Here is a 56,922-nt window from a genome sequence, read left to right as displayed (position 1 = left end):
TGTCCGTTCTGAAGAAAGATTTCAAGCTGGCTGTTGTTACAGGTTCTGAGAGAGTGACAGTGGAATCTTTCATGGACCAGTTCTTCCCGGGTATCTTTGATGTGATAGTGTCCGGTGAAGATGTGCATTATGGAAAGCCGTACCCTGAGCCATATCTTAAGGCCGTTGAGATGTTGGGTATCGGCAAAGAGGAATGTATCGTGGTGGAGAATGCTCCTATGGGTGTGGAGTCTGCAAAAAAGGCGGGTCTTTACTGTGTGGGTGTACCAACGTATATTACTCCTGATAAGTTATCCGAGGCGGACATGATATTGAATGATCATGCTTCGTTGCAGGCATATCTTTACAACATCCTTGAGAAAGGACACTTATGCGATAATTCGTAAGATTTTAAATATATCTCTACAATATACTTTCATGGATGATAATACGGAACCGAACATGAAAGCTGCATTAACAGAGAACCTTCGTAATCTGAAAGAGACTTTCCGTGACACTCCGAGTATGGAATATCTTCTTCAGATCGTTGCCACTTATCACGGACTTGAGCAGACAGAGCGGGGCATTGGCTTTGCAGAAGCTTTCCTGATGCAGATCGAAGATGAAAAGGAAAGGCTCTTGCAGACCTCCATGGTATTTGAAATGGTGGAAATGAATGAAGATGCTCTTACTTATCTTTCTGAGGCCAGTGAGAAGTTCCCGGAAGATGCACAGGTCAGAAATCATCATGGGATGCTTCTTAACAAACTGACAAGGTTCGAGGATGCACTCTCTATTTATGATGAACTGCTTGAAAGCACACCAGGGTCCCTTGAATCCCTTGCCGGCAAACTGATTGCCCTGGTGGGAATGGGTATGCAGGGTGATATCCTTAAACTCTACAAGACATCCATTGCGATCACTCCATCATCAGTTCAGGACTGGCACTTCAAGGGTGTTATCGATGGAATACTCAAAGACTATTTCGAACATGAGAAAGGAAGTTCTGTCACAGAAGGACAGGTTGAAAAATTGTCAAAGAGCTTTGACTCCATCGAGCATATAATAGATGGTCTTGGGCCCGAGGTTCGCCAGTATTATATGATGGGAAATTTTGCAGGAAAGGAAATATATCATGAAGTAATTGAAAATAAGGAGTGATCTCCTTCTTATTTTTTATGATGAACTCGTGAATTTATGGCCGTTTTGTATAATACTGCAGTATTATTTATCCGTATTTGGACTAAAACCTCTGGCAAGAGGGTAACTTTTATAATTGCTCTTTCCTCATTTGCAGTATGGACAAGTACAGTGTAAAATGCCTGCAATGTGGCGAAGTTCAGGATCCTTATTCATTAGCTTGTAGTCAGAGTGATGATTCTCTGATCCGTACTTATTATTCATCAGAACAATTGGAACCCACTGATATGCCAGGTATCTGGAGGTATTATAACTGGCTTCCTGTAGAAGATATTATCGAGGAAGGTTCTGGAAGAACTGTTACTTACAAAAGTGAGAAACTTGCTTCAGCTCTTGGTCTTACTAACCTGTGGGTCGCTTTTAACGGTTACTGGCCGGAGAAAGATGCATATCTTATGACCTGCACCTTCAAGGACCTTGAGTCATTTCCAACTATGCAGAGACTCCGCGAGCAGGATGAAAAAAGAGTAATGGTGGTCGCATCTGCAGGGAACACTGCCAGGGCATTTGCCCATGCATGCAGCATAACAGGTCAGCCTCTGCTTCTTGTGGTGCCGGAGGAAAGCGCTCACAGATTATGGACCACACATGACGATAACAGTTCAGTATGCCTTGTAACGGTGAAAGGTGACTATTTTGATGCGATTACCCTTGCAGGAAAGATAGCAGCAAGGGATGGTTTTGTTAACGAGGGCGGCGCAAAGAACGTTGCCAGACGTGATGGTATGGGTACAGTGATGCTCGATGCGGTATTGACATCAGGCAACCTCCCTGATCACTATTTCCAGGCTGTTGGGAGCGGTACTGGTGGAATATCCGCATGGGAAGCTTCCATGAGACTTGCCGCTGACGGTCGCTTCGGGAACACCGTACCAAAACTACATCTTGGACAGAGCCTTCCATGTGCTCCACTTTATTCTCTCTGGAAAGGTTCAGATGCAGTCGATGCTGCATGTCCTGATGGGATCTATGATGATGTTCTCTTTAACAGGAAACCACCTTTTGCTGTAAAAGGTGGTGTAAAGGATGCTCTTGAAGCAACAGATGGTGACATCTATGCAGTAAGCAAGCAGGAAGCAGCCGATGCACAGGAACTCTTTGAAAGCTCAGAAGGTATAGACCTCATCCCTGCAGCAGCAGTTGCTGTTGCAACTCTTATGCAGGCTGTGGAAGCAGGTAAGGTAAAAGCTGATGACCGTATCGTCCTGAACATTACAGGTGGCGGTCAAAAACGTCTGGCTGAGGACTATGAGTTAAAACTACTGCCTGTGTTCCTTTCGGTCTCTGCAGATGATGAGGATGCAGAGGACAGGATAGTAACAGCTGTAATGGAAAAATTAGGCGCATAACCATGTCTCCCTCTTTATCAGGTGATCTGACACCTTCAGAATCCATATTCAAAGGAATAAAGGATGCAGAAATAGACTTCATCGTGAGTGTACCATGTGCAAATCTGGGCAAGCTCATTAACATGGTGGAGGAAGACCCTGATATCCTTCATTTGCCTGTGACCCGTGAGGAAGAAGGCGTGGGAGTGTGTGCCGGTGCCTACATGGGCGGTAAAAGACCTGCAATGCTCATGCAGAACTCAGGTCTGGGTAATTCCATCAATGCACTTGCATCGCTCAATATGCTCTACAAGATCCCGCTTCTGATGGTGATAAGTCACAGGGGTGTGCTGGGTGAACCTATAGTGGCACAGGTGCCAATGGGTGAGCTTACAACAAAGCTGTTCGACACCATGGATATTCCTTATTTCATACCTGAAAAGGACACTGATCCGGCAGATATGGTCTCAAAGGCATGGGAGCTGGCATCTGAGAAGAAGATGCCTGTAGCTGTACTTCTGCCTATACAGTTCTGGAGGAAGCAGTAATGAAGCGTATAGATGCTATCAACGAGATAGTTTCAAAGACAAAGGCAACGGACGCATTACTTGTGGCCAATATCGGAATTCCATGTAAGGAACTGCATCATGTCTGCGATATGCCAAATAATTTCTACATGCTGGGTTCCATGGGACTTGCTTCATCAATAGGACTTGGTCTTGCACTTTCAAGACCTGATAAGAAGGTCATAACAATAGATGGCGATGGCTCCGTTCTCATGAATATGGGAACCCTTGCGACAATAGCCTCCGTCCAGCCAGAGAACTACCTGCTGGTCATAGTTGATAATCGTGCCTATGGTTCCACAGGTAACCAGCCTACAGCAACTTCAAAGAACACTGACCTTGCAGAGGTTGCAAAAGGTGCAGGTAACAACGAGGTCTATGAGGTTGACACTTCCGAGACTCTCAGGGAAACCCTTAGCTCAGTGGATAATGGAATAATAGTTGTAAAAGCAGAGCCGGGGAACACCGATGCTCCGGTTATCGGCATGTCCCCGGAGACTATAATAAAGAGGTTTATGGATATATCCGCTCTGTAACTTTTCTAAACTCAGTATAATTCAAGTCAATAAAACATCTGTATGCTGGTAAGAATAGTGATTATTTTTGTAGGCACCAGCTACAGATAGTTATTTCTATGTATTTTCAATTATAATATCTGTGTACAGTTTAATCTGTGGCCATAATTATTTTATGTATTGGTAAATAATTTTGTACAATCGCATTGTACTAATGTGGAGTGGGATTCAAACTAAATATAACTTTTGAAAATTGGAATTTTGCTGTAGTAACTTGGGTGAGACCTTAGATCTCTCCCTTTTTTTATTACAAAAGAGGAAACATGTCATTGACAAAACAAGGTAAAACAATAATTGTGCTGTGCATACTACTTTTATCTTTACTTACAGTTGTATATATACACTCAGATACAATTAATGTATACATTGAAGTCTATTGTAGACACGCTTCTAGTGACCCAACTCCTCCAGAAGTTATGCTCTCTTGGTACATGCCACCTGATCTGGTAAATAAAGCAGTTCTTAACCAATCAACATATTTTCCTTCAATATCCAGACATTCGTGTTCAGTAAACTATACTAGAAGAACCATGATGACAGTATATTACTTTGATGATCATGATGATCTGAAAACTGGTGAGCAGGAGTTATACAATTATCTGGAAGAACACGGAAAGCTACAAGATGGAACAGTAGACATTACTGAGACGCTTAAAGATGTAGGTAATGACAACACCATATATGGTCCAACCGAGCTTAATGTCAGTATCTATGAAAGTAATGAAACATCGGGATATTTTGCAGTTATCATTGAGCCATTTATGCAGGATCAAAGCCAGTATTATGTGATATATTATGGCACAAATGGAAAACCGATCACTGAAGAAAACGAAACGATCAAAAAACTGATCTCAAAGGAATACTCAATGATAAATGAAAAGGGGTATGTCAGAGGCTTGAAGAGCTATAGATGACCTGATATTTGTATTATGGATCATTGCCGGTATGCAGAGAAAAAGTTGAGGGGAATTGATTCTTTTTCATCTTTTTGGAATGTGCCGGCTTCGCCGTGACGGTTCGATCAAACAAAGAATAATGCCACAATCACCCGCAGACGGTATGTTCCTTCACCATACTTCTAAGGATGACTGAAGCAGTGCTTATTGAAAAATGCTTTTCATTATTGCACTAATTATGGATATATCCTCTCAACCATCTCGTTGAGCTTGAACTCTCCATCTTCTATCTTCTTTTTCAGTTTTACGGCAAGTTCTTCTGATCGCTTGCGGTCAGTCTGCCTTAGAACGATAGGGATGTCGTATTTCTTATCATCCATCTCGAAATGGAGCTTACCAAGTTCTGCAGTGAACACATTGCCCGGACAGATCGTGGAACAAAGACCACAATTGAAGCACAGGTACCTGTCAAGCACCATTTTGTCATTTTTGTAATATATTGCATTCATTGGGCAATCCCTGGTAGGTTCGCAGGTATCACAATTGATACATGAATTCGGATGGAAGCCAACTGAACGGTCTGTACCTTTCCATGCATCTGCGTAGGTGCTACTGCTGATCATGGTTCTTTTATCAATGTCATTGACCACCATTGGGATATCTTTGTCCGTCTCCATTACGGCATCAAGTATTGACTGGCTGGTGACAGGTATCGCAATTGCCCAGGATGCTATACACTCCGGGCCTGCAGATGTCTTGAACCCTCCCATCAGAGCAGGGTCCATATCATGCATATCAGCAACTCCTGCAAGGTTTGGTTTTCCGGGACTGCTGCGTGTTCCATCACCAATGACAAAACCTTCTGCACCATTCATGAGCATGCGTGTGCCTACACCGATCGTTTCCATGTTCGGGTCGTTCTGTATGGGGTTTATCTCTCCTGAGCCGGAAAGTGTCGCTTCCTTCATATCCGGGTCGAAGCTGGCTGCATGGAATATGGTGTCCACTGGCTCTGAGGAACAATTGACAAAAGCTGCATAGTTCTTGAACGTATGGCGGGTTGCATAGAGCTTCGCATAGGGCATATCTTCAAGCCTGACATCACATTTGAAGGACACATTCTCATCTGTTTCCACAGCTACTTCAATGTTCTTTCCTTCTACCAGTTCCCTGAAAAGATGACCTGCTCCGTAGTTGTGTTCATATGTAGAGTGTGCCGTTCCGAAAACGATCAGGTCAAGAATTCCCAGTCTCTCATTAGGGCATGGTCCCACATGTGCAGGGATGCCGTTGAGAAGTACCTTTGAAGCTCGTTTGAAGTGAGCAGGTGAGTTCACAGGAAAAGAAAGTATGGCGTATGTTCCACTCATGATCGCCCTTGTTGCAGTTGTGACAACATCGACATCCATTGTACTGATGTCCTCTCCCTTTGCAACAAGCTCGGACACTTCCTGTGCTGTCATGACCACAGCTTCCTTTTTATCCAGTTTTTCCCTTATCTTGCTAACAGAACTTTCCACTTATATCCCTCGTTTCAGATTTTCATTGATAGATGAACGCAAACAGGTGCGTGATGATAAAAAGAAAAAAAAGTAAAGAAAAGAACAGGCTTTAATGTTCCTGCTCTCAGTCAACGCCAAGTATGCTTGCCAGTTCCAGTCCTTCGCTTCCAAGTTCAGCGAGCTGGTCAAAGGCTTCCTCCTTGGTGATGTATTTCTCAGTACGGGTTCCGTCTGATGCTTCGATCTTTATGGTGATCTCATTCTTGACATATCCTTTCTCAAGGGATTCCCTTACGATATCGCCGTATTGCTCGGCCACAAGCTTCAGACAGTCGAAGACCTCATTGTTGCGCACTGCATCCTTTCCGTCAAGCAGGATGTGTGTCAGAGTCTGGGACTTTATGAACATCTCCATGTACTTCTTGACGTCTTCCACAAGTGTTGCTATACTGTCCACGTTCAGGGACTTGAGCAAGGTCTCATCGGAAGTGATGTCAAGGTCACCGTGATATATCTGGTACGTATCATTATCGGAAACTACCTTGAACTTCTGTTCTCCCTTCTTGTTCTCGAAACTGACATCTATGTGTCTGTCCCCGTCAAAGTTCATGGAAGTTATCGTGTATTCGGAAACGTCTATGATCTTGAGCTTGTTCTCTTTGGAGAATAGGCTTTTTGTCCATGTTGGAAGTGAAAGGTTCCCGGATACTTCTCTGATCGTCAGTATGTCGTGGGCATATGTGAGGTCACATGTGTATTCCATGCCAGAGAATTCTGCTTTGAGCTCTCCTTTCAGTGACATGTCCTTCATTGCAATAGAATATGCCTTGTTGGAACCATAGATGCCGGACTCAAAAAGAGGGTTAAGATTGTTCAGCAGGTCCATTTCTATCTTATAGATACCACTCTCTGACTGGCGCTTGATCTGCTCCAGTTTGAGATTCAGGTCTTTGATACCACGGTTCGAAACCTCATTACAGACATCTATGACCGAATTGCGACACTCGAGTATCTCCTTGTCCTCAGCGCCTTTTGAGCGCTCATCCACATATTGCTGTACGTCCTTATTAAAAGCTTCGATCTCCTGAAGCCTTTTCTCAAGGGAAGATATCTCTTCTGACTCTTCCTCGCTGAGTTCAATTGCAGAATTTTCGAGTGGAAGGACCTTCTTCGCCATCTCTATGAAGTTATTAAGGTCCTGTATAAAGTCTCTTTGTAAAGGTAATTCTGTTGAGTCCTGAAATGTATATTTCATCCTGATCCCCATCGTTATTTTTTAATTGTATATTCTTTCGGACCTAATATATAAATTCCTATATGGGGAAAATATGTGGCTTATATCACACTTCTGACAACATCGAGTATCATGTTCATGTATTTTGCAGCACCGGTCTTCAGGTCCATTGGGTGAAGTTCGCCTGATGCGAATACCTGCTCAAGCTCCCCATAGCTTTTACATACGAGGTTACCGCCGAACTTCTCAGGTCTTTCAAAGACGATCTCCTCATACCTTGGACAGATGTGGTACTTGAAAAGCTCCATCACAGGGTTATCATTGATCTCTCCTGCAGGGCAGAAAGCTTTCTTCATCTTCTTCTTGATATCAGCTTCAGTGTCATCTACTGAAATGAAGTTATTGTTGGATGATGACATCTTCTCGCCGTCAAGTCCCAGAAGGATCGGGGTGTGGATACAAAGAGGTGCCTTAAAACCAAGTCCTGGAAGACCTTCTCTGCCAAGCATGTGGATCTTCCTCTGGTCGATACCACCAACTGCCACATCAACACCGAGCATTGCGATATCCACTGCCTGCATGATAGGGTAGACCATCTGGGATACTGATGGGTCTTCCATCTTACGTCCGACCTCGTCCATACTTCTTGTTGCCCTGTTCAGGGTTGTGGTACGTGTGAGCTTGAGGACGTTGAGGATGTATTCCTGTCCGAGCTGGTAGTCTGAACCATATACGAAATTCGTGTTCTCTTCATCAAGTCCCAGTGCAATGAAGCATCTCTTGTTGTAATCTGCAACTTCACGAACCTCTTCAAGTGTTCCTTTCTTGTTGAGGTATGCGTGGACATCTGCAAGAAGTACGGTGATCTTAAAACCAGCATTCTGGAGGTCAAGAAGCTTGTTGACCGTAAGGACGTGTCCCATATGGATCTTACCACTTGGCTCATATCCGACATAGGCTGTAGGATGTTCCTTTGTTTCCAGAAGTTGTTTAAGTTCGTCCTCAGTCACTATTTCCTGTACATTTCTTTTTATAAGCTCAAGTTTATCCATAGGTTCACCTTGTAGATCGTGGTTTGTATAAACACATCTCTCTTTAAATGCTTTTTCTTATTTCGCGCTTTATCCGAGAAATGCGATACTTTCCGGTCAAGACCTCTATGTCGGGAGAGGCTGGAGTTCAGAGTGATATTGTAATACTAAAAAAGTAAATGTCAATGACATTTACTCATATTCAGGACTTTCTACCTTTCCCATAAACAAAATGCATCCCGTTCTCTTGTCTTCTATGAAGAACATGAAGGGATGGTCTGCTTTGAATTCTCTTATGGGTTCTGGTTCTTCAACACTTTCACATTCGTCTATTACTACTGCCGTTGCTGCTGCAGCCTCTGTTCCTTCTTCTTGAACATCAACAAAAGCCTGATGAACTACTTCGGATATTTTTAACCTCTCATCCGATATTCCGGTAAAGGTTGCATTTTTATCATCAAAAGCATCTACCATCCCCATTTCTATAAGTGACTTTGATAGTTTGGTCTTAGTTTCAAATTTGAATTTTGGAAGCCATGTTCTTACTTCATACTTTGAATCCATATTTGATTTTAATTCATTGTAATCATTTAGTGAAAAAGAAGTTTCAAAATCTTCAATTGTATTCTCATTTGGAAGAACAAGATACATACAAAGGGCATCTCCCTTATATGGAAGTTCTAGGATCATTGCATTTGAGTTTTCACCATAGTTAAGATATCTTTGTGCATACATGGTTTCTGCACTTATTTCTTCATCTTTTGATGGATAGAAAGCCTGATCCTGCGTATTTTCTTTATCAAACTCATCCATCCATTTTCCGTTAAAGTAAATTGCATTTGTGAGAATTAACCGGGTGTATTTAGGCTTGATCACACCATCAGAAATTAGATCTTTTATTTTATCATTTGTCTTGCTTTCAACCCAATCATTTATCAGAACTCTCGAATTTTCAGGCTGGTTCTTAAAATCTACTTTTGCTACTTTCCCAGAATAGTAATTTACAGAATTGGAAATGTATTGTTGCTTTAGATCAAAGTCTTTCTGCACCCACAATGCATTTGCAGTTTCCAGTTCATATTCATCGCTTCCTGAATTTATCTCACTGATCACGTCCTTTGAGCTCATTCCTAGGACAGTCTTATTAAGTGGGAAATTGAACACATTTGCCATTTGTTCTTTTGTAGAGTTCTCTGCACCATCATAGCACATTGCCACTGCGGTGAAAATGCTGTATGGAGAAATGAAAACGTTTTGCTTATTTTCAACTATGACCATTGAATACATATCAAAGGCAAAAGCATTGTTTGCAGTTGCAATATCATAGGTTTCAACTGAATCTGCATTTATTGTAGAGTTAATATCGATCGTATTTTCATCAGTTACTGATCCGTTAATTTCTACAGGATCTATATTTGTCAGACCAGTTGAATTAGATGAAACATTTGGATCCATAGAAAAATTAGTGTTTGATGAATTATTTGTATTTGTGTCCTCAACACACCCCGCGCAGAGTAATACAAATAAACTTATCACAGAAATCAAAATTAATTTACTAAATTTCATGTAATATAGTAAATGTAATACTTATTTAACTCTTTTTAATTTTATTTCTAAGTAAAATCAGTAACAATTTACTTATTTTGCTCGTCTGCCTTTTTGGCAAGGAGTTTTTCAAGAAAAGCCTCTCCCTCTTCTGAACTGAAAAGGGGGATCTCGCGGTCAGAGAATACTTTTGTCCTGATGCTTGTCGTTCTGACATTGAGGTGTGGATCAAAACCTTCTATTTCGGTCTCTTTCCGGTGGATCATTATCCCACGTCTTTGCCATGCAGGCACTTTTGAAATATTGATGCCTCTCTCAAAAAGCAGTTCATGCATATCTGAAGCATTCTTATTCTTGAGGTTTCTGGCAGCTTCTTTTTCATTCATGCCTTCGGAAAGGAGGGTGTAATATGCATATGAGTTGATGCAATTACGCCATGCCTCATCTTGTCTCCAGATGAGGTATTCGCGAACGTCCTCCTCATGCAATGGTATTATCCTTGAATCAAAGGAAACCGGCTCCTCCGGGGCAATGGCTGTTGTAAAAGCACTGCTTATGTAAGATGGTATCACGGAATCGATCTTCTCTATCCTGCCATCGAAAGCATTATCTCTGAACAGGAAGCTGATCTCATCCGAAAAAGTATAAGCAAGAACAGGGCTCAATCCGCTTTTTCTGAAAAACAGCTCAATTGAATTGACAATTGCGGATGTGAACCTTTCATCATAGGGTTTTTCAAATCCCATGCGTGACAGCGCATTCTTAAAGTTCCTGCCATCAATGCGCACGATCACAGGCGGTATGCAACGCAGATCTGAATAGATCTCTCGCCTTTTCATAGATCAGTCTTCTTCTACTACTTTATTTGCCTTCTTGAACTTGTTCACTACATTCCTGATGAGAACGATATCACCTGAAGTGATGACCCATCTGTAAGGAATGATGATCCCTTTTGAAGTTACATCAAAAAGGTCTCTGTTAATGTCAGAAACAGCAAGTCCTCTGACAATTCTCTCGTCCACATCTAATACAAGGTCAGCAACTTTCCCTACGTATGTGCCTGTATCAGTATAAATGTTCAAACCGAAAAGTGAAGTTATGTCTGCACGCATGATATCCCTTCCCTCTTTTATTTTACTTATATATGAATATTTGTATGTAAGTCCGTTTTTTCAGAAGTAAATGCCCCATTTCAGCTTTTTTCAGGAGCGTATCTTTGAGATCCCTTCTCTGACCGCATCAGCGGACCTTTGCAGGGCTTCCATCTCCTGTTTGGTCAGTTCCAGCTCTATTATCTCTTCAACTCCATTCTTTCCGAGCTTCACAGGCACTCCAAGACATATGTCATGCTGTCCGTATTCTCCATTAAGGAATGCAGAAGCAGGGACTATTCTTTTGGTGTCATTGAGTATGGATTCCACCATGGTTGCTATGGCGGCAGAAGGTGCATAGAAGGCGCTTCCACTCTTCATATATGCCACTATCTCGGCACCTGCATTGATGGTCCTGTTAACTATCCTTTCGATAGTTGCTTCATCCATGAGCTTGCTCAATGGTACTCCTGATACTGTGGAGTATTCGGGAAGAGGGACCATGGAATCACCGTGTCCTCCAAGGACCATTGCACATACATCTTTTACAGAACAGTTCAGTTCCTTTGCAATGAATGATGCGAAGCGGCTGGAATCAAGCAATCCGCTCATTCCGAAAACTTTGTTCCTGTCGAACTGTGTACATCTCAGGGCGGCATATGTGATTATGTCCAGCGGGTTCGTTACTGTCATGATGATCGCGTCAGGAGCATACTGTTCTATACTTGCGCATATCTGCTGGGTGATCTTGATATTCGTTGCAAGCAGGTCATCTCTGCTCATGCCGGGCTTGCGTGCTATGCCTGCGGTGATCACAACAACATCAGATCCGGCGATATCTGCGTAGTCATTGGTTCCTTTTACGTCAACATCATATCCCATAAGTGGAGCTGCCTGGAGTATGTCCAGTGCTTTTCCCTGTGGCAGACCCTCGACGATATCTACCATCACAATATCTGCAATATTAAGCTCTGCCAGTCTCTGGACTGTGGTAGCGCCTACATTGCCTGATCCTATCACTGCAACTTTGTTCATATCAATCTCCTGAATCTCGTCCATATAAAAAGTACTTTGTTGTTGGTGCAGGGAGTAGATCCAACATATATATATCGGACTTTCTTTTATTTAGCACTTGCAGGTAGTAAATATAGTTATCAACCTCCTCACTCTATTATACTAGTAAAAAGAGGAATATAATGCTTACAAGTACATACATTCACATGCCGCGGATCGGTACTACCGTGGAAAAACGGATATGGTCCAATGGGATAAGGACCTGGGATGAGTTCATGGCCAGAAGGGATGAGCTCCTTATCTCCCCCGCAAAGAAAGATATGATCATGACAGGTATCAGGGAATCGGTAGAAAGACTGGAGTCCCGGGATTTTGAGTTCTTTGCAAGTTCCCTTCCTAAAGCAGAGCACTGGCGTGCCTTCAGGGAGTTCTCTGATAAGGTCGCTTACGTGGATATAGAGACCACGGGTCTCTCTCCGTCAAGTTCCTCTATCACTGTTGTAGGTATCTATGACGGGAAAGAGGCAAAGACCTTTGTGAAAGGCATTGATATGGATGATATAGTGGATATACTTCCAGAATATGAGTTCCTTGTGACCTTTAACGGAGCAAGGTTCGATCTTCCTTTCATCAAACGTGAGTATCCTGAAATTGAGTTCAACCAGCTTCATGCCGATCTGATGTATCCTCTTCGCCGTATCGGTCTTACAGGTGGTTTGAAGAAGATAGAATGTGAACTGGGTATCTCACGAGCCGAGGAAACTGTAGGAATAAGCGGATTCGATGCTGTCCGTCTCTGGTATCAGTATGAGCGTGGGGATGAGGATGCACTTGACCTGTTGTTGAAGTATAACTGTGAGGATATTGTAAACCTTAAGACAATAATCGACCTGACACTTTCCCGATTTATAGATGACAAATTCTCAGAATGTATCTGATATGAAGTTCGACCTGAAAACACTCCCTGCACTTCCTGGCGTCTACCTGATGAAAGACAATTCAGGTGATGTGATATACGTAGGTAAGGCCAAATCCCTTGATAAGAGGGTACGCCAGTATTTTCAGTCCAAGAGGAACCTGCCTCCAAGAACGGTGACCCTCGTAAATCATATCGATGATATTGAGTACATAGTTACTGATTCTGAGATCGATGCTCTTGTGCTCGAGGCCAATCTCATCAAGAAATATCGTCCTCGTTATAATGTACGTCTGAAGGACGACAAACGCTATCCTTATGTCAAGGTCACTGTCAATTCCGCATTTCCACGTATCTTCCTTACCCGTAGAAGGCTCATGGACGGTGCAATCTATTTTGGTCCTTATACTAACGTAAAGGCTATCCGCACAACACTTGACCTGATATCGCGGGCCTACATGCTCCGTCAGTGCAAGAAGCGGATCGAGCCCGGCAAGACGAGGCCATGTCTCAATTATCATATAAAGCGCTGTATGGCTCCCTGTAGGGTTGGGATTGACAAGGAAGAGTATCGCAGAAGGGTCATGGAAGCAATAAGGTTCCTGAAAGGTGATACATCAGGCATCCTGAAGCTACTTGAAAAAAAGATGAGGTCACTGGCAGAAGCTCAGGAGTACGAGGCTGCTGCCGAGGTAAGGGACCAGATCGATTCTGTGAAATATCTCTCGGAACATCAGATAGCGAGTTCAGGGACCGATGACCGTGATGTGATCGCAGCGGTTGCTGATGAGAAAGCTGTATACATCCAGATCTTCTATGTGCGCCATGGGAGTATGGTGGGCAAGGCCGATCTCACGCTGATCGGAGCTGAAGCTTCGGAAAGTATCGAAGAGTCAATGGCCCAGTTCGTGAAACAATATTATCAGGATTCTCCCATTCCTCCTGAGGTTCTGGTCCAATATGAGCTTCCCGAAAAGGATCTTATCGTCAGATGGCTTTGTCAGCGTTCCGGCAGGGATGTGAAGGTGCATGTTCCTTTAAGGGGTGAGAAGAAGAAGCTCATCGAGATGGCTGCAAGAAATGCCGAAATGTCCCGCAGGATGGCAAAATTGAAGCCAGCGAGGTCTGAGGCTGCAATGGAGGCACTTGGTGATCTGCAAAAGGTATTATCGCTGGATGCTTTGCCTCTGCACATAGAAGGTTTTGATATCTCTAATATATCAGGTACCAATGCAGTTGGATCAATGGTTTATTTTGAGAATGGCAGACCTGCAAACAGCAAGTATCGCCAGCATAATATCAGAACTGTAAAAGGAATAGATGATTTTGCCATGATGGCAGAGACAGTACACAGACGCTATTCAAGGCTACTTAAGAACAATGAACCAATGCCTGATCTTATCCTCATAGACGGAGGTCCGGGTCAGGTGGGTGCTGCAAAGTCCTCCCTTGATTCTCTGGGACTTGACATACCTATGATAGGTCTTGCCAAGAGGTTCGAGCATATAATCACAACAAAAAAAGGTCCTGAGGAAGTGATAATTCTTCCGCATACTTCACCTGCACTGAAACTCCTGATGCAGATACGCGATGAAGCTCATCGTTTTGCGGTAAGTTCCCACCGGCGCAGGAGATCTGCAAGTCTGACACATTCTGAACTTGATCCTATTCCTGGTGTCGGACCTAACAGAAAACGCCTTCTGCTTGAGAGTTTTGGTTCGGTAGATAAGATACGTTCTGCATCTGTGGATGAGATATCGGGTCTGGATGGTATAAGCAGACAACTTGCGCAAAGGATACTCGATCATCTGGGTAAATAGAGTGATCTTATTGATCACTTTCCGGCAAAAATAAATACTGTGTTGCGGATATTACCTACTATACGTGATTTTGGTGAAATGGTGAAGTGTGATCATATGGGTAATGAATTGGATTTTTATGGGAATGTCCACACTCCTGATATCAGGATGCTACATGATATGGACGAAGTGGTCCATGATCAGGCATGGCTGCGCTCACAGGAAAATATTGAGCTTTATTACATGTATCGTGACCTTTCAAAGAACGGGTCCGACCATCAAAAGATAGTTGAGCATGGTCTTCGGTACGATATCACTATAATCCCTCCGGCAATGCTTGGTGACGAGTATGTCAAGACTGCCGGTCATTATCATCCAGTGGTTCCTGGTCATGATGTCTCATACGCTGAGGTATATCAGGTACTTGAGGGCGAGGCTGTATATCTTTTGCAGAAAGCTGAAGGTGACAGGGTGGTCGACGTCATTGTCTGCGAAGCAAAGGCAGGGGATATTGCACTTGTTCCTCCGGGATATGGGCACATTACGATAAACAGGTCAGATTCAACACTTAAGATGGCCAACTGGGTATGTCGTGACTTCTCTTCACTTTATGAGCCTATTAAGAAGCTCTTTGGTGGTGCATATTATCTTCTGACCGCCGGCTTTGTAAAGAACTCTGATTATCCGGAAGTTCCTGAGATCAGGTTCGTAAAGCCAATGGACTATCCTGAAGCAGGTCTTTTCTGTGGAAAGGATATGTACGATATTGTAAATGATATTGATAAGCTTGATTTTCTGGTGAATCCGCAGGACCATCCAGAGGTGTTCGGAAAGATTACTGCTCCATGAGCTCTTGAGCATTTATGCGAAACTATAAATGTCTGGCAGTTACTAGTTCCTACCAGTTACAAAACGGTTCAGAGGTATATCTTTGCAAAGGAATCAGCGTATTCAGTTCACATCATCTAAAATAGAGGACCTGATGTTCAGGACGACCTTCAACCCCCGGACAATGGAGGGAGATGTGATTGTCAATCTTTCTCTCATAGACAAGCAGGACTATGATGATGTTCTCAAGATCTTCAGTATGGCCATTAACAGTGGACTCTCTGTCAGTCCTCTGCTCAAGATCCTCCATGAAGGGGATTCTATTGGCGAAAGGAAGATCGGCAAGGATGAGGTTGGCTTTGCGACCGTCTGTAGTATCACTATCGATGGTCTTCTCCTGAAGGCCGGTGTTATGGTAAAACCAAGATTTGGCGGTCTCGTTGAGATCCGTGATGGTGAACCTGTCCGTTTTACGAATGTCCTCACTTATCAGAGTACTACCATAGACCCTCTTGAGGTATTGATGTCACAGGAGCTAACATCCGTGATGAGTATGCTCAAAACAGGCTCTGGAAAGATACTTGCCAATCTGCGCGAGGCGCCTATGGTTGCAAGGGATATAATAGACAGTACTCTTTCTGATATGGTCGATGCCGGAATAAATGGGATTCTTGAGGTTGGCGAACCAAATACCAGAATACTGGATGTGCCGGTTGAACGTGATCATCTTGGCATTGTTGTCATTGGCGGTACAAATCCAATGGCTATCGTCCAGGAACATGGTATTCCGATACGCACCAATGCAATGTCAACACTTATTGATATCAACGAACTTTCCCACATCAACGATATCGTGTGATGTGGCTCATTTTCTCATTAATTGTGTAGCGATAGTTGAATTGAGTTTCTGGATAAATTCTTCTTTTTTACCAAACGGTACGGTGGCTCCGGCTGCAATGTCATGACCTCCGCCAGCTCCTCCAAGCTCCTGGCAGACGATGCTAAGTGCTTCAGCAAGGTTGAGTCCTCTGTTGACAAGTTCCTGTGTACCTCTTGCGGATACTTTGTGGCCGTCATCCTTGTCAGCGAATGCTACGATGGGTAATTTACGGTTCCCTGCAGATGAGTGGCTCATGCCTGCCACAATACCTACAATGGTCTCAGGTATAACACTGCCTGCATCGAAATACTGGAGATGCGAGAGTTCAGTGATACCGTTATCCTTGACGAAGTTCAGCCCATCTACAAGGTTCTTGCGATGAGTGTTCAAAAGGTCCTGGGCTTCATTATAGGCTTCTCCGCGGTCACCCATGCATACCTGCATCCCTACCTCAGCTCTCATATACCGGCCTGTAGCGTTGAGGAGTGTGGAATATTCTGTTGCATCTCTCATCTCTGTCCCTTCCTGTTCTGATCGAAGTATGTAGCCTTCTGCTACCAGTCTTCCGATGTTGTATGATGACATTCCGCTTTGCATGGAATGTTGCAGAAGGGATGATGTGACCTTCATCTTTTCCTCTTCAGTAAGATCGATCCATCTTCTCCATTTCTCATCATTAGAGAATTGAAGTCCTATCCTTGCAAGGAAATCGATGCATGCATCTTCATTACCTGTAAGTCCCGGGATGAATGGGTCAGATGAGAACTGTAACATCTTGTACACAGGTCTTGTCTGCTTTCCGAAGAGGGATATGTCCTTTTTAGCAACAATGTACTCCGGGTTGGCATCGAGTATCATTCTGTTAAGGCTGACAAGCTGCCCATGCTTACGATACTGCATGTCTCCAACACAGCCCACGATCGCAAGGTCTGAAAGGTCACGGTTGTCTCCAAGTTGTGTAGCAAGTATGAATGTGGTGCCTGATCCGCTTATCTCATATGAGCCGTTGGCGCCAAAAAGATGAGGGTTCAGATGGAGCTTTGTCTCTCCTTGTGGGCGGTGATGGTCCGAGACTATCGCATGTAATCCGTAATTATTGATATGTTCCAGTTGTCCGCTACCAAGGTCAGTGAAGATGGTAAGTTCAGGGTTCATGTCTGCCAGTTGTTCCACTATGGCCTCATCCAGCTGTTTCACGAACATCATATTATAGCCGATACCTGCTCTTTCCAGTGCCTTTGCAATGATGGCCCCGGACGTGATACCATCGGCATCTATATGGGATACAAGCTGTATCTCGTCGTACTTTCTGATCTCTTCAGCACATTCCTTTGCACGTTCTGCCATCATGGCCATGGTTTCAGACATTTCTCCTCCTCTTATTCTATCAACCTGAGTTTCTTCCAGCCCTTTGGATCGATTAGGTACTTGTTCTTCTCTCTTTCTATCTGTGGATACTCCCTTATCTCATCCACTGTGATCTTTGGGGTACCTTCTTCGTTGTACTTTCTGTACAGCTCTGTCCAGGGTATCATGTAAGCTTCCCTTGACCTTCCAACTCCCATTCTCAGTTCTACTGCAAGGAATCCTGTCCTGCCAGACCTTAGCAGGAAATCTGATATTCTCTCTATCTGGTGTGCCCCGTGCTTATCTGTTGTAAAATGCTGCGTGAAATACAGTGCTTTTGCACCTTTGTCAACAGAGATGCTCTTACATTCGATGCCCATATAATAATCAGGGTCCAGTGAATCAACAAGTACGTCAAGGAACTGCGGGGTGAATCTGTGCTGTTTCAAACGGTAAGCGATCCCTTTGAAATTCTTCTCTTCGAATAATGCATTAAATGACTGGACAAGTACCCTTTCAAATTCTGTCATAGCATGATCTCGTTTTTGAAAATATATTATTCTGAGGTTATATTAAATATTGCATTTTGTGTTTTCTCTTCATATTCGATAGATTGATGTACCTGTTAGCTCAATTAGCAATGATGAATAAGAAAAACTTAGAGATCGTATCTTCAGTAGGTTCTGTAGTATTACTTATCCTGTTATTTGGTGTCGCACATCAACTTAAAGATTCCTTTTCACAGGAGTATGGTTTCATCGGTGCACTTGCTGTATTCATAATAGTGATCTCAGTAGTTGGGCTGAAGCTTAACGAAATGCAGTGAGGTTATAGCGGCCCATGGTGGTCTTCAGGGGAGAGTTCAAGGTAGATACATCCGGGAATTCGGATATCATAGATATCACTCCGCAGGTAAGGGAGCTTGTTGCCCTGTCTGGAATGAGCGATGGCATTCTACTTGTATATGTTCCGGGTTCCACTGCGGCGATAACTACCATCGAGTTCGAACCTGGCCTGATCCGTGATATGAAAGCAGCGCTGGAAAGACTTGCTCCTGAGAATATTACTTACTACCATAACGAAAGATGGCATGATGGCAATGGCCATTCTCATATAAGGGCTTCTTTTTTGGGACAGAGCGGATCATTCCCGTTGACCGATGGGTCTATCCTGCTAGGCACCTGGCAACAGATAATCCTTATTGATCTTGATAATCGCCCACGTTCAAGAGTTGTCCTTGTCCAGATGTACGGGGAATAACAGGCTGGCATCACCAGATAAAGTGATGGCTAAAAGGAAAATAATAGAAAAGATCCCGGCCTGGGCCAGGAGTCGTTTTTGATTGTTTTATGATTGTTTAACGAGGAACTTGACAAAGTCAGGGCTGAGCCTTGTCTCTCTGATCATCTTGTCCTCTACTTCCTCTTCGGACATTCCTTCCTGCTTGTACTGTGCGATACGGTCGTAGACGCTCTGTGAAACCTCAGAGTATTCATTGATGTCCTTTCTGTGTCCCCATACATCTCCTTCGAGAAGCTCGATGCCCTGCATCTCAAGGTACATCTTTGCAGAGTTTGAGATAGTTCTCTTGTAGGAACTTGGAATGTGGAGTGCTTTTACATTAGGGCACTTCATGATAAGTGAAAAGATATCTGTGTTGGATGGTCTGAATGCAAGGTGTATGATCTCTTCATTCGGGCCAAGTGTGTTTATCTCTTCTTTTGAACTTACTACTCTTATTTTCATGTTTTACCTTCCTTTATATTGTTCGTTTTTCACTCAATTTTTGTAATCATTAAGTGAGATTTTTTTCTCTCTAAAAATTAGTGTATATACAAACTTTTATTTAAGGGTAACTGGTATAACATTATATTCATAATATAAATTAGTTTAATGGTATAATTCTTTAATTTATTAATACAGTTTGGTTTGCATTGAAAACAGTATGCTATGGGCGATTATAATTTTATTTATTCTGTACGCTTCTCTTATTTTTATAGTTGTCTATACATTTTTTTATGGCAAAAATAAAAATAAAAATTCTATATTTCTCCATTTATTAAATTTATGCTGGGATGCCCGCAAAAATATTTCGTTCTAATGTAGACATTCAATGTTATCTGTATTGCTTAGATGTCATACACATAAGACCTGGTCAGGTAAGATACTTATTATGTATATACAATGTTTCCTACTATTTTTTAGATGGATTTAAAAAATAAACCGATGGATGCCAATTTTAGTAGACTTGAGTCTCTCTAAATGTAAAGCTTTATATAAACATGTCTCCAATCTAAGGGACGTGTTTCCAAAACTATTGCCAAAACTAAGAGTAAAAAATGATGTAAAAGTAGTTTACATTATATTTGGTATAGTTTTGACGTATTTTTCAATATATATGCCGGATTTCATGAATGTGGCAGGTATCGAATCTACTCGTATAAGCTCTATAGTCTCGTTCGGTGCGTTGAATGGTATGCTCTTCGGTCCATTCTGGGGCTCTATCGTATCCGCAACAGGTTTTTTCCTGTATGAGATAACAAGTGGAAAATATATGTCAATGAACGCGTTCTCACTGGCATCTCCATTGTTCATTGCACTTAGCTCGATAGTTGCCGGTCTGGTTGTCAACAGGGAGCACAAGGCAGCTAAGACTATATTTATTTCACTTATTGTACTATGGTATATGCTGGATGTTGGCAGGGAAGCTTATTCCTATCCATGGTACCATTTGCTGGTATTAGGTATATTCATCTACTTTGAGAGATCGATCCTTGTGAAGACCGTCACTTCCAAGATATACATTTTCGCATCATTATTTATCGCTTCTTTAATGGGCGTCCTGTCCGATCATATGGCGGGCAGCATCACATATTATCTCCTATATGATCTTCCGGCCGATATGTACAGTTCTGTGGTCTTCGTCTATCCGATCGAAAGGACCATACTGGCATTCTTCCCTGCATTCCTTGTATACGTACTTGTTGTCATCTTCAAGGACATACTGATCTCATCTGATACGATAGAACAGGATATAGAGGAAAAAAGGTCAAAGGAACTGGACACATACCTCCATGAGGATGTCCTGAAAATAATGAATGAAAATAAGTAATTGAAGCAGACAATTCTCATTGCATAGCTTCAATTTTATCTCTGATCGCCATTATGCTCTTTGAGAACAGGTGTTCAGGTTCTGTGTGGACAAGTATCTCATCCTTTCCTCTTGTAGCTATCTCGCACATACATGGAATTGTCGCAAGAACGGGTGCCCCGTACCTGCTCTTCTCTATAACATCAAGACAGTTTCCATGATGCATGTTATCAACGATCGCGCATTTCTTGTCAAGCAGGCTGTAAACACCATTTATAAGTTGTTCTGTACAGTTGGTGCAGGCATGTGTATCATTGTGGACTATGACAACTATATCTGATGCAGCAACAGCATTTATGGATTCGTACTCAACTCCGGGGCTGGTGTCGAATATGATCACATCCAGATCCTTCTCTGCCAGTTCCTTCTTGCCGTTCATCAGTGCTTTGAGTGCTCCTGCCTGCCAGTTCCTGTCCTTGCTCACAAGGTCCCTGATCTCTGCGATATCGGGGTTCGAGAAACTAAGATAAAGCTGACCATTGGTTCCAAGTTCTCCTCCTACATCGGTCAGTGTATCCTTCAGGCTGCATTTGCCTGATAAGAAATCATTGATCCAGAAACGGCTTTTTGGCCTGAACATCGTACAAAGTGATGGCCCTCTAAGGTCCAGGTCTATAAGGCATGTGTCCTTTCCTTCTGCTGCAAATGCAACAGCCAGATTCACAGCAATGCTGGTTTTTCCTGTTCCACCTTTTGAGGAGTGGATAGCTAGTGTATGTGTCATAGTTCTATCATCGGTTATTTTTTATTGCGTATTCTCAAATGATCACTATATACAGAAGAAGCATTTATAGTGTGCTATTTTATTTTTTCTTTAAGCTCTCATTAATGCGGAAGTATACCTTCCTTCCTTCTCTGTATTTCCTTACGTGATTCATCCTTACGAGTTGGTTCAGGTAGTTGCTTTCCACAGCTCGTTCCTTGTTCGTAACACTGGCTATCTCATCGGCAGTAGCCGGTCCTATTTCGAACAGTGTTGTTGCTGTGGTCCTCAGGTGATCTGGGAGTGATAATAATGTGATCACGTCTAGGGAATCTGCCACCATCCTGTCCTTTTCACTTACCTGCTCATCTCTGGCCTCTACCTGGACGACAAGCCTGTCAAGTTTGGAATTGATCTCTTTTAAGTTGTTGACTATTTGTTCAAGCAGCTCTGAGTCCACTATCCTGTCTCCTGTCTCGATCATTGTAATCGGTGATCTTTCTAATTATATATTGTATTTATTATTACCTTCCGCCACCATGACTTATAAAACTTTCTAGACCAGTCTCATGACAAGATCTTTGTCATGTAGGCCTTTTCAAGCTCATAACCTGACTTCCGGTAATATTGGCGTACACCAATTCCGCTTATTATAGCAACTTTCCCGTATCCAGAACCCAGAGATAACTCTTCAGCATGGGATATAAGTTCTCTGCCATATCCCTTATGTTGCCAGTCATCTTTTCCTGCACTCTTTCCAACAGCTACGGTGGATCCGAATATATGGAGCTCTCTTACAAGGGCAGTATTCTGAAGCTCTTCTCTATGCGGTTCATTAGGGAACCGGAGCCTGAGGAATCCTATCAGTATGTCTTTTTCTACATCTTCAAAAGCGATGAAATGCTCCTTTCCTCCACAGCATTCATACGTTTCAGTTGTAAGTTCTATATTCTCAATATCTGGTTCATTCCCTTTTAATATATTGTGCCCTACTTCGCGGCACCTTATACAACGACACCTGCCACCATGTTGTTCCAGATGGTCATGTGCAAGTTGTCTGATATTGCTTTTACGAACTCCTGCGAGTATCTGTGGTGATGGTATATCTCTTTGTATACGCTGTAACCTGACCCATTTTGGAATGAATGACTTGATCTCTGAAAGAAGCAAAGTTGCTTCATCATCTGTCATAGCTTCGTATTTGCCCTGTTCCCACATCTTGTGAAGTTCGGTCCCTTCTGTTACAAGGGTAGGATATATCTTCAGGTAATCAGGTCTGAACCTGGGATCCTCAAAAAGTCTCTTGAAGTTCCTGATATCTGTCTCTACATCGGCTCCGGGAAGACCTGGCATCATGTGGAACCCAACTTTCAGTGCACTATCCCTGAGGATCCGGTTCGCTTCAACACTGTCGGCAACGCTGTGTCCACGTCTCATTCTCTCAAGAACGAAGTCGTAGGTGCTCTGAACCCCTATCTCTACCTTGGTGGCTCCAAGCTCAAGCATCTTGTCTATATGTGCCTTCTTTGTCCAGTCAGGACGTGTCTCAAAGGTGATGCCGGTATTTCTGACCTCTGAGGTCTCATTTGCTTTCTGCACGTCCTCGATAGTATAGTATGGGATGGTCTTTCCTATGGGGTTTGCTTTTTGTCTCCATGAATCGCCATAGAAATCGTTCATGGCTTCAAGACAGCGTTTAGTGTACCATTCCTGGTAGTCAATGGACCTTGCAGAGAATGTTCCTCCCATGATTATGAGCTCTGCCTTCTTCACTTCGTGTCCTATCTGCTTCAACTGGGTAAGGCGGTTCGTAACTATTCTGTAAGGGTCATATTCGAACTGTATGGCCCGCATGGTGGAAGGTTCCCTTCCCATGTAGCTCTGTGGGGAGTGGAACTCTGAATCCGGTCCACCTGGACATGGGACACATATGCCATGGGGGCATGGTGCAGGTGATGTCATTGCAGCTATCACTGCAACTCCGGATATGGTGCGTACTGGTTTACGCTGAAGTATGGCTCTGACCTTTTCCTGTTCCTGATCATTGCCTGATATTATGATGTCAGCATTCTTTGGAAGGGTAGAAAGCCGAAAGTTCTTGGCAACTTTCTTCTTTGCCACATTCAATTGCTTCTCATCTGTTATTTTGCCTTCCAGTACCATGTCCATTATTTCCCGGCATGCTATCTGGAAGTCAGTTGTGTTATTATCGTTCATGAAAGATCAGTATAATGTAAATATGGATCAAAAATAAAATATGCAACAGGATATGCCTTACTGGCAGAATCCTGCAACAAGGGCTTCAAGTTGTATTCTGTCATTTGCACTTTCTGTCAGGTAAAGGTCTGTATCAGCTATCTTTGTGACCCACCTGGCGATCAGATCATCAGGCTCATTTGATGCGATTACGGTCTTATGCAACTGCAGAAGTATCTCCTGTCCTGACAATCCTTCTTCAAGGATCAGGGCATCAATGTATTTTCTGGCCTCAAGTACATTCTTCGACGTGATAGAGTCGAAGAGCATTGCCACATTCTCTGAGCTTTCTCCCAGTGTGGCATCATATATCTGCTGTGGGCCGATATTATCGCTTCCTGGCTGTATCGATGCGATCTGAAGGGTATTGAGTGCTCTTGCAATGTTACCTCTTGCATGGTAGACAAGTGCATCTATGCCATCAGATGTTACAGTGAGCCCTTCATTCTCTATCACCTTGGCAATGAACTCTGCGAGCTTTGCATCTGAGACATGGGTAAAGAAAAGCTGTAAACCTCTGGACCTCAGGGGTGTTATCAGTTTTGAAGGTTGGGTGGTGGAAAGTATGAAACGACATGTTGTCGTGTATTTTTCCATTATCCTCCTGAGTGCATGCTGTGAATCTGAATTCAGAGATTCGGCATTATCTATGAATATGATCTTGAAATCAGCATCCATTGGTGCCATGCTCGCATATTCATTGATAACTTCCTTGAAGACGTTGATCACACTGCTTGATATCTTCTTAGGGTCATCGGTCCCAAGTATGCGCAGGAATCTCTTGTCACGTACAAGGTAGCTCTTTCCCTGTTCGAAGAAATCCGATGCATTGAAGTATGCAAGGTTGCGCTCATAGTCATCTCCATATAGATCAAAGGCAAGTGCAAAGGCTGTGCTTGACTTGCCTGAGTTCTCCGGTCCGTGGAAGACAAGGTGTGGAAGGTTGTTGGACCTTGCCAGTCTGATGATCATGTCCAGTGATTGCTCATTGCCAATGATCTCATCAAATGTGTTCGGGCGGTATTTTACAGTCCACAGGTCCTTCAATCTATCACTTCCTTCTCTTATTCTTCTGCAGCTTCTGCTGCAAGTACTTCATGGATCACTTTTCCGTACACTGGTCTTGCGATCAGTATTCCTATAAGCACACCTACGATGGTTGTTATTGCGAATCCCTTAAGGGCTCCGAATCCCATGACCACCAGTGGTGACATTGCGATTATAGTTGTTGCTGATGCTGCAAATATTATACCGAATGCTTTTGTTATCCTTGAAAGATATACCTTTCTTGGAGGCAGCTTTCCTTCGTATAGTACCTCATCTGTAATGATCACAAGGTGATCGATACCTGTTCCTATGGCAGCGATGATACCTGCAATACTTGCAAGGTCAAGTTGCCATCCGATCGCGGCTGCGAAACCCAGTATCATTATTACTTCACTGATAGAGGTTCCTACCATTGGTATGAGGATCGCTGGTTTGTGGTATTTACTGAATATCACAAAGGCAACAGCAAGCAGCGCAAGAAGACCTGCGATAACTGCCTGTGTCTTGAACTGCTGTCCAAGGGTAGCATCAACATGTCCTGATCCCATAAGTTCTACATTTACAGGTAATGCACCTGCACGCAAGTGGATCTGTAGTTCTTCAGCCTGTGCTTTGCTATCATCGTCAGGGCCGGTGGATGCCTGCCATGAGTATATGGGTGTAGTTGCAAGCCTTTCAGCTGCAGAGTAACTAAGAGGTGCACTGTATACCTCATTCTCATCAAGATACATCACAAGGTTATGTGACATTGGGTCCTGTGTTGCACCTGTCTCGATAGCAACTCTCTGAAGTGCAAGGGCTCCTTCGTCTGTAAGTGTAAAAGGTACGTACCATTGTCCGCCATCTTCCTGATATCCTACAATGCTGACAGATTCGATCTCATCACCGTAGAGGACATGTTCTGACTCGTTACCCTGTGTTATGATCCTTATCTCGAACTTACCTGGCTTCTCAGCGATGTTCTTGGCCGTTGCAAGGTCTATGCCTGCAAAGTCAATGAGTATGTAATCATCACCTACTGTTTTCACGGGTATGTCCTTAAGGCCGAGGGAATTGAGCTTGTCACTGAGGATATCTTTTGTCATATCCCTTGTCTCAGTGGTGACCCCTTCCTTGTAGATCGCATTACCATTGAGATCAGTGACTATTGATCCGCCGACCTTTGCCATAAGCTCTTCAAGTTCTTCTTCTGTAATGGCAGTTCTAATCTCGTATTCCACTCCGTCTGATATGAGTGTAGGCAGTACCTCGGCTTTAAGTGAGTCACCGATATATGTACTTATAAGAGTCTCCTTAGAGGAGTGTAGTATCACTGTTGTGACGTTATTGCTTCGTGAGATGGTCGTCTGGCCAAGGCCAAGCTGGTCCATCTGATTATTTGTAAGTATCTGTTCTGATGTGAAGGTCACAGCAATGTCATCGTCGGTCTCATCAACAGATGCTATCTCAACATCCTGTGCAAGATTGATATTGACGATCTCCTTTACCAGAAGGCCACTTTCCGCATCAAGCTGGGCAACTGCGCCCTGCAGTTTCAACTGGAGCCATGATCCTCCTTCAAGGTCAAGTCCATAGTTGAGATTCGTGGTGAATCCTTCTTCAGAAGAATACCCCGGGTGTATGAATATAATAGAGCCAAGGATCGCAAGGATGAAGACTATCACTCTTATGTCCTTGAAAATACTCTGTTTCTCATCATCTCTCATGCTTTGCGCCTCCTTGTACCGACGCTTGTAACATGCCATCTGAGTATGGATGTGTTAAGCATCCAGGTGTTCATCATATCCGCTACCAGTCCAAAGATAAGGACAATGGATATGTTCGATAGAAGGGTGATCTGTGAAAGAGATGAGCTAAGTAAATATGCGTATGTAGATACCAGGTACATCACCACAAGTGCCGCAAGGGTCGTTGTGGTCATTGTCACTCCTGTATGCATCGCATTGGTAATATTCTCCTGAGGGCTTCCACGTCTTTTGAGCACTCTTGTAGTGAGCAATATATCGCTGTCAACGGAATAACCAATGAGCATCAAAAGTGCTGCTACGGTTCCCAGGGACAGTTCGATACCAACGATGTTCATGAATGCGGCTGCGATAACAATGTCCGATAATGCTGATACTACTACTGCAAGTGATGGCACGAATGTCTTGAATATCAAAAAGACCACTATTGCCATTCCAATGAATGATATGATAACTGCTTTGACAGCCTGTTTCTGAAGGCTTTCTCCGTATACGGGTCCTATCTGGCTTATCTCTACGCTCTCGTAGGAATCTATCACATCAGTTACCAGTTCCTGTTGCAGTTCATCGTTCATAGGTCCGAACTGTATAATAACTCTTGATCCGGCCTGTCTGACGTCTGTTATCGGGTAATCTGTATACTTCTGCTCAATGAATGACACACTTTCTTCAGTTGCCACAGAGACCATTGTCCCGCCTTTGAATTCCATTCCAAGCTTTACAGGTGCACCGCTAGTTGCAAAGACAAATGCAAGTATCAACAGGGATATCACAAATATTGCAATAGGGACAGCTGCAAGCTGACGATCGTTATGTTTTCTAACAAAAGAATCTAAACGTTCAGTCAAACCGACTTCCATGCTTCTATACTCCAGAATAATAAGTTCTCAATTCCGGCTACAAATTATTGAATTGATGAATACACTCTTACACTATAACTTATATATACCACTTACTGCTTCTCTTAAGCAATGACTGACAGGCCAAGTATAGATGAATATTTGCTTGAGATCGCTACAGTTGTGGCCAAGCGCTCCACATGTCTTAGAAATAAAGTAGGCGCCGTGATCGCCAGGGATAAACGTATACTTTCCACCGGTTATAATGGTGCACCGAGACACATGGAACATTGTCTCGATATAGGTTGTATCAGACAGCAGAATAATATCGCTTCAGGGACCCACCACGAGAAATGCCGTGCGGTCCATGCAGAACAAAATGCTATAATCCAGGCTGCACTTCATGGTGTGAGCACGGATGGCGCGACAGTTTACTGTACCCACCAGCCATGCATCCTGTGTGCCAAGATGATAATCAATTCCAATATCAAAAGGGTTGTTTATATTCAACCTTATCCTGATACTGATGCACTGGATTTCTTCTCGGAATCAGGTGTTGAGGTAGTAAATCTCGAGATATCAGACTTTGCTTAAAGAGCGAAGTCCTTTTTTTATTATATCTTCCCGCTCACTGCGGTACATCTCTTTTATTGAACCTTCTTGCGACCTTAGTTCAAGTCCTCTTACAATAACAACAGGGTATCCACCGTCCCCTTCACCCATAAGGAGGTTTGCAGCTCCTGCTATCTCGTCAGCTATGGCTTCCTCTGTGACCTCCAGTATGTTACCGAAAAGGTCTTTCTCTCCTTTCCAGTTCCTGATGGGGTGGATCTGGTATACGCCCACAGCAATACCGGTCTGTCCGATCTTGAATGCTCTGCCGTTGGTGTCGGTGACTATCACACTGATATTCTTGCCGGTGATCTCTTCAATTCTCTCTCCTATGTCCCCTGCACTTTTGTCCGGGTCAGTAGGGAGGTCTGCAAGATAGCCTTCATCCACATTTGAGTCATCTATTCCCGCTTTGATACAGACATGTCCGTTGTCAGTTTCAACCAGGAGGATCGGGAACTCTACAAGTACTTCGTGGCTGCGGTCAAGAACTGCCTGTACGAATCTGGGATCAAGTCGAAGTTTATCTGCTATCCGTTTTGCATCTTCTGTTGCTACCAAATCTTCAAGTCTGAACATCCTTCCTTCTGCTTTTGAGACTATTGTGGAGGCAATGACTACGATATCATTATTCTCTATGTCTGTTCTTTCACAGATGAACGATGCGATATCATCCCCTTCTTTTATCATGGGGATGTTCTCAACAGTGAATGCATTCATTTTCAATCAGGACCCTCCGAGGATATGTGTTATTATCTTGATATTGGCTGGATCAAAGAGTTGATCTTAAGTATGGTGAAATCCAACATTATATATAAGGGAGCGGGTGTTCGAGGCAAATATAAAGTTTCAGCAGTTTATACTTTAACCAACCGATCAGTAATAACATTGAAACCATAATTGAGTATGCCTAAAGTTTGCCTCCCCTCCTGTTTTTTGTAAAGTGCATGTATGTGGTTAGCAAGCTTGTATTGTATGGTTCCTGTGAAGAAGAATAATATACTATATTTGCATAGTATTTCCTGCGGCGATGATGACAGTTACCCCGACTGAGCAAAGGATGATGATATCTCTAACTGATGCCGCAAATAGCAATGACGGGTAATAAAAAGATAGTAACGTCCTTTTGGACGTTAATTGAAAACAGGTTCTACTCGATCATTATCCTGTGCTTTTCTTCGATCTCTGCTTTTGGAATTGTTATGGTCAGTACACCATCTTCAAGTTTTGCACTTGCTGCATCCTCATCGACCGATGATGGCAGATTGAATGCACGTGCAAATCTGCTGTAGGTACGTTCACGCATAAGGTATCCTTCCTGCTCTTCTTTGGATTCTTTATGTGTGTTTGCACTGATCCATACCCTGTCGTTCTTGATATCTATGTTGATATCATCCTTGCTGACTCCAGGGAGGTCTGTAGTGACAACTATCTTGTCATCCTTTTCCTCTATGTCTACAAGAGGGGAGAGTGTATCCATATCCATCATCTCTGATGGAGAACTTTCATCCCCGAACATATTGTAGAGGCGTTCCTGCATGTGCCTCATTTCATCAAAGGGGTCCCATCTCGAAGCCGAAGATGGCCTCCATGGTGTTAATCCAAACTTCATTTACCTCACTCCTGTGGTATATAGTTGGAACTATCTCAAATATTGGATATTCCCACTAATTATTAGTTATGTGCGTTGTTCTATTTATATATGGTGAGTCTGAACAGCGCTCAAAAAAAGGAATCAGTGGACCTATATTGTCCACTTGTTATTGATCAGCATTCCAACAAGGTCTGCTGCATACACTGTTCCAAGAGCACCTTTCTTCACAGATTCCTCGTTAAAGGCATCTGCCTCATCTGCATTCTCTTCTGAGGTGCAGTATATGGCTACAGGTATGGGCACAGATGTATGTGTCCTTAATGCAATAGGTGTCGGATGGTCAGGAAGTACCATTATGGTAACGTCATCATCCATCTCTTTTGCTGCTTTGAGAACAGTGCCAACGACCTTCTCATCGAAATCCTCGATAGCCTGTATCTTGGCGTTCATATCGCCCATATGGCCTGCCTCATCAGGTGCTTCAACATGCACAAAGACAAAATCATGGTCCTTGAGTGCTTCCATGGCATATTCTGCCTTGCCGATGTAATTGGTATCAAGGTATCCTGTTGCTCCTGGTACTTCTATTACATCCAGTCCTGCATAGATGCCTATTCCCTTCACAAGGTCCACTGCTGAGATGATAGCGCCACGGAGTCCGTAAAGTTCGCCAAATGCTGTGAATGCAGGGGCAAAACCCTGTCCCCAGAGCCAGATGGAATTGCCGGGATTCTTTCCTTCTGCGATCCTCTTGTTGTTGACCGGATGGTCTGCGAGGATCTTCATTGAACTTTCTATGAGTTCGGAGATAACCTCGCTGTCCTCTCCTTTTGGCATATGCTCATGTCTGTTCTCATCGATCACATCATGTGGTGGAACACATTCTGTATTTGCTCCGAGGGAATTCTTTGAGACCATAAGATGTCTGTAACTGATCCCCGGATGGAAACTGAACCTTTCATCACCGAGTTCAGCATCTACTGTCTCAATGATCTCCTTTGCTTCATTATTGGTTATATGGCCTGAACTGTAGTCGGTTATCAGGTCATCTTTGATGGTTATCAGGTTGCATCGGAACGCAACATCATCTTTTTCGAGTTCCACGCCCATGCTTGCAGCTTCAAGCGGAGCTCTTCCCGAGTAGTACTTCTTAGGGTCATAACCTACAATGGACATATTGGCTACATCACTTCCAGGAGCTAATCCTTCGGGAACGGTCTGTGCAAGTCCTGCCCTTCCGTAAGTTGTGATGTAATCCATGTTGGATGTGTTGGCTTTCTGGAGGACCGTCATACCTCCTATCTCTTCAAGAGGCTCATCTGCCATGCCATCTCCGATAAGTACCACATATTTCATATTTTCACCTATATTAATAGAAATCAATAAAAACCATAAGACATTAATAATGCTTGCGAAGTAGCATAGCATCCTGTCATTTTTAACCGGTCCTATGATGTGAGGTTTCGATGAAATATATACATTTTGTAATCGTCTGTGTTTGTCTGTTTGTTCTGTGTATCTCCCCTGCTGCAGGTGTGAGAACAGAGGCAATGATACATTATTCGGAACCTGCTGTAGCTGTGGGTGATGAGCTCTTCCTTGAGCAGGGTTATTCCTTCAAGGTAGTGGATATGAACACCAGGAGCGGTGCTATCATGATAGAGCTCTACCTTAATGGTGAAGAGATCGACCTAGATGATACTCTTGCAAAAGAGGATGAGCCACTTGAATATGTGCGGACTGTGGTAGAGGACGAGGATGATGAAGATGAAATTGACTATTTCATTCTTCGTATAACTCCAAAGGGTTCTGTAAAAGAGTCTGATGATGTTTATCGTTCGACTGTCTACATAGAGCAGTATCTTGATCCCATGGAAGATGTTGGTGACTATCTGATACTGGACAAGAGCTTTTCCTTTGATGATGACTCTGAGCTTGAGCTTGCAGGGCTTTATACTCTTAAGGTCATGGACGTGGAAGATGGTGAGATCTCTCTGGAACTCAGGCTGAATGGTGGGTTACTGAAACAGGATGATCTGGAGGAGGAGAACTACTTCTACTATACGGTTTACTCTGATGAACAGCCGGATGTTATTTTCCTGGCCTATTTAGAGACTTTCTTTGAATCAGATGATGAGGTCACAGTCTTCCTCAAACATGTCTCTCTCAAACAAAGCACTACCTCTGATAACGATGATGAAGTCCCTGATGAGGTGGATATCGATGTTGAGTCTCCGGTGGATGGGGGCTTAAAGGCAGGCAGGGCAGCTATTATCAATTATTATGTGGATGATTCTTTTTCAGAGGTCCGTATACTTGTTGACGGTGATGTTATCGATACGCGAAAGGATGTAGATGCAGGTGTCTACAAAGCGGTCACCGATGAACTGGGTGCAGGTGTGCACAAAGCAACATTGATAATGATGGACGATGACGATGATTTCATATCCTATTCAGAGGAGTTCTCAGTATCTGTTAACATAAAGGAAAATATAACAGAATCCCTGGCAGGATTTGCCAGTTCTGCTGCGGAAAGCCTGAGTAAGGATAATAGTTCATCTGGGAATGATTCTTCCAGTCTGTCTGTTCCGTCACTGCCTTCAGGTTCAAGTATTTCAAATGCTGTATCTTTCATTATAACTGCAGGTGTATTCATATTATTCTTCATGTTCTTCAAGAAGTTCAGATGATATTGTATTTTTCTGAACTTTGTATTTTGTTTTACACATAATCTTTATATTAGTCTGCACTGTTTATACACGTCATTAGCTGACAAACTAAACGTGGTTGTATCATGAGAATCGTAATGAAGTTCGGCGGGACTTCCGTGGAAAACGGCGAAAAGATCCGTCATGTGGCAGAGCTTGTAAGGCAGTACCATATGAATGGAAATGAACTTGTAGCAGTGACCTCTGCACTCGGAGGTGTCACAGATGGCCTGTTGGGTACTGCAAAAGAGGTATCCCGGAATGGTAAAGTGACACAGGTCAAGGAATTCATAGCCGACCTAACTAAAAAACACTATGATGCGATCAATATTGCTATCTATGATGAGGAAATAAGGTCAGAGTGTGTAGAAGTAATAGACAGCAGGGTCGATGAACTTGAAAAGGCTCTGATAGGTATCTGTTATCTCGGTGAACTGACCAACCGTTCCATTGATTACATCTCTTCATATGGTGAGCGTCTTGCTGCACCTATTGTAAGCGGTTCTATCCGCTCCCTCGGCACTCCTTCAGTGGCTTTCACTGGTGGGGAAGCTGGTATTGTTACCGACTCCAATTATGGCGATGCAAAGCCACTTGAGGACAGCTACTCTCAGGTACATGAAAGGCTCTGTCCAATTATATCCGATCATATTCCTGTTGTCACAGGTTTCATTGCTCAGAACAAGCAGTCCATCATCACGACCCTTGGTCGTGGAGGTTCTGACTTCTCAGCATCTATAATAGGGGCTTCAATAGAAGCTGATGAGATATGGCTGTGGAAAGAGGTCCACGGTATCATGACCACCGATCCAAAGATCGTGCCGGAATCAAGACCTATTCCTCAGATATCATATATCGAGGCTATGGAGCTCTCATACTTCGGAGCCAAGGTACTTCATCCAAGGACCATTGAGCCTGCTATCAGGCATAAGATCCCTGTGCGTGTGAAGAACACTTTTGAGCCTGAATTCCCCGGTACTCTTATAGTTGCAGAACAGCAGCAGATACAGGATGTTGTCAAGGCGGTAACGCTCATCAACAAAGTTGCCCTTATCAATATATCCGGAGCTGGAATGGTAGGAGCCATTGGAACAGCAGCGAGAGTATTTTCTACACTTGCCAATGCAGGTGTCAATATTATTATGATCAGCCAGGGCTCGTCCGAAGCTAATATGTCCCTTGTGGTCAATGAGGACCATCTTGAGGCGGCAGTAGCAGCCGTAAGGTCAGAGTTCACCACCAATGTGGTTGGTGATGTTGCCTACGACCGCGATGTATGTGTTGTCGCAGTTGTCGGTGCAGGAATGGATGGTATTCCAGGGGTCGCAGGAAAAGTATTCTATTCCCTTGGAAGGGCCGGAATCAATATTATTATGATAAGTCAGGGTTCATCACAGCACAATATCTCCTTTGTAGTTAGTTCAAAGGAAGCACTCGATGCTGTTAAGACCTTACACAGTGAATTTGAACTTGATAAATAATGCAGGGATCCCAATGAAAGACAAGCACCTTACGTATGCAGAATCCGGTGTTGACATCGAAAAGGAAGAAGAGACCATAAAGGCTCTTACAAAGAGTATGGACTACAAGCGTGAAGGTCTGGGTGCTCCGCTGACCGGTATCGGTCACTATGCAGGGCTCATCGATTTTGGTGAGTATGCACTTGCTCTTGCAACAGATGGTGTTGGTTCCAAGGTCCTGATCGCAAATGAGATGAAGCGCTGGAACACAGTAGGTATCGACTGTATCGCAATGAACGTCAATGACCTGCTTGCTATCGGTGCTGAGCCTATATCATTTGTAGATTATCTTGCTCTTGAAAAGCATGACGAAGACTTTGCTGCCCAGATAGGGGAAGGCCTTAGAAAAGGTGCCGAGATATCCCGCATGTCCATTGTAGGTGGGGAAACTGCAACACTTCCTGATATTGTGAAGGGTTTTGATCTCGCTGGAACCTGTCTTGGAATGGTCAAAAAGGATATGATCATTACAGGAGAGGACGTTCAGCTGGGTGATGCTATCGTAGGTATTCCTGCTGACAGTGTTCACAGTAACGGTTATACCCTTGTGAGAAATATCATCGAACAGTCATCCTATTCCTATCATGATAAGTTCCCTTATGATGAGTCAACAACCATCGGAGATGAACTTCTGATCCCAACAAGGATATACATGGAGGTTCTTGATGTCATCAAGGAATGTGATGTCCATGGACTTGCACACATAACAGGCAGTGGACTTCTGAAACTCAAGAGGGTCACCTCACTTGGTTTCGATTTCTATGATCCTATCGAGCCAAATGCCATTTTCAAGTTCCTTCAGGAAGAAGGTAACGTGGCTGACCTTGAGATGTTCAGGACATTCAACATGGGAATGGGATTTGTTGTCATTCTTCCAGAGGACCAGGCTGAAAAAGCTGCCAGTATGACCGGCGGTAAGATAGTAGGTCGCATTGTGGAAAAAGGCATAAAGGTCAAGGACCTTGTAATAGTTGAATAATTTATAACGGTATTATCATGGCTTGTATCAATGACATTCCCTTTGAGATCCTGTTGAAAGGAGCGACTCCTGCTCAGTGCGAGGCTCTCATACAGGAAAAGTCTGATAAGGTGTATCACGTGATCGGTGGTTACCGACTACGTGGTGTAGCTCTTATGGGGGATAATGTCCCCGTAGGTGTGAAGGGAGATGAGGTATTCTTCCAGTTCATCAAGCCATGTTTTGGTCTTTTTGTTCTCAGGGTCCCTGATGCTGCAGATATTGTAGAGCAACTTAAGACTGATTTTGGTAATTAATTATAATTTACTTTTTTTTGCAGTATCATTTATCCATTTAAGGAATCTGCCAGATGGGAATTCATGGATGGTTGTAGCAATTATCCTGCCTTCTCCCAGTTCTTTGACTACCATGAGCGGTTTTCCCTCGTCACTTCTGAAAACCACTTCTCCATCTGTCTTTGAGAAATAACCATCGAATTCGACCTCAGAGCATGTATCTTCTACAAGACATTGTGCTTCATGGTCCTGTGCCATGCATATGGTGGTTACCTGCTGTTCCTGTTTGTATTCAAGTTCCATTGGGAGCCAGTTGTACTTATATTCCGGGACCATTGGACCAAACACCATAAGGTTGCCACCTGAGCGCACGAACTTCTCGAGGCTCTTTGCATTTCTCTCAATTCCTGGGAGGATCTTAGTGTATGCTTTGTTGGCAAAACCTGTTGGGATGACCACGCATTTGCATGGTGGGATAAAAGGTGTGCCTATTGAATCGGATACTATTCTCTGGCATTTGATATCATGCTCTTTGAAGAGTTTCTCGAACAACAAAGGAGTGTCCCATATAAGCATTGCCTCGGTCATGTTAGCTGATAGTATTTTTTTCTTTAATTAATTTGCTGCTGATATGACAGTTACTATTATTTGACTACTGGCATTATGTTGCAGTACTTCTGACAATTTATATGTTATAATGTTCAACAGTATATTTGGTGTTCATATGTACTATTTATGTACATGTGTAGCAGGTTGGGGAGTGGGGGCTCCTGACCATGCCTGCGGCTCTTTTTTTACAAGCATTTAAAAAAGAAAAAAAGAAAGCTGGCTTATACCAGCTTGTTGATAGGGTGGTTCTCGTCCATGATCTCAAGGCCGAGTTCCTTTGCAGTCTCTGCAAGCATAATGTCAACCATTGCTGTTGCAGGGAATACTTTGTCAGTGTTCTCGATAGGACCAAAGAGCTGGAAGTTTGATCCAAGTACCTGTGGTACAAGGTTTGTTCCGATATCAGCTGGCATGTAAATTGCCTGCTTCTCTTCTCTGGTTTCGAACTGCTTTTTGTATGCCTTCATCCAGTCCCATGCGGATGCCATGTTGTGGTATCCACCACCAACAGGAAGTCCGAGGTGTCCCTTGATCGCAATGACTGCTCTCATGGATGCACCGGAACCTGCTCCCAGTGGGGTTGCTGCTACGTCGATCAAAGGCTTTGTGATGCCACATTCCTTTGCGATCTCGAGCATACCTTTCTCCTGACCGGTACCACCGTTCTCAAGGATCTCAAGCTTTCCTTTTACGCTAGGGTCAGTTGCGTTGAATGCAAGCACAATGGATGCATTGATGTCGCTGTCCCTGATAGCTTCGATCTCTTCAGCATGGACACTTGCGTTGATGGAGTTGTAGATAGCTCTGTCAGCTACACCGATCTCTGTTACATACTCTGCTGCAGCTGCACGTACGTCACCTGCAGATGAGTCGATAAGGAATGGTGTCTTTTCATCGACTTCTATGAACCAGTCGATATACTTCTTGATAGCTTCCGGTGTTTCTCCGACGATCTGGTTAACTATTGGGTTTCCAGTGACTTCGCCCATGTCAACCATTGCCTGCCATAACTTGTTTGCAGCCTCTACATCGAAGACACCCTTGTCTTCATCTGTTACGATCTTGTGCCTGTTATAGAACATTGTTCCTATAAGCACGGTAGGGTACTGTCCTGGCTGGCCACCGAACTTGACGCCGCCGACATCGTATACCTCTTGTTTCTTGTCAAATTTGAACATATGAATAACCTCTTTGTTTAAATACCGAGCATAGGTGCAAGGAACAGTACGTAAAGCAGGAACATGATTATTCCGGCAACAGCTCCGTAAAGTATTCCTATGTCTCTTCCAACTTTCTTACCAATACGCTGTGCAATTTCACTGTTAACGAACTCGACCTTCTCATCTATGAGATTGAGTTTCTCAAGTACTGCGTTAAAGTCTTCCGGGTCTGTGACCACACTTGGTACCCTGTCACTTCTGTCGGTCATTTTACATCACCTTCCAGACGAACATAGGGATGATAACTACCATTACGATCGCGAATACCAATCCTGCAATGAATCCTGATACGCCTGTTGCAGATACACCAGAATCAAGTTTCTGGTTCCTTGCGATAAGCTGGGCTCTGTAACGGATGTCCTCAACTACGGTTTCAATGGGTCCCATCTGTGGGGTTATGACCATTGGTACGCCTTTTCCATATTCTTCTTCTGCCATATTATTGACCTCCGAACAGCAGCATTCCAAGCAGTGACAGTGTTATTGCCAGACCGATCATTATACCTTCGACCTTTCCTGCGTGAACACCAGAGTGGAACTTGTTAAGGTTACCGATAGCCATCATTTCCTTATTGATAGCCAGTATTCTGCTTCTAACGGTTGCAAGCTCAGCTGCCATTGGTTTAAGTCCGCCGGCCTCTTCTTCTCCTTCTCCAGCACCGTCTCCTACTTCAAGCACCATTGCATCTGCATCGAAAGCTCCAGGGTCCTTTCCTGCAAGTTCCTTGATCTTTCCAGTGATAGCACCCATGTCCTCTGTACCGATGAGATCGATACATTCGACCTGCTGCTGGAATCTTTCAATTGCTTCTTCTGACAGGTTCTCTACATAAGGGATAGCACCAGTTGCACCGACGATCCTGTTGTCTTTGACACCATTCTCGTGGATCTTGATAATTGCTTCACCTGTAATGTGACCCTTTACTTCAGAACCTGTTACAAGAAGGAATCTGATGTTAGGGTTTGATATTATGTGAGCAACTACTTTTTCAAGACCAAGGTTCTCGGTCTTACATGGACCTGTCAGACATGCGCCTGCATCCAACTGTGGGCCTGCTGCAAGGTGTGAACCACATGTTACAACTGCAACACAGTTGTTGACATCGCCAACATCGTATTCACCTTTAAGTATTGGCCATCCGACTGCTGGTTCTCTTTTATCTGCCATTTCACATCACTCCTAATGCGCTCATGACCAGGAGCATAAGTCCTGCAACTCCAAGACCTACTATTACTCCGTAGAATGTGTTACCATAGAAACCTGCACTGTATGATGTGTGCTCACGGCCTTCAAAGGTATTCATAAGTGGCTGGCTTGGTGCCAGAGAGTTGATGAGGTCATCGGCTATTTTGTCAAGTTCATCGAGCTGTTCCATTATAGGATCCATTGAATACTGGATGATATCCTCTCTTTCTGCTGCGAGAAGAGATGTAAGAGGATCCAGTACAAGGTGTGCCTCAGGGGCTACATGTACCATGCTCATTCCAATTCCTCCTTTGTAGGCAGAAGGCCTGTTCCGACAACAGCATATGCATCTCTCTTTACACGTTCATAGTATCCGCTGAATCCTATGTACCAGATAGCAAGTCCTATGAGGATCGTGAGTGCACCAGATGCACCTTCGTTAATGCTTGCTACAATTCCTGCAACTACCATTGCGATAGCACCCTTTTCCAATGCACACATGAGTGTTCTGTCCTGTGTCTCATCTGGACCAAGGCATGCGTTGAATGGGTGAAGGATCGCAAGTCCACCTGCAATGAAGATCACTGCAATGTATCCTGTGGTAATTACCTGACTGAGTACGACCGGGAAGTCAAATGTACCTGTCATTGCGATTGCAAGTCCAATAATAGTTATTGTACCAGCTGTTGCGATCTCTGTCATGGATATCTCCATGATAGGGATTCCCATCTTAAGGATCTTGTTTGCGAGGACACCGATCATAAGACCGATAATTGCTGCTGTTACAAGTGCGATCACAGGTCCTGCGACGCCACCAACAGCGAGTCCGAATGTTGCTGCAAGTACACCCATACCGAGTGCCAGCATACCAATTGAAGGTACACCAGTACCAAGACCGTAGCTTGCTACTCTTCTTACTGATGCTGCGCCCCATACCATACCGCATATTGCACCGAGTGCACCGATGAATGACATGTATGATCCAACGATATCCACAAGGAAATATGCTGCGTATATTCCGATAAGTCCGCCAACAACACCGAAAGCTATGATCTTATTCTGTGGAATTGCCTCTGCGGCTGCTCCACTTCCACCTGCTGACATTTACATACCTCCGATCGCTAATACGCTAATAAGTGCGCAGAAGAAAGTTGCTATAAGAGATGCGAGAACTGCTTTAGGGAATCTCTTGAACTTAGGGTCGTGGAAACCTTCGATAGTTCCTCCAATGTTGTATGATGGAATTACCGCGTTCACAAAGAAGATACCTACTGCGAATACACTGGCCATACCTACAAGGTCTGGAAGTGCGAGTCCGTTATTAATGCTCATGAGAGCGTAATATACAAGTGATCCACCGATACCACCAAGGGCACCACCGATCACACCACTTACATAAGAGACGGTTGGAAGTCCGTGTCCCTCAGTACCCTGTGATACATAGAGGTCCTGTCTGTCCTTTGTAATTGGGTCGTACTTTACTTTTGCTGATGCTGGAGGACATCCGACACCATATGCGTATACCCATGTTCCGACTATCATTGTCACAGACATCATGATCATTGCACCGACTGCGCCGGATGCAAGGACGAGTGCTGCGTTGTTTGTGATCTGCATCATGGCACCTGCTGTTACAAGTCCTGTAAGACCTGCACCAGCTGCAAGCTGCACAGTACCTGTTCCGATACCTGTTGCCTGAGCCATAGCTGCCGGAGCACCACCTACTGGTACGAAGTGGACACTCCATGAAATAAGTACTCCACCTAATGTGATAAGGATCACGTAGACGATGTTTGCCATTAAAATTCCTGCAATATCGATCATGCAGCCACCTCTGCTTCTGCCTCGTCCTCTTTGTATGGTCCATATGCAGCACGAGCAGCGACTTCAATGTTCCTGTTCCACAATATAAGCATAAGTACAATAATTACACCAGCGATGACTGAAACCCAGCCGATCGCATCTCCTTTTGTAGCATCGAAAACAGCTGTTACCCAGCCACTAAGGAAAACGGTCATTCCAAAAGCAAGACCTGTTACAGGTCCACCGAATTTTGCGCAGAACCAGGAGTTGTCAATACCATTTCTCAGACCAGACTCTGCTTTTCTCACGATATTACCGGAGTTTGCAGCGTTAAGGCCTGATCCATATTCAACGTTCTGGAATTGTCTTTCTGCACCGTAGTGTACGTCACCGGTTGAAGAACCGATAGCACCAACAGTGATTCCCCATATGAATGCCAGAAGTGGCAGTGGGAATGGGTGAGCCAGTGCGGTTACCATTAGATATGATACCACAAGGATACAGATCGTTGTGATAAATGCATACCCCATAATAACTGGTGTGTGACTTCTAATTACATCAAGATAAACTGGTTGTTTGAAACGTTTCTGACTTGCTGATCTGCCCATATACGCAGTAATTGAATAAGTGCCGTGTATAGCTGCAGCGACAATTGCTCCAATAGCGAGAGCAAGGACAGCAGATGCACCAGTGCTGATAAGTACGGATGCGGTTGTTCCACCGATAGCACACATAAGTGCGTTTGATGGTGGTTCTCCAGAAACAGCTTTACTGTGTATCCTGTGTGGATACATCATCTGGGGCGCTAACTGCACCTGGGAGTTCGGATTACTCTGTGACCCTACATCTGATTCAAGGTCTTCAGAGGCACCTGCAATAGTTGCGGCTGCTCCCATAAGTGCGAGTACGCCCATACCTGTGAGCGGTTCCATTCACATTTCCTCCTTTTTGTATTTGTATTAAATTAGCGTAGATCTGCCAAATTTACAACAATGATCATTTGAATATATTTTCATAATTGCTATGGCGTAGACTAACGTCAGGTGGTTTGCATTATATTAAATACTTCTTAAAGCTTTCGAATGGATCATATCAAAAGCGTTGTTTTTTAACCTTTGATATGAGAAAAGATCCGATAGCGACCAACGTTAAAAATATATATTTCAAAAAATATTGAAAAAACAGGTATTACTCTCTGCGTGTAAAGTTAAGTATATATATATCCGGCCTTGGCATCTTGCCGGTACCTCTGGCAAAATCCATGTAACATCTGTTACACAGTATTCTGCTGTTAAGTGAGGCTACTTCTGCCGTACCTGGGACAAGTCTTGCAAAAAGGAATGATGGCTCTACTTCGAGATCCTCTGATGTCTCTTTGAGATATTTATTGACATGTTCCTCGAATATCTCGATATCATCGTACTGTATACCTCTGGCGTTTATTGTGACCCCTTTACATCCGCATGGGAGTGCAAAGGCATCAAGTTCGATCAGGAAGACCGGTTTTGCCAGCAGGTTCCTTAGTTTGTTCTCAAGGTCACCACGGCTCTTTGCTAATGTATCTGTTATTGTCATTATTGTCCTCCTTCTGTCTTTAGGGGCTTAAGCACGTTATTGCCATCCTCTGTGGAGTAGACCTCTATTATCTTCTCTGCAAGTCTCTTACAGTATCCGCATTTGTTACATACTTTACCACATTGCTTCCACTGGGAAATGGCACCATCAAGTTCTTTGTTCGGTATGTTGAAAAGATCCCTTATGTCTCTGGGACAATCCAGCAGGTCCATAAGGTTTCCATCATATGACTCATTGGCGTATGCCTTCACATTGTTCAATATCCAATTGGGGAAATGTGTCCTTCCACCTATCTTGAAGATATCTGTTATGTGTTTGTACTCCTTGAGGTCCTCAGGTCTTATCCACGGGGATTTGATGAGTTGTTGTGGATCACTTATCCTGAGAGAGAGGCACTTATAATAGTAGTAGTCATCAAGCACGTTCAGTTTAGGTCCCGGTCCGTTGGCATGGGAGAAGAAATTGAAATGTGCATATCTGAATGGGCACTGGTAAAGGCATCCTTCGTTCACAAGCAGTTTCAGGTCAGTTGATACTGAATCCCTTATTGCTTCAAGTTTATCGAAGTCACGGTTGACCACCGGGTCTATTACTATAGTATCTGCTCCAAGTGCTTCATAGAACTCAGCTTTTTGTGGGGAATCCACGAATGAAAGGACAGATACAACGACCTCCATGTCGAAATCCTTTGCCAGCATTTCTACAAAATAAGGCTCTGCAACAGTTATGGAATCAATTCCTATGTTATTGAGCTCTCTAAAATACCAGTTGATCCTGTTGTATCCTTCTGCAGTGAGGTGTTGTCCACCCATGCAGGAACTGTTCAGGACCACTTCCATCTTTACGCCTTTATCGTGGGCATACTCGGTCTGTTCAGCTATCTCTTCCAGTCCGGGTGCACTGAGATTGGTCCTCCCGGTACCGACATAGTCTGGAGTGCCCGCCATGTAGATGCCGTAGATATCTTTGGAACCGGCAAGCAGCTCCTCCAGTCCTTCAAGGTGTCCCACGTGTGGAGCGTAAAGTTTCATCGCTTTGCTGGTACTCTTTAATTTAGATAAGTATTTTGGTTATTGTAATTTTGAAAAAGCAAAATCCTTATTAGATACTACCATTACCATTTAGTCATGATATTAGGTGCTTCATCTTTTGCAGGTAATTTCTCCGAGATCGCTTCAGAACTGGACTCAGTTGAGCTTTATATGCCAAAACTTGGTGTTTACAGGGAATCTGTTCTCCAAAAGGATATTCTGGATGCAATACTTGATGAGCTCTCGACGTTAGATCTTAAGACATCTCTCCATGCTCCTTATTTTGCCGATGTTCCCACATATCCGAAGGATGTGGTTGTAGACACTGCCAGTATGGGCGGTAGAGAATTCCGGCTCATCAGGGAATCTATTGAACTTGCTGCAAAGCTTGGTTCAAATGCAATAGTACTGCATCCGGGAAGGGTTGGCAATGACCGTGAGGCATGTTTCAACAGGATGGTATCGAATCTGAAGATACTTGCATCAGATGCAGAGGATAGCGGCGTGATGCTGGGACTTGAGAACAAGGAAGGCACGTCTACTGGCAACCTGTGCTGTGATGCCAATGAACTTGTGCGTGCAGTTGAAGAGGTGAATTCTGATAATCTCGGTGCAACTTTCGATATAGGTCATGCCAATCTGACATGTGCTGGTGATAGCACTAAGCTCCGTGAGTTTGCAAAGACAATGGCTCCTTATGTCATTCATGTGCATGTGCATGACAATGGTGGTGTCTGGACAAATGATTATGACGGGGATGAGCATCTTGCACCGGGTTCAGGAACTGTGGACTATACTGTGCTGAACGAGCTAAAAGGCTACAATGGCATCTTCAATATGGAAGTATTCTCTATCGATGATGTGCGTTCAGGAAAAGCTACAATGAAAAAAGCACTTGAAATTCGTTGATATGTGGACATCTCCACTATCATTCATCATTTATGTTATCGATATGAGCAGTGTATTTGGGCGGTACGACAAGTACCAGAACATCAGATATCTGTAATACTTTCTCAGTAACAGACCCCATCAGTTTCTTCAGGCCGTTCTTGCCATGTGTGCCAATGACTATGCGGTCCGCATTTTGTTTTCTGGCAACCTTGACGATCATCTCGGGTGCGTTACCGTCCTTTATTATAGACTCTATCCTTTCTATCTCGCAACCTGCCTTCACAAGTATGTCTGTGATGCCTGATATTGCATTCTCAGCACCTTCTTTCTGCCACTTTTTCCTTTTGAACCCTTTATCAGGGACCACGTGCAGAACAAGCAGCTTGTAATCGTGGCCAAGTGCTATTTTTGCAGCCACCTTTGCAGCATTTGAAGAGTATACCGAGCCATCTGTAGGGATGAGTATTTTCATTCAACCTGTGGAATTGTACAGGTTATTATTAAATATGTTGGAATGCAATTGTGTAATACAATGGCTGCAATACTAGCTCTGTGTATGCTTTGTTAAGGGTGAATGGCGATGAACAAGTATCAGAAATTCAAGAAAATGGACAATAAGAGTTACTCCGATGTAACTCGTTTTTTGAAAGAGACTACGCACCTTACGGCCAGGGAATGGGTGGTGTCAAGGATGTGTGCCGACTTCAAGAATCTCTCCAACCATTCAGAGATGACGTGGATAGGTGAGAACCTTCCAGAGCTCGTTCCGTTCATGGATGAGGCATATTCAAGGCAGGAAGTCTCCAATGCCCGCTCATCCTTTAAGAAAAAGGTGCAACGCAGTGGAACTACTTTCTTCTATGCATATTATGCAGGACTTATAACGCAGGAAGAGATGATAACTATGATCCACAAGATGGTCATCGATATCAAAAAGCTCATGGATACCGAGGGTAGTGAGGTCCCGGAGGAACATGCAACAGAGGTCCAGATGCTAGTTGCCGAAGTTCTCAGAAATATAAATGAATCACTGGATGAAGAATATTGATGAAGGGTACATCAGTACTCTTCAATACCGTTCCTTTCACAATAGTTAATGTATCCAAGGAGCATTCTCATCTCGATCTGCCTGATATATCTTGCCTGGACCTTTGATACGTGCAGTGTATTGTTCCCTATGCTCACTTTTATGTCGGAATCCTTTGGCTCGCTCATAGTTGTAGGAACTATGGCAGGTCCTCCACATGTGGTGCACAGGCGGAAGTCCTTTTTTGCTTTGAGGATGAAATCCTGTACGTCAGTTTCCACTGGTAGTTCTCTTGGTACATCGATCATGGATACAAGGCAGCATTCAGTGTACTTATATTTTATCCATTCTCCTGTATATCATACCTGATTGTTACGTGAATTTTCAGGGCAAATTTAAATTGAATGAGGTGTATTGTTAGACCCATGATGATGAAAGACAGGGGAAAACTGGTCATCTGGCCTGCATATATCGACAAGACAAAATCAAGGAGTCATGGTCGTATTGTTTCCAGAAGGACTTCTGTGGAGTCTCCAACTATCACTGAGATAAACAAAGCTGCACAAAAGCTTGGGCTCAACCCTGAGGTCGAAGCCGACAAGGCGTATCCTCGCAGCTGGTGGGAAGATAAAGGCAGAGTACTTATTGATAATACTGCACCAAAGACCCATCATTGCAGAAGGATCTGCGCAACTATCAAGGAAATGCGTTCCTGATAGTTACACTGTTTATTTTTAGTTATTTTAAAAAAGAATGGTTAGGTGTGACTATGTAGTTTATACTACTGGCCACATTCCAAAGTTTGCATCAAGTATGAGTATAATAAGACCTATGACAACACCAAAGGCTATTACTGTCTTAGGGTCTACGTGTATTGCTTTTTTGTCGGCTTCATAGTACCGCATAAGACCTGCTGATGACATCAGGCCGTTTCCGCCACTGGATTTCTTCTTTGACATGGTATCTCCGTATTTACTAATTATTAATTAGTTATAATTGGTTATTATTAATTTATTTGTTCCTCACATGAACTTCATGATTTAAAAGGATGTGCCTTCAGGCCAGTAGTTCATCCAGCAGGAACGGTGGATAGAACACTCCTTTTTCTGTAATGACGGCGGTCACATTCTCCATTGGTGTGGCATCGAATGCAGGGTTGTATACTTTGACATCTGCAGGTGCTATCTGTACATCTTTAAAGAAGCGAAGTTCATCTGCATCTCTCTCTTCGATCGTGACGGTATCTTCCCAGTTGTTCGGATCAAATGTGGATATTGGTGCTGCAACAAAGAATGGTATCTCATGTTCTCTTGCAAGGACCGAGTGGGTGTATGTGCCTATCTTGTTGAAGACCGCGTCTCCTGTTATCCTGTCAGCACCTACAATGACCTTGTCCACCATGCCCTTGCTCATAACATGTCCTGACATGGAGTCTGATATTAGTGTCACGTCTATATTGTCCTGCATGAGTTCCCATGTTGTGATCCTGCCACCCTGGTTCAGTGGTCTTGTCTCGCAGGAGATCACTTTGATATCTTTCCCTGCTTCTACGGCAGAGCGGATGACTCCCAGTGCGGTTCCCCAGTCAACACATGCCATCTTTCCTGCATTGCAATGTGTCATGACCGTGTCACCGTCCTCCAGCAATTTTGCTCCGTACTTTCCTAGCTTCTTGTTGGTTTCGACATCCTCGTCGGCGATGTTCTTTGCCTCGGCCAGTACTACATCCTTGATCCCATCAAGGTCGTATGCATCTGAGATCGCACTAATGGTCCTGTCAACACCCCATGCAAGGTTGACAGCTGTTGGGCGTGTTGCCTTTATGGTCTTTGCAGCTACATCGAGGTCTCTGATGAGTGCCTCCATGTCCTTTGCACTGCTGAGGGTTGCGGCAAGTGCGATACCATAGGCACCGGCAGCTCCCAATGCTGGAGCACCTCTGACACGAAGCGACCTTATTGCTTCACAAAGGGAAGCAAGGTTCTTGCATTCAATGACCTTGTACTCCATTGGCAGAAGTGTCTGGTCTATCATTACAATTGAATTAGAGTCATCATTCCAGTCTATGGTTCTCATGCTATCTGCCTCTTTAGATGTAAGAACCGGGATAAAAATGTAAAGGTTGGCGGGTCAGTCTTCGTAGGTAAGGGCAAAAGTATGATTTGAATTGTCGCTACACTGTCGCGATAATCTATTGCATGTATATATTCTTCCCGATTGGTCATTATCTCAAAATAACCAAGATCCATCTTTGGCTCTGTAGGGATTCTCATTGAAATTGCTCATACGATTGTATATGCCTGTCGTGGTTGTAGATTATCGATCTTATGGGATCAATTCTATTTTTTAATTTATCTGTATGCAGAAAACGAGTGGAAGCAACGTTTCATCTTATTCCTCTTTTTGGGATGTGCCGGCTTTGCCGGACCCTTCGGGATGATTTTAGTAATTTATAACTTCTGATCGATCTAAATTATTGTTCCTTGCAGCCTTGTGTTTCTAATTATATCTGTAAGGATCAGTGGCAGACAAAGAATGGTGCTACCATCCGCCGCAGGCGGCACTTTCCTTCGCCATCCTCCTGAAAACTATTGAAATCATGCAATTATTTAATGCTCATAAGAATTGCTGTGTTCAAAGTTGAAATTAACAGGCTTCTCACAGAAATCTACCTTTCCAACCTTTATATATCAAATACTCATTATTACTTCACAATGCAAAAACCCCTGATAATCCACGACCCTGTACACAAGACCATCATACTCGATGAGTTCGAACAGATGGTGCTTAATACAAGGCATGTTCAGAGGCTAAGGAATATCCAGCAGCTGGGACTTGTTGACCATGTATATCCCGGTGCCAACCACACTCGTTTTGAACACAGCATCGGAACCATGCACATGGCATCGGTGATCGGTCAGTCCCTGTCGCTTGAGGATGTGGAGATTTGCAAGATAAGGCTTGCAGGGCTTTTGCATGATGTGGGTCACTCTGCATTCTCGCATGCAGTAGAGAATGTGCTCAAACGTAATCCTCAGTTACAGCCAATGATCGATGGGAAGAGGTTCATCAAACATGAGGCCTTCTCAAAGGATATCATATCAAGGATACTTCCACAGGACAACTATATTGCAAGATATGTGGAGTCAGAGTTCGGCACAGATCCCTTCGACTTCTTTGCTGAGATATCAAAGATAGCCACCGGAGATGCACAGTCAATATCAAAACCATATCTTGCCCAGGTCATTGCAGGAGATGTGGATGCAGACAGGATAGATTTCCTTCTGCGTGATTCATATCATACAGGTGTCTCTTTTGGACTCATAGACGTTGACCAGATAATCGGGAGTCTCATAATAAAGAATGGGAACATCGTTCTGGGCAGTTCCGATGGTTCCGGTTATGGCAGTGATATGGCTCTCACAGCAGCGGAATCATTGTTAGTTTCCCGTGCTCATCATTACACTGCTATCATTCATAATCCAAAGACCCAGGCAGGCAGGGTCATGCTGCTCTATGCACTTGAGGATGCACTTGAACACTTCAGGTCAGTCTCTGGGAAAGATGCAGCAAAAGATGAGATCGTTCGTTTCTTCACCGAATATAATGATGGTGACCTTCTAAGTTTTATCAGGTCCAATGCATCCGATAAGTCCCTGGGATTACTGAACGACCTGCGTGATGGCAGGTTGTATGTGCCTGTTGCAAGGCTTAGTCAGAAGATACTCAGGCCATCGACCAGAATGGCACTTTCCACTATCGCACGTCATGGTGTAGCTACAAGGAGGCTCGAGACAAGACTTGCCGGGGAACTCGGTGATGTGCTTGTGGACCTTACTGTTGCTTCGGGAGTTCCAAAGAGCATGCGTATCGCCATGGATGAAGAAGATGGTTTCTTCTATGATGAGTCGGCACTTGCCAATGGTCTGGTGCGTGCGATCTCCCGGCAGATATCTCTCACTGCATTCTCTCATATTGATGTGGTCACTGAAAAGGATTCAACAGCTGTACTCTCTGAATTACGCAGGGTTGTGGATGATCTCTCCCCTCGGCTTCTGAATTTCACACGTGAGGACCAGTATCTTCCTATCGAGGGAATTATTCTTTTGTTCTACGCGGTCCACAGTCTCTTTGTCAATGAAAATAAAAAGGAAGGTTCCATATCGATCCCTCGTCTTCGTCATATCACATGGCTCTACCGTACCATCCTCGAGCTCAGTGGTTTCCCGAAGCTGAAGAATCTCTTTGATTATTCCTTCCATGAAAGGTATGGATTCCCGTACTGTGAGAAGGTATTCGAGGACATACAGGTACTTGTTGCAATGGGTATAGTGGATGAGGACCTTCGTTACTATGAAAAAGATGGTAGGTTCCGGCAGAGTTATGAATATGTGCTGACATGGGAAGGGGTTGAATATGCAGGGACACTTGCAGAAGCATACCGTTATGAGTTCGATGAGATGATGTCCCATCTGACCATGGTGAAGCACTCTATCAAAAGGGATATCGTAACGATACCCTCCAACAGGTATGTCTCTAAGAAACGTTCCACAGGTGTAAGATAATGATAACTGGTGAATTGGTTTTGCTGAAGACCTCCCACAGGGGTAAGGTCAGAGAGTTCATTGTGAAAGTTTCCGATGAGCAACTGCACACGGATTTTGGTATAATAGAACTCTCCACTCTTGCTGATAAGGTCCCCGGGGACACGGTCGTAGCTCATATGGGCCAGGAATTCACCATCCAGCGTCCGAAGATGCCTGACTTCTTCCGTCATGCAAAGAGGACCGGTGCTCCCATGATGCCAAAGGACATAGGCATGATAATAGCTTACACAGGTCTCAATAAGAATGATGTTGTCCTCGATGCAGGCACAGGATCGGGGGTATTGACAATGTATCTTGGTTCCATTGCAAAGAGGGTTGTCACCTATGAGGTAAAAGAGGACTTTGTCAAGGTCGCACGTAAGAATGTGGAAAACGCAGGTCTTGACAACGTGGAACTTCGCTGTGGCGATATAGTTGAGGAAATAAACAACATCGATGAGAAGTTCGATGTGGTCACACTTGACACTCAGAACACAAAGGATGTCATTCCGAATATAAGAAAAGTATTGCATCCTGGTGGATTCCTTGCAACTTATTCTCCTTTCTTCGAGCAGACAAAGGAGATACGTGATGCAATGGATGCTGAGGATTTCTATGATGTTATGACAATAGAATGTACTGAACGTGAGATATCATTCTCTGCAAGAGGTACTCGTCCATCAACTACAAAAGTAGGGCACACAGGCTTTATCACAATAGCAAGGGCCTGAATATCTCATTTTTATTTTTAATTCCGGTGTTCAGGATCGCTACTTACCTGACACCTTCATTGGTGATAGTGAACTCGCAGGTGCCACCTTCTGGAAGTGAACGATGTTTCCAGAGCTTTGCACGTCTTTTGCCATCTCCTCTCTTCTCGAGCTGGATGATGGTTTTCGATATGTGCTCTATCCCGCTGCCACCTATGGGTTTTGCATTCCCTGTTGTGATGTCGGTGTAGATCTGGTTGGTTATTACTGCCACTATTCTGTGTTTGCGTGCAATTGCATGTATAAAACCGATCTGATTCGAGAGTTCTCTCCTGGTCCTCATACTTGATTCTTCCTGGTCCAGTTCGAATCGGTAGAATGCAGTTGCCGAATCGATTATTATGAGTCCTATCTTATCGGATATCAGTTTCTCTATCTCTTTAACAGCAGCATATTGCTCTTCAAAATTATGAGGCTCGAAGATGACTATATGCTGTGCTATCTCCTTTGCATTCTCTCCTGCTATTTGTTTGAATCTTGCAGGTGAGATCGCTTCAGTATCAATATAAACGACCTTTTTCCCTTTCTTAACACATTCTACTGCAAGCTGGAGTGATAGGTTTGTCTTTCCACTTCCGGGTTCTCCGAATATCTGGGTAACGACCCCTGCTTCGAATCCTCCTCCCAGGAGGTCATCAATGGGTTTGCATCCGGAGCTTAGTTGTTCGGTTATATTTTACACCTCTTAACAGGATTATCTGCTATAGTGGGCTTAATAATATACATATTTTGGCAATGGTTGTCTATTTTTAACATATCTTTTCTGTTCATTTTGTTGTATCGCAGGTCTCTCAATATGGCTGTACTGTGAATGGTGGTATATCAAAAAGATCTGTTATTGGGTTGGGTAAATTTGGTCAGCAAGTATATTATCTTTTTAGTATACATATCTGATAACAATATATTATCATATGTGATATTAAATATGGTGTAATATTGTTCACTGTATATTCAAATGCAGTTTGAAAAACCATTATTAAGCTATAGGTTATTTGTATAATTTACCTTCTGGAGACAAAGGTAACTTTCATTGCAATGTCTATTGAATGTGTTTTTTTCAAAAGGCATTGTAGTTCCTCTTCAGAACTGTGCTAATATAAAAATTTAATTATATACTACATAGGGACGCGAGAAAATGGTTGAAGTGATAATATATACTACAAAGACTTGCCCGAAATGCGAGCAGCTCAAAAAGGTACTTGACTCAAAAGGAGTTTCTTTTGAAACTGCAGATATGTCTACTCCTGAAGCTTTGACCGAACTCAAATTCAATGGTGTTTTCACCATGACCGCCCCTGTACTCCAGATCGGCGATGAGTTTTTAACTCATAAGGAACTGTTCAGCGGTCCTGACGTGAATCTGGAATCATTGGGCAGTATACTTTAAGTGCAATAGAATTTCGAGGTGGGAATGATGGACGTATGTGCAACCAATATGAAAGATAAGACAGAACTTGAAAAGGCAGAGTTGGGAACTGACCTTCAGGTTCACGCAGAGGAAGACGAAAGGACAGATATTAGTATGACACCACTCACAAAACAGCATGCTATACAGAAAACACTCGATGGCCATGATATATCCATAATGCCAAAAGTGCGTACCACATCAGGGCACATGGTCGATTGGGATAGAAGTATCATAGTAGATCAGTTGATGAAGGAAACAAAGCTTGCTGAGAGGTTCCATGGCAAGCCCGGCATCGAGAAAGATGCAGCATTGGAGATCGCCAGGGATGTGGAGCGTCGTATCAGAAGTCTTGACCTTAAATTCCTTTCAGGTCCTCTTATCAGAGAGATCGTTAACATGGAACTCCTTCAGAGGGGACATGTCGAGTGGAGAAACGTTTCTACAAGGATAGGTACTCCTGTATATGATGCATGTGAGATCGATCTTGGAAGTGGTTTTGAAGCTAACGATAATGCAAATCTCCAGGAGAATGCAGAGACATCACATAAGAAGAAGGCAGACAAGATCTCTAAAGAACAATACCTTCTGCTGCTTCCTCCAAAGCTTGCTGACATGCACCTCAATGGTGATCTTCACATTCATGACCTTGAGTATCTTGGTACCCGTGCATTCTGCCAGGACTGGGATCTCAGGTATTTCTTCTATTATGGTCTCATGCCAGATGGCTCAGGTGCAAAGGCAAGTGTAGCCGGTCCTGCAATGAAGGCAGAGGTAGCAATTCTTCACGCAGTGAAAGCTCTGGGAAGTGCTCAGACCAATTTCGCAGGCGGTCAGGGATTCTACAATTTCCTTACATTCCTTGCTCCATACTTCGAGGGCAAGAATTACGGTGACATAAAGCAGCTTATGCAGATGTTCGTGTACGAAATGACCCAGATGATGGTAGCCCGTGGTGGACAGGTAGTGTTCTCCTCCGTTCAGCTATCCCCTGGCGTACCAAAGCTCTGGAAGGATAAGCCTGCTGTTTACAAGGGTCGTGTTCACGATGGTACCAATGGTACTCAGAAACGCACCTATAGCGAGTTCGAGCGCGAGGTACGTCTTGCATTCCAGGCACTCATGGACGTAATGATCGAAGGTGACAACTGGGGTAAACCTTTCAATTTCCCTAAGCCTGAGATATCCATAGAGCCGGATTTCATGAAAGAAGATGAGTTCTTTAACAAGGCACATCCTGATCTGCTAAGTTATGAAGAGCTCTATGACATGACATTCGAACTTGCAGCAAAGTTCGGAACTCCATATTTCGATAATCAGTTACCTGAATACAGAGGCGCAGGCGAGGGTATATCCTGCTATCAGTGTTGTGCATATCAGTTCTCAGCAAATGCTGATGCAGATGACAGTTTTGAGGACAAGCTCCTGTTCAAAGATGGAAAACATTTCTCAATGGGTTCCTGGCAGGTCGTGTCCCTTAACTGCCCACGAGCGGCATACAGGGCGAATGGGGATGATTCTGCTCTGTTTGCCGACCTCAAGAACCTCATGGATCAGTGTATAGATCTCTTTAAGACAAAGCGCAACTGGATGGAGAATATCATCGAGAACAACAGGATGCCATTCGCTACACAGAGACCAAAGGACCCTGTTACAGGTGAGAAAGGCTGTATCGCAGTCGATATCGATGCACTTGTCTGTACAATAGGTGTCATAGGTATCAATGAGATGGTCCAGTACCATGTTGGTTCTCAGTTGCATGAGTCAAAGGATGCATTCAAGTTCGCCATCAGGGCAATGACCGAGATGGAGATGTATGCTCATGAGCTCAGTCAGAAGCACGGTCTTGAGATAGCTCTTGCACGTACTCCTGCCGAGACAACAGGTCAGAGATTCTCAGTATCCGATATGCTCCACGAGGAGTACAGGGATTGTGTCCTTGAAGTTGTAAAGGGTGACAAAGAAGCTGCTCTTGCGAACCTGAGGAAGACAACAGATCTGCCTGTCTACTACACCAATGGTACTCATGTACCACCAGGTGCAAACATCTCACTTATTGACAGGATGAACATCGAACATGTGTTCTTCCCGATAGTTGACGGAGGTAACATCTGTCACATCTGGATGGGAGAAGGTGCACCTGATGCAAAGGGTCTCAAGGAATTTGCAATGAACATTGCAAAGAACACTCAGATCGGTTACTTTGCATTCACCAAGGACATGACCGTTTGTCTCAATGACTTCCACATGATGTCAGGTCTTAAGTGCTCATGTGAGAACTGTGGTTCAGAGAACGTCGAGCAGATGTCCAGGGTAACCGGATATGTGCAGGCAGTAGGCGGCTGGAACAACGGTAAGAGACAGGAGCTTGCGGACAGGATGCGTTACAGCTCCTCAGACATGATCTGAAGAATATGAAAGTGAACTATGGGAACGCTGTTCCCATATCAACTGTCGATTGGCACGGAAAAGTGTCGATCGTCTTCTTTTTACGAGGATGTCCTTACAGGTGTCCTTATTGCCAGAACCATGAGCTTCTTTTTGAAAGCAACATGGTCGAGGCTTCAGTTCTTGAAGCTGAGATGAAGAAGTCCCGACCCTTTGTCAGCAGTGTGGTTCTCTCAGGTGGTGAACCTTTGATGCAGAAGGATGCTGTAAAGCATATTGCAAGTTCTGCAAAGAAGATCGGCCTGCTGGTCGGTATCCATACCAATGGCTATTATCCTCACGTAATGGCCGAATTGATGGAAGAGGGGCTCGTGGACAAATTCTTCATCGATGTAAAAGCTCCTCTTGACGATGCAGAAAAGTATGCAAAGGCAATTGGATGCATGGATTATTCCGACATCCATCTTGATCCTAAAAGTGTAATGGAAAAAGTGGCTGGGTCCATTTCTATTGTTCTGGAAAATGATGTTGAACTTGAGCTGAGAACAACTATCATCAGAGGTTTCATGGGAAGTTCCGATGAAGTCTCAGAAATTGCAAGGTCCATTAATGAACTCACTGGTAGTCGTGAACCCGTATATGTTCTCCAGCAGGGATTTGCTGATAAGGCAATGCTGGGATCTCTCCGGGATATAGAACCTTTGAGCAGGGATGAACTTCTTGGACTTGCCGATGTTGCTCATGAGTTCCTTGACAATATATATGTAAGGAGCAAAGAGAAAGGCAACGAAAAGGTTAAGTTCGGATCAGTTTGAAGTTTAAACAATTTTTTAATACTTTCCGGTCAATCATTGATCATACTTAAAAAGGTGTGATGAAATGAAAGCAAAATTCAGTAGCATTATAGTAATGATGCTTTTACTTGTGGCTACTCTTGTTTCTGGCTGTGCCGGGGTCTATGAGGATAGTTATTCTCAGAAGTCAGCAGATTATGTTGTAATCGAAGATAGTAGTGATTCTTACGCAAGAAATGCAATTATGGATGAAGCCGTATACGATGGAGATTATGGTGGAGCCTCAACTGCTTCTGTGGACCGCAAGACAATAACGACCATCGACATGACGATACAGGTCGATGATGCCGCAGCAGGTATTGATGAGATATCGAAGATGGCAGTGGCCTCAGGTGGCTATGTTTCAAATTCCTACGTCTATGATTCTTATTACGATTCCAGTGAAGGTAAAGCGGGGTATATTACTGTAAGGGTTCCGGAATCTGAATATCCATCCTTCCTCGAGGAAGTTGCAGGTCTGGGTGAAGTAACATCAAAGAGTGTGAATTCCCAGGATGTTACGGAGGAGTACATAGATGTCAGTGCACGTCTGGATAATCTTGAAAGGCAGGAAACCCGTCTTCAGGAAATTCTCAATATGACCGAAACGGTCGATGATGTCCTTGCTGTGGAAAAAGAGCTTGAAAGGGTACGTGGTGAGATCGAGAGTCTTACTGGAAGGCTGAACTATCTTGACGACAGGACAGAGTTCTCAACGATCACTATAAATGTGAGAGAACCACGGCCGATCACTCGTTCATGGGGTATCAGGGATGCGTTGTCCGAGTCTGTTAATGGCTTTATCTCAATGGTCAATGCACTGATAATACTGGTTGGATATCTTCTGCCACTGTTAATTGTTATTGTATTCTTTGGAGGGGCCGCTGTGCTTGTAAGGAGAAGAATGCGCAGGTGACCTTTTCATTTTTGCGTTATTTGCTGATGCCTGTGCATCAGCAAGAACTATTTGTGATCTTATTGTTCTGTTTTCATCCTGTATATTATACTACTCTGTTGAGTAACTATATATGGTCACAAAAATAAGCAGATAAAATATGAAAGATCATACTCCTGTATCTGAGATCGGTGAACGCTCACTTATATCACGTTTATCCGGCATGCTCAATTGTGGTTGTGACCCGGAGGTCCGTATAGGCGCAGGAGGCGATGACTGCGCTGTCATTGATATCTCTGAAGAAGAGTACATGGTGATAACAACTGATATGTTGCATCGCAAAACGGACTTCCCTGTTCAGATGACCCCGTGGCAGATAGGATGGATGTCTGCTGCTGTTAATTTGAGTGATGTTGCATCCATGGGTGCACGTCCGGTGGGTTTCCTTTCTGCCATGGGATTTTCCAAAGAGACTGATATTTCCTTTGTAGAAGATATCTCAAAAGGGATGGATGATTGTGCCAGGTTCTGTGGTACTTCTGTCATAGGTGGGGATATCGATACCCATGATGAGCTCACCATTACAGGTACTGCTCTTGGGAAGGTCAAAAAGTCAGAACTGTTGACAAGAAAGGGTGCGAAAGTAGGTGACGTGGTCTGTGTTACAGGCTTTGCCGGTTCTGCCGGTGCGGCACTCCATGCAATTGAGAATGGCATAGATATCCCTGATAGTCTCTTGGACAAACTGCTGACACCGATCCCACGTATCATGGATGGGATGGCGCTTGCACATTCAGGTGCTGTTACCTGTATGATGGATACAAGTGATGGGCTTGCTATGTCCCTGTATGACCTTGCCGACCTCAATGAGGTTGGTTTTAGAATAGATGAGGATGCCCTTCCGATACAACCTGAGGTCTCACAATACATCACTTCTGATGAGACCACACTTACAGAATTAGCGCTCTATACAGGCGGGGATTTCGAACTGCTCTTTACGGTATCTCCTGATATGCTTGAGGCTGCACAAAGCGTATGTTATTTAAATGTTATAGGAGTTGTAGTTGAGCGGGAACTTGGTACTGGCATTACTTGTCGCAATGGGCAAAACCTGACGATAAATCGAAAAGGTTATCTACAATTGGGGGATTAAGATTAGGATATATAGTTTACGATATTGATATTTAATCTAAGGAATGTTTATAATGCGAAATAAATTCAAATTAATTTTAATTGCCTTTTCACTACTATTTCTTTGCAGTACGATAGCTTCGGCTGCAAATGTGACTGCTGATTTCAGTGCAAATGTAACTTCTGGTGATGAACCACTTACTGTTCAATTTACTGATGCTTCAACAAATGCTACTGAATGGGCTTGGGACTTTGACAATGACGGTACTAATGATTCTGCTGCATCAGATCCAATTTATACTTATAGTTCTGCTGGTACCTATACCGTAGTTCTTACAGCAATAAATGGTACTGAAAGTGACGTTCAGACCAAGACCAATTATATAACAGTTAATTCAGTTGCAGCTTCTTA

Annotated in this window: 64 protein-coding genes (1 of these 64 only partly in view); 29 read left to right on the top strand and 35 right to left on the bottom strand. The window is 43.7% G+C overall.

Annotated elements, in window-relative coordinates; all coding sequences use genetic code 11:
- From BM008_RS05805 to BM008_RS14730, 6 genes are all read left to right on the top strand, one after another.
- Window positions 1-386: the 3' portion of an HAD family hydrolase gene (locus tag BM008_RS05805; RefSeq protein WP_091934638.1), read on the top strand. The gene continues 283 nt to the left of window position 1, outside the view; the window shows 386 of its 669 coding nt (coding positions 284-669); its start codon lies beyond the left edge, outside the window; the stop codon is at window positions 384-386.
- 31 nt (window positions 387-417) lie between these two features.
- A complete protein-coding gene (locus tag BM008_RS05800) occupies window positions 418-1,140 on the top strand; it encodes a tetratricopeptide repeat protein (protein WP_091934635.1) in 723 nt (240 codons plus the stop codon).
- A 137-nt stretch (window positions 1,141-1,277) separates the two neighbouring features.
- Window positions 1,278-2,528, top strand: coding sequence for a cysteate synthase (locus BM008_RS05795; RefSeq protein WP_091934632.1), 1,251 nt, complete (start codon window positions 1,278-1,280; stop codon window positions 2,526-2,528).
- Window positions 2,529-2,530: 2 nt separating this feature from the next.
- Window positions 2,531-3,055 carry a sulfopyruvate decarboxylase subunit alpha gene (gene comD / locus BM008_RS05790; RefSeq protein WP_091934630.1) on the top strand — a complete coding sequence of 175 codons (525 nt, stop codon included), beginning with the start codon at window positions 2,531-2,533 and terminating at the stop codon, window positions 3,053-3,055.
- Entirely contained in the window at window positions 3,055-3,609 is a 555-nt protein-coding gene (gene comE / locus BM008_RS05785) for a sulfopyruvate decarboxylase subunit beta (protein ID WP_091934628.1), read from the top strand. Before comD ends, comE begins: the two co-directional genes overlap by 1 nt.
- 302 nt (window positions 3,610-3,911) lie before the next feature.
- Entirely contained in the window at window positions 3,912-4,562 is a 651-nt protein-coding gene (locus BM008_RS14730; RefSeq protein ID WP_143072292.1) for a hypothetical protein, read from the top strand.
- Between the two features lie 218 nt (window positions 4,563-4,780).
- Here BM008_RS14730 and BM008_RS05775 read toward each other — a convergent pair whose 3' ends face one another.
- From BM008_RS05775 to mdh, 7 genes are all read right to left on the bottom strand, one after another.
- Window positions 4,781-6,064: a methanogenesis marker 16 metalloprotein gene (locus BM008_RS05775; protein WP_245747923.1), complete on the bottom strand. Its 1,284-nt coding sequence runs from the start codon at window positions 6,062-6,064 to the stop codon at window positions 4,781-4,783.
- A 106-nt stretch (window positions 6,065-6,170) separates the two neighbouring features.
- A complete protein-coding gene (locus BM008_RS05770) occupies window positions 6,171-7,301 on the bottom strand; it encodes a hypothetical protein (protein ID WP_091935590.1) in 1,131 nt (376 codons plus the stop codon).
- Window positions 7,302-7,381: 80 nt separating this feature from the next.
- A complete protein-coding gene (locus tag BM008_RS05765; RefSeq protein ID WP_091934622.1) occupies window positions 7,382-8,332 on the bottom strand; it encodes a tyrosine--tRNA ligase in 951 nt (316 codons plus the stop codon).
- 171 nt (window positions 8,333-8,503) lie between these two features.
- On the bottom strand, window positions 8,504-9,877 hold the full coding sequence (locus BM008_RS05760; protein ID WP_245747921.1) for a serpin family protein: 1,374 nt from the start codon (window positions 9,875-9,877) through the stop codon (window positions 8,504-8,506).
- A gap of 68 nt (window positions 9,878-9,945) precedes the next feature.
- Window positions 9,946-10,695 carry a tRNA(His) guanylyltransferase Thg1 family protein gene (locus tag BM008_RS05755; protein ID WP_091934616.1) on the bottom strand — a complete coding sequence of 250 codons (750 nt, stop codon included), beginning with the start codon at window positions 10,693-10,695 and terminating at the stop codon, window positions 9,946-9,948.
- A gap of 3 nt (window positions 10,696-10,698) precedes the next feature.
- Complete coding sequence (locus BM008_RS05750) at window positions 10,699-10,968, bottom strand: PRC-barrel domain-containing protein (RefSeq protein ID WP_091934613.1); 270 nt, start codon at window positions 10,966-10,968, stop codon at window positions 10,699-10,701.
- Window positions 10,969-11,058: 90 nt separating this feature from the next.
- Window positions 11,059-11,982 (bottom strand): malate dehydrogenase, encoded by a 924-nt coding sequence (gene mdh / locus BM008_RS05745; protein WP_091935588.1) that lies wholly within the window; start codon window positions 11,980-11,982, stop codon window positions 11,059-11,061.
- Between the two features lie 161 nt (window positions 11,983-12,143).
- On the opposite strand from mdh, the gene BM008_RS05740 reads away from it, so the two are divergent.
- The 4 genes from BM008_RS05740 to BM008_RS05725 all read left to right on the top strand — a co-directional run bounded on the left by BM008_RS05740 (window position 12,144) and on the right by BM008_RS05725 (window position 16,363).
- The gene (locus BM008_RS05740) at window positions 12,144-12,899 is read left to right on the top strand and encodes a ribonuclease H-like domain-containing protein (RefSeq protein ID WP_091934610.1); all 756 of its coding nucleotides are present in this window, start codon (window positions 12,144-12,146) and stop codon (window positions 12,897-12,899) included.
- A complete protein-coding gene (uvrC, locus tag BM008_RS05735) occupies window positions 12,874-14,697 on the top strand; it encodes an excinuclease ABC subunit UvrC (protein WP_245747919.1) in 1,824 nt (607 codons plus the stop codon). The genes BM008_RS05740 and uvrC overlap by 26 nt, the downstream gene beginning before the upstream one ends.
- Before the next feature lie 96 nt (window positions 14,698-14,793).
- Window positions 14,794-15,525 (top strand): glucose-6-phosphate isomerase family protein, encoded by a 732-nt coding sequence (locus tag BM008_RS05730; RefSeq protein ID WP_091934604.1) that lies wholly within the window; start codon window positions 14,794-14,796, stop codon window positions 15,523-15,525.
- Window positions 15,526-15,607: 82 nt separating this feature from the next.
- A complete protein-coding gene (locus BM008_RS05725; RefSeq protein WP_091934601.1) occupies window positions 15,608-16,363 on the top strand; it encodes a DUF128 domain-containing protein in 756 nt (251 codons plus the stop codon).
- Window positions 16,364-16,369: 6 nt separating this feature from the next.
- Here BM008_RS05725 and BM008_RS05720 read toward each other — a convergent pair whose 3' ends face one another.
- Window positions 16,370-17,752, bottom strand: coding sequence for a RecJ family nuclease (locus BM008_RS05720; RefSeq protein ID WP_091934598.1), 1,383 nt, complete (start codon window positions 17,750-17,752; stop codon window positions 16,370-16,372).
- A gap of 11 nt (window positions 17,753-17,763) precedes the next feature.
- Entirely contained in the window at window positions 17,764-18,261 is a 498-nt protein-coding gene (locus BM008_RS05715; protein ID WP_091934594.1) for a hypothetical protein, read from the bottom strand.
- 110 nt (window positions 18,262-18,371) lie between these two features.
- On the opposite strand from BM008_RS05715, the gene BM008_RS05710 reads away from it, so the two are divergent.
- Together BM008_RS05710 and BM008_RS05705 are read left to right on the top strand one after the other, a co-directional pair.
- The gene (locus BM008_RS05710) at window positions 18,372-18,557 is read left to right on the top strand and encodes a hypothetical protein (protein WP_245747917.1); all 186 of its coding nucleotides are present in this window, start codon (window positions 18,372-18,374) and stop codon (window positions 18,555-18,557) included.
- 14 nt (window positions 18,558-18,571) lie between these two features.
- On the top strand, window positions 18,572-18,991 hold the full coding sequence (locus BM008_RS05705; protein WP_091934591.1) for a secondary thiamine-phosphate synthase enzyme YjbQ: 420 nt from the start codon (window positions 18,572-18,574) through the stop codon (window positions 18,989-18,991).
- 87 nt (window positions 18,992-19,078) lie between these two features.
- Here the strand turns inward: BM008_RS05705 and BM008_RS05700 are convergent, their stop codons facing one another.
- Entirely contained in the window at window positions 19,079-19,477 is a 399-nt protein-coding gene (locus BM008_RS05700; protein ID WP_091934588.1) for a DUF1699 family protein, read from the bottom strand.
- A 652-nt stretch (window positions 19,478-20,129) separates the two neighbouring features.
- Here BM008_RS05700 and BM008_RS05695 point away from each other — a divergent pair.
- Window positions 20,130-20,843 carry a hypothetical protein gene (locus BM008_RS05695; RefSeq protein WP_091934585.1) on the top strand — a complete coding sequence of 238 codons (714 nt, stop codon included), beginning with the start codon at window positions 20,130-20,132 and terminating at the stop codon, window positions 20,841-20,843.
- Between the two features lie 16 nt (window positions 20,844-20,859).
- Here BM008_RS05695 and BM008_RS05690 read toward each other — a convergent pair whose 3' ends face one another.
- The 6 genes from BM008_RS05690 to BM008_RS05665 all read right to left on the bottom strand — a co-directional run bounded on the left by BM008_RS05690 (window position 20,860) and on the right by BM008_RS05665 (window position 27,493).
- Window positions 20,860-21,606 carry a MinD/ParA family ATP-binding protein gene (locus tag BM008_RS05690; protein ID WP_091934583.1) on the bottom strand — a complete coding sequence of 249 codons (747 nt, stop codon included), beginning with the start codon at window positions 21,604-21,606 and terminating at the stop codon, window positions 20,860-20,862.
- Between the two features lie 79 nt (window positions 21,607-21,685).
- On the bottom strand, window positions 21,686-22,069 hold the full coding sequence (locus BM008_RS05685; RefSeq protein ID WP_177187986.1) for a helix-turn-helix domain-containing protein: 384 nt from the start codon (window positions 22,067-22,069) through the stop codon (window positions 21,686-21,688).
- Between the two features lie 83 nt (window positions 22,070-22,152).
- A complete protein-coding gene (locus BM008_RS05680) occupies window positions 22,153-23,802 on the bottom strand; it encodes a tRNA uridine(34) 5-carboxymethylaminomethyl modification radical SAM/GNAT enzyme Elp3 (RefSeq protein ID WP_091934581.1) in 1,650 nt (549 codons plus the stop codon).
- A 57-nt stretch (window positions 23,803-23,859) separates the two neighbouring features.
- Window positions 23,860-24,888: an AAA family ATPase gene (locus BM008_RS05675; RefSeq protein ID WP_091934579.1), complete on the bottom strand. Its 1,029-nt coding sequence runs from the start codon at window positions 24,886-24,888 to the stop codon at window positions 23,860-23,862.
- Between the two features lie 17 nt (window positions 24,889-24,905).
- The gene (locus BM008_RS05670) at window positions 24,906-26,594 is read right to left on the bottom strand and encodes a preprotein translocase subunit SecD (protein WP_091934577.1); all 1,689 of its coding nucleotides are present in this window, start codon (window positions 26,592-26,594) and stop codon (window positions 24,906-24,908) included.
- Complete coding sequence (locus BM008_RS05665) at window positions 26,591-27,493, bottom strand: protein translocase subunit SecF (RefSeq protein ID WP_091934575.1); 903 nt, start codon at window positions 27,491-27,493, stop codon at window positions 26,591-26,593. Before BM008_RS05665 ends, BM008_RS05670 begins: the two co-directional genes overlap by 4 nt.
- Window positions 27,494-27,604: 111 nt before the next feature.
- On the opposite strand from BM008_RS05665, the gene BM008_RS05660 reads away from it, so the two are divergent.
- Window positions 27,605-28,066, top strand: a complete 462-nt coding sequence (locus tag BM008_RS05660) for a deoxycytidylate deaminase (RefSeq protein WP_091934573.1) — start codon at window positions 27,605-27,607, stop codon at window positions 28,064-28,066.
- On the opposite strand, the gene BM008_RS05655 is transcribed toward BM008_RS05660, so the two are convergent.
- From BM008_RS05655 to BM008_RS05645, 3 genes are all read right to left on the bottom strand, one after another.
- Window positions 28,052-28,810, bottom strand: a complete 759-nt coding sequence (locus BM008_RS05655; protein ID WP_394328913.1) for a coenzyme F420-0:L-glutamate ligase — start codon at window positions 28,808-28,810, stop codon at window positions 28,052-28,054. The two genes, BM008_RS05660 and BM008_RS05655, sit on opposite strands and share 15 nt — an antisense overlap.
- A 424-nt stretch (window positions 28,811-29,234) precedes the next feature.
- Window positions 29,235-29,696, bottom strand: coding sequence for an Hsp20/alpha crystallin family protein (locus BM008_RS05650; RefSeq protein WP_091934568.1), 462 nt, complete (start codon window positions 29,694-29,696; stop codon window positions 29,235-29,237).
- A gap of 132 nt (window positions 29,697-29,828) precedes the next feature.
- Complete coding sequence (locus tag BM008_RS05645; RefSeq protein ID WP_091934565.1) at window positions 29,829-31,034, bottom strand: cofactor-independent phosphoglycerate mutase; 1,206 nt, start codon at window positions 31,032-31,034, stop codon at window positions 29,829-29,831.
- Between the two features lie 110 nt (window positions 31,035-31,144).
- Between BM008_RS05645 and BM008_RS05640 the strand changes: the two genes are divergently transcribed.
- From BM008_RS05640 to BM008_RS05625, 4 genes are all read left to right on the top strand, one after another.
- Window positions 31,145-32,368 (top strand): hypothetical protein, encoded by a 1,224-nt coding sequence (locus tag BM008_RS05640; protein WP_091934563.1) that lies wholly within the window; start codon window positions 31,145-31,147, stop codon window positions 32,366-32,368.
- A gap of 104 nt (window positions 32,369-32,472) precedes the next feature.
- A complete protein-coding gene (locus BM008_RS05635) occupies window positions 32,473-33,867 on the top strand; it encodes an aspartate kinase (RefSeq protein WP_091934560.1) in 1,395 nt (464 codons plus the stop codon).
- Between the two features lie 13 nt (window positions 33,868-33,880).
- Complete coding sequence (purM, locus tag BM008_RS05630; protein WP_091935581.1) at window positions 33,881-34,885, top strand: phosphoribosylformylglycinamidine cyclo-ligase; 1,005 nt, start codon at window positions 33,881-33,883, stop codon at window positions 34,883-34,885.
- 17 nt (window positions 34,886-34,902) lie between these two features.
- Window positions 34,903-35,181: a DUF1894 domain-containing protein gene (locus tag BM008_RS05625; protein ID WP_091934557.1), complete on the top strand. Its 279-nt coding sequence runs from the start codon at window positions 34,903-34,905 to the stop codon at window positions 35,179-35,181.
- Here BM008_RS05625 and BM008_RS05620 read toward each other — a convergent pair whose 3' ends face one another.
- The 11 genes from BM008_RS05620 to BM008_RS05570 form a co-directional block, all read right to left on the bottom strand.
- Entirely contained in the window at window positions 35,182-35,748 is a 567-nt protein-coding gene (locus BM008_RS05620; protein WP_091934554.1) for a hypothetical protein, read from the bottom strand. It abuts the gene before it with no gap.
- 242 nt (window positions 35,749-35,990) lie between these two features.
- Window positions 35,991-36,947, bottom strand: a complete 957-nt coding sequence (gene mtrH / locus BM008_RS05615) for a tetrahydromethanopterin S-methyltransferase subunit H (RefSeq protein WP_091934551.1) — start codon at window positions 36,945-36,947, stop codon at window positions 35,991-35,993.
- Window positions 36,948-36,964: 17 nt separating this feature from the next.
- On the bottom strand, window positions 36,965-37,198 hold the full coding sequence (gene mtrG, locus BM008_RS05610; protein WP_091934549.1) for a tetrahydromethanopterin S-methyltransferase subunit MtrG: 234 nt from the start codon (window positions 37,196-37,198) through the stop codon (window positions 36,965-36,967).
- A gap of 1 nt (window position 37,199) precedes the next feature.
- Window positions 37,200-37,427 (bottom strand): tetrahydromethanopterin S-methyltransferase subunit F, encoded by a 228-nt coding sequence (locus BM008_RS05605; RefSeq protein WP_091934546.1) that lies wholly within the window; start codon window positions 37,425-37,427, stop codon window positions 37,200-37,202.
- A 1-nt stretch (window position 37,428) separates the two neighbouring features.
- Window positions 37,429-38,157, bottom strand: coding sequence for a tetrahydromethanopterin S-methyltransferase subunit A (mtrA, locus tag BM008_RS05600; protein ID WP_091934543.1), 729 nt, complete (start codon window positions 38,155-38,157; stop codon window positions 37,429-37,431).
- 1 nt (window position 38,158) lies between these two features.
- A complete protein-coding gene (locus BM008_RS05595) occupies window positions 38,159-38,473 on the bottom strand; it encodes a tetrahydromethanopterin S-methyltransferase subunit B (RefSeq protein WP_091934540.1) in 315 nt (104 codons plus the stop codon).
- The gene (gene mtrC, locus BM008_RS05590) at window positions 38,470-39,279 is read right to left on the bottom strand and encodes a tetrahydromethanopterin S-methyltransferase subunit MtrC (RefSeq protein WP_091934537.1); all 810 of its coding nucleotides are present in this window, start codon (window positions 39,277-39,279) and stop codon (window positions 38,470-38,472) included. Before mtrC ends, BM008_RS05595 begins: the two co-directional genes overlap by 4 nt.
- Window positions 39,280-39,975, bottom strand: a complete 696-nt coding sequence (mtrD, locus tag BM008_RS05585) for a tetrahydromethanopterin S-methyltransferase subunit D (RefSeq protein ID WP_394328920.1) — start codon at window positions 39,973-39,975, stop codon at window positions 39,280-39,282.
- A gap of 20 nt (window positions 39,976-39,995) precedes the next feature.
- Window positions 39,996-40,910, bottom strand: coding sequence for a tetrahydromethanopterin S-methyltransferase subunit E (mtrE, locus tag BM008_RS05580; protein ID WP_091934532.1), 915 nt, complete (start codon window positions 40,908-40,910; stop codon window positions 39,996-39,998).
- Window positions 40,911-41,166: 256 nt separating this feature from the next.
- On the bottom strand, window positions 41,167-41,553 hold the full coding sequence (locus BM008_RS05575) for a DUF5402 family protein (RefSeq protein WP_091934529.1): 387 nt from the start codon (window positions 41,551-41,553) through the stop codon (window positions 41,167-41,169).
- Window positions 41,553-42,584 carry a peptidase U32 family protein gene (locus BM008_RS05570; RefSeq protein WP_091934526.1) on the bottom strand — a complete coding sequence of 344 codons (1,032 nt, stop codon included), beginning with the start codon at window positions 42,582-42,584 and terminating at the stop codon, window positions 41,553-41,555. The genes BM008_RS05575 and BM008_RS05570 overlap by 1 nt, the downstream gene beginning before the upstream one ends.
- A 96-nt stretch (window positions 42,585-42,680) precedes the next feature.
- Between BM008_RS05570 and BM008_RS05565 the strand changes: the two genes are divergently transcribed.
- On the top strand, window positions 42,681-43,493 hold the full coding sequence (locus tag BM008_RS05565) for a sugar phosphate isomerase/epimerase family protein (RefSeq protein ID WP_091934524.1): 813 nt from the start codon (window positions 42,681-42,683) through the stop codon (window positions 43,491-43,493).
- A gap of 19 nt (window positions 43,494-43,512) precedes the next feature.
- On the opposite strand, the gene BM008_RS05560 is transcribed toward BM008_RS05565, so the two are convergent.
- Entirely contained in the window at window positions 43,513-43,947 is a 435-nt protein-coding gene (locus BM008_RS05560; protein WP_091934521.1) for a universal stress protein, read from the bottom strand.
- Window positions 43,948-44,055: 108 nt separating this feature from the next.
- Here BM008_RS05560 and BM008_RS05555 point away from each other — a divergent pair, with 108 nt between their 5' ends.
- Entirely contained in the window at window positions 44,056-44,523 is a 468-nt protein-coding gene (locus tag BM008_RS05555; protein ID WP_091934518.1) for a DUF5806 family protein, read from the top strand.
- Window positions 44,524-44,534: 11 nt separating this feature from the next.
- Here BM008_RS05555 and BM008_RS05550 read toward each other — a convergent pair whose 3' ends face one another.
- Window positions 44,535-44,810 (bottom strand): hypothetical protein, encoded by a 276-nt coding sequence (locus tag BM008_RS05550; protein WP_091934515.1) that lies wholly within the window; start codon window positions 44,808-44,810, stop codon window positions 44,535-44,537.
- Between the two features lie 123 nt (window positions 44,811-44,933).
- Between BM008_RS05550 and BM008_RS05545 the strand changes: the two genes are divergently transcribed.
- Window positions 44,934-45,218 (top strand): signal recognition particle protein Srp19, encoded by a 285-nt coding sequence (locus BM008_RS05545; RefSeq protein WP_091935578.1) that lies wholly within the window; start codon window positions 44,934-44,936, stop codon window positions 45,216-45,218.
- 60 nt (window positions 45,219-45,278) lie between these two features.
- Here BM008_RS05545 and BM008_RS05540 read toward each other — a convergent pair whose 3' ends face one another.
- Both BM008_RS05540 and BM008_RS05535 read right to left on the bottom strand, forming a co-directional pair.
- Entirely contained in the window at window positions 45,279-45,461 is a 183-nt protein-coding gene (locus tag BM008_RS05540) for a preprotein translocase subunit Sec61beta (protein WP_091934512.1), read from the bottom strand.
- A 97-nt stretch (window positions 45,462-45,558) separates the two neighbouring features.
- On the bottom strand, window positions 45,559-46,578 hold the full coding sequence (locus BM008_RS05535) for an S-methyl-5-thioribose-1-phosphate isomerase (RefSeq protein ID WP_091934509.1): 1,020 nt from the start codon (window positions 46,576-46,578) through the stop codon (window positions 45,559-45,561).
- A gap of 638 nt (window positions 46,579-47,216) precedes the next feature.
- Here BM008_RS05535 and BM008_RS05530 point away from each other — a divergent pair.
- Window positions 47,217-49,067 carry an HD domain-containing protein gene (locus BM008_RS05530; RefSeq protein WP_091935575.1) on the top strand — a complete coding sequence of 617 codons (1,851 nt, stop codon included), beginning with the start codon at window positions 47,217-47,219 and terminating at the stop codon, window positions 49,065-49,067.
- The gene (locus BM008_RS05525; protein WP_091934506.1) at window positions 49,067-49,819 is read left to right on the top strand and encodes a tRNA (adenine-N1)-methyltransferase; all 753 of its coding nucleotides are present in this window, start codon (window positions 49,067-49,069) and stop codon (window positions 49,817-49,819) included. Before BM008_RS05530 ends, BM008_RS05525 begins: the two co-directional genes overlap by 1 nt.
- 43 nt (window positions 49,820-49,862) lie before the next feature.
- On the opposite strand, the gene radB is transcribed toward BM008_RS05525, so the two are convergent.
- Window positions 49,863-50,531 (bottom strand): DNA repair and recombination protein RadB, encoded by a 669-nt coding sequence (gene radB / locus BM008_RS05520; protein ID WP_091934504.1) that lies wholly within the window; start codon window positions 50,529-50,531, stop codon window positions 49,863-49,865.
- Between the two features lie 462 nt (window positions 50,532-50,993).
- Here radB and BM008_RS05515 point away from each other — a divergent pair, with 462 nt between their 5' ends.
- From BM008_RS05515 to BM008_RS14870, 6 genes are all read left to right on the top strand, one after another.
- Window positions 50,994-51,245: a glutaredoxin family protein gene (locus tag BM008_RS05515; RefSeq protein ID WP_091934501.1), complete on the top strand. Its 252-nt coding sequence runs from the start codon at window positions 50,994-50,996 to the stop codon at window positions 51,243-51,245.
- Between the two features lie 27 nt (window positions 51,246-51,272).
- A complete protein-coding gene (nrdD, locus tag BM008_RS05510; protein ID WP_177188009.1) occupies window positions 51,273-53,672 on the top strand; it encodes an anaerobic ribonucleoside-triphosphate reductase in 2,400 nt (799 codons plus the stop codon).
- A gap of 5 nt (window positions 53,673-53,677) precedes the next feature.
- Window positions 53,678-54,466 (top strand): anaerobic ribonucleoside-triphosphate reductase activating protein, encoded by a 789-nt coding sequence (locus BM008_RS05505; RefSeq protein ID WP_091934498.1) that lies wholly within the window; start codon window positions 53,678-53,680, stop codon window positions 54,464-54,466.
- 64 nt (window positions 54,467-54,530) lie between these two features.
- Window positions 54,531-55,400, top strand: a complete 870-nt coding sequence (locus BM008_RS05500; RefSeq protein WP_091934495.1) for a DUF4349 domain-containing protein — start codon at window positions 54,531-54,533, stop codon at window positions 55,398-55,400.
- A 139-nt stretch (window positions 55,401-55,539) separates the two neighbouring features.
- On the top strand, window positions 55,540-56,532 hold the full coding sequence (thiL, locus tag BM008_RS05495; RefSeq protein WP_091934492.1) for a thiamine-phosphate kinase: 993 nt from the start codon (window positions 55,540-55,542) through the stop codon (window positions 56,530-56,532).
- 52 nt (window positions 56,533-56,584) lie between these two features.
- The coding region (locus BM008_RS14870; RefSeq protein ID WP_177187985.1) for a PKD domain-containing protein at window positions 56,585-56,922 on the top strand (338 nt) is incomplete at its 3' end.

Source organism: Methanolobus profundi (genome assembly GCF_900114835.1).
GTDB lineage: Archaea > Halobacteriota > Methanosarcinia > Methanosarcinales > Methanosarcinaceae > Methanolobus > Methanolobus profundi.
This window is presented reverse-complemented; position numbering and strand designations above follow the sequence as displayed.

Bases quoted from the DNA above. Each gene is read 5' to 3' on its own strand.
- BM008_RS05800 (WP_091934635.1), top strand. From the start codon at position 418: ATGGATGATAATACGGAACCGAACATGAAAGCTGCATTAACAGAGAAC.
- BM008_RS05795 (WP_091934632.1), top strand. From the start codon at position 1,278: ATGGACAAGTACAGTGTAAAATGCCTGCAATGTGGCGAAGTTCAGGAT.
- comD (WP_091934630.1), top strand. From the start codon at position 2,531: ATGTCTCCCTCTTTATCAGGTGATCTGACACCTTCAGAATCCATATTC.
- comE (WP_091934628.1), top strand. From the start codon at position 3,055: ATGAAGCGTATAGATGCTATCAACGAGATAGTTTCAAAGACAAAGGCA.
- BM008_RS14730 (WP_143072292.1), top strand. From the start codon at position 3,912: ATGTCATTGACAAAACAAGGTAAAACAATAATTGTGCTGTGCATACTA.
- BM008_RS05770 (WP_091935590.1), bottom strand. From the start codon at position 7,301: ATGAAATATACATTTCAGGACTCAACAGAATTACCTTTACAAAGAGAC.
- BM008_RS05765 (WP_091934622.1), bottom strand. From the start codon at position 8,332: ATGGATAAACTTGAGCTTATAAAAAGAAATGTACAGGAAATAGTGACT.
- BM008_RS05760 (WP_245747921.1), bottom strand. From the start codon at position 9,877: ATGAAATTTAGTAAATTAATTTTGATTTCTGTGATAAGTTTATTTGTA.
- BM008_RS05755 (WP_091934616.1), bottom strand. From the start codon at position 10,695: ATGAAAAGGCGAGAGATCTATTCAGATCTGCGTTGCATACCGCCTGTG.
- BM008_RS05750 (WP_091934613.1), bottom strand. From the start codon at position 10,968: ATGCGTGCAGACATAACTTCACTTTTCGGTTTGAACATTTATACTGAT.
- mdh (WP_091935588.1), bottom strand. From the start codon at position 11,982: ATGAACAAAGTTGCAGTGATAGGATCAGGCAATGTAGGCGCTACCACA.
- BM008_RS05740 (WP_091934610.1), top strand. From the start codon at position 12,144: ATGCTTACAAGTACATACATTCACATGCCGCGGATCGGTACTACCGTG.
- uvrC (WP_245747919.1), top strand. From the start codon at position 12,874: ATGACAAATTCTCAGAATGTATCTGATATGAAGTTCGACCTGAAAACA.
- BM008_RS05730 (WP_091934604.1), top strand. From the start codon at position 14,794: ATGGGTAATGAATTGGATTTTTATGGGAATGTCCACACTCCTGATATC.
- BM008_RS05720 (WP_091934598.1), bottom strand. From the start codon at position 17,752: ATGTCTGAAACCATGGCCATGATGGCAGAACGTGCAAAGGAATGTGCT.
- BM008_RS05715 (WP_091934594.1), bottom strand. From the start codon at position 18,261: ATGACAGAATTTGAAAGGGTACTTGTCCAGTCATTTAATGCATTATTC.
- BM008_RS05710 (WP_245747917.1), top strand. From the start codon at position 18,372: ATGATGAATAAGAAAAACTTAGAGATCGTATCTTCAGTAGGTTCTGTA.
- BM008_RS05705 (WP_091934591.1), top strand. From the start codon at position 18,572: ATGGTGGTCTTCAGGGGAGAGTTCAAGGTAGATACATCCGGGAATTCG.
- BM008_RS05700 (WP_091934588.1), bottom strand. From the start codon at position 19,477: ATGAAAATAAGAGTAGTAAGTTCAAAAGAAGAGATAAACACACTTGGC.
- BM008_RS05695 (WP_091934585.1), top strand. From the start codon at position 20,130: ATGCCGGATTTCATGAATGTGGCAGGTATCGAATCTACTCGTATAAGC.
- BM008_RS05690 (WP_091934583.1), bottom strand. From the start codon at position 21,606: ATGACACATACACTAGCTATCCACTCCTCAAAAGGTGGAACAGGAAAA.
- BM008_RS05685 (WP_177187986.1), bottom strand. From the start codon at position 22,069: ATGATCGAGACAGGAGACAGGATAGTGGACTCAGAGCTGCTTGAACAA.
- BM008_RS05680 (WP_091934581.1), bottom strand. From the start codon at position 23,802: ATGAACGATAATAACACAACTGACTTCCAGATAGCATGCCGGGAAATA.
- BM008_RS05670 (WP_091934577.1), bottom strand. From the start codon at position 26,594: ATGAGAGATGATGAGAAACAGAGTATTTTCAAGGACATAAGAGTGATA.
- BM008_RS05665 (WP_091934575.1), bottom strand. From the start codon at position 27,493: ATGGAAGTCGGTTTGACTGAACGTTTAGATTCTTTTGTTAGAAAACAT.
- BM008_RS05660 (WP_091934573.1), top strand. From the start codon at position 27,605: ATGACTGACAGGCCAAGTATAGATGAATATTTGCTTGAGATCGCTACA.
- BM008_RS05650 (WP_091934568.1), bottom strand. From the start codon at position 29,696: ATGAAGTTTGGATTAACACCATGGAGGCCATCTTCGGCTTCGAGATGG.
- BM008_RS05645 (WP_091934565.1), bottom strand. From the start codon at position 31,034: ATGAAATATGTGGTACTTATCGGAGATGGCATGGCAGATGAGCCTCTT.
- BM008_RS05640 (WP_091934563.1), top strand. From the start codon at position 31,145: ATGAAATATATACATTTTGTAATCGTCTGTGTTTGTCTGTTTGTTCTG.
- BM008_RS05635 (WP_091934560.1), top strand. From the start codon at position 32,473: ATGAGAATCGTAATGAAGTTCGGCGGGACTTCCGTGGAAAACGGCGAA.
- purM (WP_091935581.1), top strand. From the start codon at position 33,881: ATGAAAGACAAGCACCTTACGTATGCAGAATCCGGTGTTGACATCGAA.
- BM008_RS05625 (WP_091934557.1), top strand. From the start codon at position 34,903: ATGGCTTGTATCAATGACATTCCCTTTGAGATCCTGTTGAAAGGAGCG.
- BM008_RS05620 (WP_091934554.1), bottom strand. From the start codon at position 35,748: ATGACCGAGGCAATGCTTATATGGGACACTCCTTTGTTGTTCGAGAAA.
- mtrH (WP_091934551.1), bottom strand. From the start codon at position 36,947: ATGTTCAAATTTGACAAGAAACAAGAGGTATACGATGTCGGCGGCGTC.
- mtrG (WP_091934549.1), bottom strand. From the start codon at position 37,198: ATGACCGACAGAAGTGACAGGGTACCAAGTGTGGTCACAGACCCGGAA.
- BM008_RS05605 (WP_091934546.1), bottom strand. From the start codon at position 37,427: ATGGCAGAAGAAGAATATGGAAAAGGCGTACCAATGGTCATAACCCCA.
- mtrA (WP_091934543.1), bottom strand. From the start codon at position 38,157: ATGGCAGATAAAAGAGAACCAGCAGTCGGATGGCCAATACTTAAAGGT.
- BM008_RS05595 (WP_091934540.1), bottom strand. From the start codon at position 38,473: ATGAGCATGGTACATGTAGCCCCTGAGGCACACCTTGTACTGGATCCT.
- mtrC (WP_091934537.1), bottom strand. From the start codon at position 39,279: ATGTCAGCAGGTGGAAGTGGAGCAGCCGCAGAGGCAATTCCACAGAAT.
- mtrD (WP_394328920.1), bottom strand. From the start codon at position 39,975: ATGGCAAACATCGTCTACGTGATCCTTATCACATTAGGTGGAGTACTT.
- mtrE (WP_091934532.1), bottom strand. From the start codon at position 40,910: ATGGAACCGCTCACAGGTATGGGCGTACTCGCACTTATGGGAGCAGCC.
- BM008_RS05575 (WP_091934529.1), bottom strand. From the start codon at position 41,553: ATGACAATAACAGATACATTAGCAAAGAGCCGTGGTGACCTTGAGAAC.
- BM008_RS05570 (WP_091934526.1), bottom strand. From the start codon at position 42,584: ATGAAACTTTACGCTCCACACGTGGGACACCTTGAAGGACTGGAGGAG.
- BM008_RS05565 (WP_091934524.1), top strand. From the start codon at position 42,681: ATGATATTAGGTGCTTCATCTTTTGCAGGTAATTTCTCCGAGATCGCT.
- BM008_RS05560 (WP_091934521.1), bottom strand. From the start codon at position 43,947: ATGAAAATACTCATCCCTACAGATGGCTCGGTATACTCTTCAAATGCT.
- BM008_RS05555 (WP_091934518.1), top strand. From the start codon at position 44,056: ATGAACAAGTATCAGAAATTCAAGAAAATGGACAATAAGAGTTACTCC.
- BM008_RS05550 (WP_091934515.1), bottom strand. From the start codon at position 44,810: ATGATCGATGTACCAAGAGAACTACCAGTGGAAACTGACGTACAGGAT.
- BM008_RS05545 (WP_091935578.1), top strand. From the start codon at position 44,934: ATGAAAGACAGGGGAAAACTGGTCATCTGGCCTGCATATATCGACAAG.
- BM008_RS05540 (WP_091934512.1), bottom strand. From the start codon at position 45,461: ATGTCAAAGAAGAAATCCAGTGGCGGAAACGGCCTGATGTCATCAGCA.
- BM008_RS05535 (WP_091934509.1), bottom strand. From the start codon at position 46,578: ATGAGAACCATAGACTGGAATGATGACTCTAATTCAATTGTAATGATA.
- BM008_RS05530 (WP_091935575.1), top strand. From the start codon at position 47,217: ATGCAAAAACCCCTGATAATCCACGACCCTGTACACAAGACCATCATA.
- BM008_RS05525 (WP_091934506.1), top strand. From the start codon at position 49,067: ATGATAACTGGTGAATTGGTTTTGCTGAAGACCTCCCACAGGGGTAAG.
- BM008_RS05515 (WP_091934501.1), top strand. From the start codon at position 50,994: ATGGTTGAAGTGATAATATATACTACAAAGACTTGCCCGAAATGCGAG.
- nrdD (WP_177188009.1), top strand. From the start codon at position 51,273: ATGGACGTATGTGCAACCAATATGAAAGATAAGACAGAACTTGAAAAG.
- BM008_RS05505 (WP_091934498.1), top strand. From the start codon at position 53,678: ATGAAAGTGAACTATGGGAACGCTGTTCCCATATCAACTGTCGATTGG.
- BM008_RS05500 (WP_091934495.1), top strand. From the start codon at position 54,531: ATGAAAGCAAAATTCAGTAGCATTATAGTAATGATGCTTTTACTTGTG.
- thiL (WP_091934492.1), top strand. From the start codon at position 55,540: ATGAAAGATCATACTCCTGTATCTGAGATCGGTGAACGCTCACTTATA.